The 56,944-nt window shown below is 58.4% G+C and carries 53 protein-coding genes and 1 tRNA gene (2 of these 54 running past the window's edge); 29 read left to right on the top strand and 25 right to left on the bottom strand.

Annotated elements, in window-relative coordinates; translation table 11 throughout:
- The 5 genes from ACR3E7_RS14215 to ACR3E7_RS14235 all read right to left on the bottom strand — a co-directional run.
- Positions 1-703, bottom strand: the 5' portion of a protein-coding gene (locus tag ACR3E7_RS14215; protein WP_480504266.1) for a citryl-CoA lyase. Its footprint begins 71 nt before the window's first position; only the first 703 of its 774 coding nucleotides appear in the window; it begins with the start codon at positions 701-703; its stop codon lies off the left edge, out of view.
- Entirely contained in the window at positions 700-1,887 is a 1,188-nt protein-coding gene (locus ACR3E7_RS14220) for a CaiB/BaiF CoA transferase family protein (RefSeq protein WP_480504265.1), read from the bottom strand. Before ACR3E7_RS14220 ends, ACR3E7_RS14215 begins: the two co-directional genes overlap by 4 nt.
- Positions 1,877-3,388 (bottom strand): tripartite tricarboxylate transporter permease, encoded by a 1,512-nt coding sequence (locus tag ACR3E7_RS14225; RefSeq protein ID WP_170355570.1) that lies wholly within the window; start codon positions 3,386-3,388, stop codon positions 1,877-1,879. The genes ACR3E7_RS14220 and ACR3E7_RS14225 overlap by 11 nt, the downstream gene beginning before the upstream one ends.
- Before the next feature lies 1 nt (position 3,389).
- On the bottom strand, positions 3,390-3,872 hold the full coding sequence (locus ACR3E7_RS14230) for a tripartite tricarboxylate transporter TctB family protein (RefSeq protein WP_170771248.1): 483 nt from the start codon (positions 3,870-3,872) through the stop codon (positions 3,390-3,392).
- A gap of 66 nt (positions 3,873-3,938) precedes the next feature.
- Positions 3,939-4,919: a Bug family tripartite tricarboxylate transporter substrate binding protein gene (locus tag ACR3E7_RS14235; protein ID WP_170355568.1), complete on the bottom strand. Its 981-nt coding sequence runs from the start codon at positions 4,917-4,919 to the stop codon at positions 3,939-3,941.
- A 108-nt stretch (positions 4,920-5,027) separates the two neighbouring features.
- On the opposite strand from ACR3E7_RS14235, the gene ACR3E7_RS14240 reads away from it, so the two are divergent.
- The 12 genes from ACR3E7_RS14240 to ACR3E7_RS14295 all read left to right on the top strand — a co-directional run bounded on the left by ACR3E7_RS14240 (position 5,028) and on the right by ACR3E7_RS14295 (position 17,481).
- Complete coding sequence (locus ACR3E7_RS14240) at positions 5,028-5,696, top strand: response regulator transcription factor (RefSeq protein ID WP_170771245.1); 669 nt, start codon at positions 5,028-5,030, stop codon at positions 5,694-5,696.
- Entirely contained in the window at positions 5,686-7,053 is a 1,368-nt protein-coding gene (locus ACR3E7_RS14245; RefSeq protein WP_170790171.1) for a sensor histidine kinase, read from the top strand. Before ACR3E7_RS14240 ends, ACR3E7_RS14245 begins: the two co-directional genes overlap by 11 nt.
- Positions 7,032-8,036: an ABC transporter substrate-binding protein gene (locus ACR3E7_RS14250; RefSeq protein WP_170771241.1), complete on the top strand. Its 1,005-nt coding sequence runs from the start codon at positions 7,032-7,034 to the stop codon at positions 8,034-8,036. Before ACR3E7_RS14245 ends, ACR3E7_RS14250 begins: the two co-directional genes overlap by 22 nt.
- A gap of 188 nt (positions 8,037-8,224) precedes the next feature.
- Entirely contained in the window at positions 8,225-9,310 is a 1,086-nt protein-coding gene (locus tag ACR3E7_RS14255; protein WP_170786549.1) for an MHYT domain-containing protein, read from the top strand.
- Positions 9,311-9,450: 140 nt separating this feature from the next.
- On the top strand, positions 9,451-10,284 hold the full coding sequence (locus tag ACR3E7_RS14260; RefSeq protein WP_170355563.1) for an FAD binding domain-containing protein: 834 nt from the start codon (positions 9,451-9,453) through the stop codon (positions 10,282-10,284).
- A 14-nt stretch (positions 10,285-10,298) separates the two neighbouring features.
- The gene (locus ACR3E7_RS14265) at positions 10,299-10,793 is read left to right on the top strand and encodes a (2Fe-2S)-binding protein (RefSeq protein WP_480504264.1); all 495 of its coding nucleotides are present in this window, start codon (positions 10,299-10,301) and stop codon (positions 10,791-10,793) included.
- Entirely contained in the window at positions 10,790-13,207 is a 2,418-nt protein-coding gene (locus ACR3E7_RS14270) for an aerobic carbon-monoxide dehydrogenase large subunit (protein ID WP_170786254.1), read from the top strand. Before ACR3E7_RS14265 ends, ACR3E7_RS14270 begins: the two co-directional genes overlap by 4 nt.
- 100 nt (positions 13,208-13,307) lie before the next feature.
- Positions 13,308-14,174 carry an AAA family ATPase gene (locus ACR3E7_RS14275; RefSeq protein WP_480504263.1) on the top strand — a complete coding sequence of 289 codons (867 nt, stop codon included), beginning with the start codon at positions 13,308-13,310 and terminating at the stop codon, positions 14,172-14,174.
- Positions 14,174-15,361 carry a vWA domain-containing protein gene (locus tag ACR3E7_RS14280; RefSeq protein WP_480504262.1) on the top strand — a complete coding sequence of 396 codons (1,188 nt, stop codon included), beginning with the start codon at positions 14,174-14,176 and terminating at the stop codon, positions 15,359-15,361. The genes ACR3E7_RS14275 and ACR3E7_RS14280 overlap by 1 nt, the downstream gene beginning before the upstream one ends.
- 12 nt (positions 15,362-15,373) lie before the next feature.
- Complete coding sequence (locus ACR3E7_RS14285) at positions 15,374-16,150, top strand: XdhC family protein (RefSeq protein ID WP_480504261.1); 777 nt, start codon at positions 15,374-15,376, stop codon at positions 16,148-16,150.
- A gap of 97 nt (positions 16,151-16,247) precedes the next feature.
- Complete coding sequence (locus ACR3E7_RS14290) at positions 16,248-16,700, top strand: SRPBCC family protein (protein WP_480504260.1); 453 nt, start codon at positions 16,248-16,250, stop codon at positions 16,698-16,700.
- Between the two features lie 148 nt (positions 16,701-16,848).
- Positions 16,849-17,481, top strand: coding sequence for a hypothetical protein (locus ACR3E7_RS14295; protein ID WP_480504259.1), 633 nt, complete (start codon positions 16,849-16,851; stop codon positions 17,479-17,481).
- A gap of 131 nt (positions 17,482-17,612) precedes the next feature.
- Here the strand turns inward: ACR3E7_RS14295 and ACR3E7_RS14300 are convergent, their stop codons facing one another.
- From ACR3E7_RS14300 to ACR3E7_RS14310, 3 genes are all read right to left on the bottom strand, one after another.
- The gene (locus ACR3E7_RS14300; protein WP_480504258.1) at positions 17,613-18,635 is read right to left on the bottom strand and encodes an aspartate-semialdehyde dehydrogenase; all 1,023 of its coding nucleotides are present in this window, start codon (positions 18,633-18,635) and stop codon (positions 17,613-17,615) included.
- A gap of 111 nt (positions 18,636-18,746) precedes the next feature.
- Positions 18,747-19,781 (bottom strand): glycosyltransferase family 4 protein, encoded by a 1,035-nt coding sequence (locus tag ACR3E7_RS14305; RefSeq protein ID WP_480504257.1) that lies wholly within the window; start codon positions 19,779-19,781, stop codon positions 18,747-18,749.
- Between the two features lie 22 nt (positions 19,782-19,803).
- Positions 19,804-20,976, bottom strand: coding sequence for an MFS transporter (locus ACR3E7_RS14310; RefSeq protein WP_170790163.1), 1,173 nt, complete (start codon positions 20,974-20,976; stop codon positions 19,804-19,806).
- A gap of 141 nt (positions 20,977-21,117) precedes the next feature.
- Here ACR3E7_RS14310 and ACR3E7_RS14315 point away from each other — a divergent pair, with 141 nt between their 5' ends.
- Entirely contained in the window at positions 21,118-22,260 is a 1,143-nt protein-coding gene (locus ACR3E7_RS14315) for a DUF3095 domain-containing protein (RefSeq protein WP_480504256.1), read from the top strand.
- A 4-nt stretch (positions 22,261-22,264) separates the two neighbouring features.
- Here the strand turns inward: ACR3E7_RS14315 and ACR3E7_RS14320 are convergent, their stop codons facing one another.
- Positions 22,265-23,035, bottom strand: coding sequence for an HpcH/HpaI aldolase family protein (locus ACR3E7_RS14320; RefSeq protein WP_170786270.1), 771 nt, complete (start codon positions 23,033-23,035; stop codon positions 22,265-22,267).
- Between the two features lie 10 nt (positions 23,036-23,045).
- Positions 23,046-24,458, bottom strand: coding sequence for a pyridoxal phosphate-dependent decarboxylase family protein (locus ACR3E7_RS14325; protein ID WP_480504272.1), 1,413 nt, complete (start codon positions 24,456-24,458; stop codon positions 23,046-23,048).
- A 205-nt stretch (positions 24,459-24,663) separates the two neighbouring features.
- Between ACR3E7_RS14325 and hpaR the strand changes: the two genes are divergently transcribed.
- Positions 24,664-25,098, top strand: a complete 435-nt coding sequence (gene hpaR, locus ACR3E7_RS14330) for a homoprotocatechuate degradation operon regulator HpaR (protein ID WP_480504255.1) — start codon at positions 24,664-24,666, stop codon at positions 25,096-25,098.
- A gap of 458 nt (positions 25,099-25,556) precedes the next feature.
- Positions 25,557-26,255, top strand: coding sequence for a fumarylacetoacetate hydrolase family protein (locus ACR3E7_RS14335; protein WP_480504254.1), 699 nt, complete (start codon positions 25,557-25,559; stop codon positions 26,253-26,255).
- Positions 26,256-26,258: 3 nt separating this feature from the next.
- On the opposite strand, the gene ACR3E7_RS14340 is transcribed toward ACR3E7_RS14335, so the two are convergent.
- On the bottom strand, positions 26,259-27,470 hold the full coding sequence (locus tag ACR3E7_RS14340; protein WP_480504253.1) for a winged helix-turn-helix domain-containing protein: 1,212 nt from the start codon (positions 27,468-27,470) through the stop codon (positions 26,259-26,261).
- A gap of 4 nt (positions 27,471-27,474) precedes the next feature.
- Positions 27,475-28,500, bottom strand: coding sequence for a LacI family DNA-binding transcriptional regulator (locus ACR3E7_RS14345; RefSeq protein ID WP_170790159.1), 1,026 nt, complete (start codon positions 28,498-28,500; stop codon positions 27,475-27,477).
- Between the two features lie 114 nt (positions 28,501-28,614).
- On the opposite strand from ACR3E7_RS14345, the gene ACR3E7_RS14350 reads away from it, so the two are divergent.
- The 7 genes from ACR3E7_RS14350 (at position 28,615) to ACR3E7_RS14380 (ending at position 34,505) form a co-directional block, all read left to right on the top strand.
- Positions 28,615-28,691: transfer RNA gene (locus tag ACR3E7_RS14350), tRNA-Arg, on the top strand.
- A gap of 417 nt (positions 28,692-29,108) precedes the next feature.
- The gene (locus ACR3E7_RS14355) at positions 29,109-29,597 is read left to right on the top strand and encodes a hypothetical protein (protein WP_480504252.1); all 489 of its coding nucleotides are present in this window, start codon (positions 29,109-29,111) and stop codon (positions 29,595-29,597) included.
- 103 nt (positions 29,598-29,700) lie between these two features.
- Positions 29,701-30,432, top strand: a complete 732-nt coding sequence (locus ACR3E7_RS14360; protein ID WP_480719418.1) for a metallophosphoesterase — start codon at positions 29,701-29,703, stop codon at positions 30,430-30,432.
- 266 nt (positions 30,433-30,698) lie between these two features.
- On the top strand, positions 30,699-31,793 hold the full coding sequence (locus ACR3E7_RS14365) for a glycosyltransferase (protein ID WP_480504250.1): 1,095 nt from the start codon (positions 30,699-30,701) through the stop codon (positions 31,791-31,793).
- A 90-nt stretch (positions 31,794-31,883) separates the two neighbouring features.
- Positions 31,884-32,153 (top strand): spike base protein, RCAP_Rcc01079 family, encoded by a 270-nt coding sequence (locus ACR3E7_RS14370; RefSeq protein ID WP_480504249.1) that lies wholly within the window; start codon positions 31,884-31,886, stop codon positions 32,151-32,153.
- Positions 32,150-33,037, top strand: coding sequence for a phage head spike fiber domain-containing protein (locus ACR3E7_RS14375; protein WP_480504248.1), 888 nt, complete (start codon positions 32,150-32,152; stop codon positions 33,035-33,037). The genes ACR3E7_RS14370 and ACR3E7_RS14375 overlap by 4 nt, the downstream gene beginning before the upstream one ends.
- 151 nt (positions 33,038-33,188) lie before the next feature.
- The gene (locus ACR3E7_RS14380) at positions 33,189-34,505 is read left to right on the top strand and encodes a hypothetical protein (protein ID WP_480504247.1); all 1,317 of its coding nucleotides are present in this window, start codon (positions 33,189-33,191) and stop codon (positions 34,503-34,505) included.
- On the opposite strand, the gene ACR3E7_RS14385 is transcribed toward ACR3E7_RS14380, so the two are convergent.
- The 6 genes from ACR3E7_RS14385 to ACR3E7_RS14410 are packed head-to-tail and all read right to left on the bottom strand — an operon-like array spanning position 34,456 to position 41,949.
- Positions 34,456-35,346: a sulfotransferase gene (locus ACR3E7_RS14385; protein ID WP_480504246.1), complete on the bottom strand. Its 891-nt coding sequence runs from the start codon at positions 35,344-35,346 to the stop codon at positions 34,456-34,458. The genes ACR3E7_RS14380 and ACR3E7_RS14385 overlap by 50 nt on opposite strands.
- Positions 35,339-36,541 carry a glycosyltransferase gene (locus ACR3E7_RS14390; RefSeq protein WP_480504245.1) on the bottom strand — a complete coding sequence of 401 codons (1,203 nt, stop codon included), beginning with the start codon at positions 36,539-36,541 and terminating at the stop codon, positions 35,339-35,341. Before ACR3E7_RS14390 ends, ACR3E7_RS14385 begins: the two co-directional genes overlap by 8 nt.
- Positions 36,541-37,818: a lipopolysaccharide biosynthesis protein gene (locus tag ACR3E7_RS14395; RefSeq protein ID WP_480504244.1), complete on the bottom strand. Its 1,278-nt coding sequence runs from the start codon at positions 37,816-37,818 to the stop codon at positions 36,541-36,543. The genes ACR3E7_RS14390 and ACR3E7_RS14395 overlap by 1 nt, the downstream gene beginning before the upstream one ends.
- Positions 37,819-37,875: 57 nt before the next feature.
- Positions 37,876-39,255 carry a polysaccharide biosynthesis/export family protein gene (locus ACR3E7_RS14400; protein WP_480504243.1) on the bottom strand — a complete coding sequence of 460 codons (1,380 nt, stop codon included), beginning with the start codon at positions 39,253-39,255 and terminating at the stop codon, positions 37,876-37,878.
- A 25-nt stretch (positions 39,256-39,280) separates the two neighbouring features.
- Positions 39,281-39,922, bottom strand: a complete 642-nt coding sequence (locus ACR3E7_RS14405) for a YjbF family lipoprotein (protein ID WP_480504242.1) — start codon at positions 39,920-39,922, stop codon at positions 39,281-39,283.
- A complete protein-coding gene (locus ACR3E7_RS14410; protein ID WP_480504241.1) occupies positions 39,919-41,949 on the bottom strand; it encodes a YjbH domain-containing protein in 2,031 nt (676 codons plus the stop codon). The genes ACR3E7_RS14405 and ACR3E7_RS14410 overlap by 4 nt, the downstream gene beginning before the upstream one ends.
- A 350-nt stretch (positions 41,950-42,299) precedes the next feature.
- Between ACR3E7_RS14410 and ACR3E7_RS14415 the strand changes: the two genes are divergently transcribed.
- On the top strand, positions 42,300-42,551 hold the full coding sequence (locus tag ACR3E7_RS14415; RefSeq protein WP_480504240.1) for a hypothetical protein: 252 nt from the start codon (positions 42,300-42,302) through the stop codon (positions 42,549-42,551).
- A 27-nt stretch (positions 42,552-42,578) separates the two neighbouring features.
- On the opposite strand, the gene ACR3E7_RS14420 is transcribed toward ACR3E7_RS14415, so the two are convergent.
- From ACR3E7_RS14420 to ACR3E7_RS14450, 7 genes are all read right to left on the bottom strand, one after another.
- Positions 42,579-44,696 carry a GumC family protein gene (locus ACR3E7_RS14420; protein ID WP_480504239.1) on the bottom strand — a complete coding sequence of 706 codons (2,118 nt, stop codon included), beginning with the start codon at positions 44,694-44,696 and terminating at the stop codon, positions 42,579-42,581.
- Between the two features lie 90 nt (positions 44,697-44,786).
- Entirely contained in the window at positions 44,787-45,473 is a 687-nt protein-coding gene (locus ACR3E7_RS14425; protein WP_480504238.1) for a sugar transferase, read from the bottom strand.
- A 203-nt stretch (positions 45,474-45,676) separates the two neighbouring features.
- Positions 45,677-45,967: a hypothetical protein gene (locus ACR3E7_RS14430; RefSeq protein WP_170771156.1), complete on the bottom strand. Its 291-nt coding sequence runs from the start codon at positions 45,965-45,967 to the stop codon at positions 45,677-45,679.
- Complete coding sequence (locus ACR3E7_RS14435; protein ID WP_480504237.1) at positions 45,957-47,003, bottom strand: hypothetical protein; 1,047 nt, start codon at positions 47,001-47,003, stop codon at positions 45,957-45,959. Before ACR3E7_RS14435 ends, ACR3E7_RS14430 begins: the two co-directional genes overlap by 11 nt.
- Positions 47,000-47,410 (bottom strand): hypothetical protein, encoded by a 411-nt coding sequence (locus tag ACR3E7_RS14440; protein WP_480504236.1) that lies wholly within the window; start codon positions 47,408-47,410, stop codon positions 47,000-47,002. The genes ACR3E7_RS14435 and ACR3E7_RS14440 overlap by 4 nt, the downstream gene beginning before the upstream one ends.
- Entirely contained in the window at positions 47,407-48,894 is a 1,488-nt protein-coding gene (locus tag ACR3E7_RS14445) for an FAD-binding oxidoreductase (protein WP_480504235.1), read from the bottom strand. Before ACR3E7_RS14445 ends, ACR3E7_RS14440 begins: the two co-directional genes overlap by 4 nt.
- Positions 48,891-49,775, bottom strand: a complete 885-nt coding sequence (locus tag ACR3E7_RS14450) for an alpha/beta fold hydrolase (RefSeq protein WP_480504234.1) — start codon at positions 49,773-49,775, stop codon at positions 48,891-48,893. Before ACR3E7_RS14450 ends, ACR3E7_RS14445 begins: the two co-directional genes overlap by 4 nt.
- Before the next feature lie 429 nt (positions 49,776-50,204).
- Here ACR3E7_RS14450 and ACR3E7_RS14455 point away from each other — a divergent pair, with 429 nt between their 5' ends.
- The 6 genes from ACR3E7_RS14455 to ACR3E7_RS14480 form a co-directional block, all read left to right on the top strand.
- Positions 50,205-51,785, top strand: a complete 1,581-nt coding sequence (locus tag ACR3E7_RS14455) for an ABC transporter substrate-binding protein (RefSeq protein ID WP_170790142.1) — start codon at positions 50,205-50,207, stop codon at positions 51,783-51,785.
- Positions 51,786-51,912: 127 nt separating this feature from the next.
- Positions 51,913-53,478 carry an ABC transporter substrate-binding protein gene (locus tag ACR3E7_RS14460; protein ID WP_480504233.1) on the top strand — a complete coding sequence of 522 codons (1,566 nt, stop codon included), beginning with the start codon at positions 51,913-51,915 and terminating at the stop codon, positions 53,476-53,478.
- 4 nt (positions 53,479-53,482) lie between these two features.
- The gene (locus ACR3E7_RS14465) at positions 53,483-54,430 is read left to right on the top strand and encodes a glutathione S-transferase family protein (protein ID WP_480504232.1); all 948 of its coding nucleotides are present in this window, start codon (positions 53,483-53,485) and stop codon (positions 54,428-54,430) included.
- Positions 54,431-54,478: 48 nt separating this feature from the next.
- Complete coding sequence (locus ACR3E7_RS14470) at positions 54,479-55,456, top strand: ABC transporter permease (RefSeq protein ID WP_480504231.1); 978 nt, start codon at positions 54,479-54,481, stop codon at positions 55,454-55,456.
- Positions 55,453-56,403 carry an ABC transporter permease gene (locus tag ACR3E7_RS14475; RefSeq protein WP_480504230.1) on the top strand — a complete coding sequence of 317 codons (951 nt, stop codon included), beginning with the start codon at positions 55,453-55,455 and terminating at the stop codon, positions 56,401-56,403. The genes ACR3E7_RS14470 and ACR3E7_RS14475 overlap by 4 nt, the downstream gene beginning before the upstream one ends.
- Positions 56,404-56,407: 4 nt before the next feature.
- Positions 56,408-56,944: the beginning of an ABC transporter ATP-binding protein gene (locus ACR3E7_RS14480; protein WP_480504229.1), read on the top strand. It continues 1,173 nt past the right edge of the window; 537 of the gene's 1,710 nt are visible here — the first part of the coding sequence; its start codon is at positions 56,408-56,410; its stop codon lies beyond the right edge, outside the window.

The raw sequence follows: 56,944 nt of genomic DNA on the forward strand, positions 1-56,944 counted from the left end.
GAGACTGTTCCCATGCATGTGCAAGAATGCCGACAGAACGGGACAGGCAAAACAGGCCACGCGCCAATGGCGCGTCAAAACCAAGCTCGGCATAGATCACCGCTGTGGCTCCGTCGATATTCATCGGAACGGGTTTGCCTTTGCGCTGCGCCAATTCGCCTTCGATGTCGATCGCGACAGATTTGTAGCGCCCATCACAGGCACCTGCCTCAATCGCTTCGTCCACAAGGCTCATTAAACGTGGTGCGCGTGGATCCGTTGGGGTGTGAAAGCGGTGGCCGAATCCGGGCAGAATTTTCCCTTGCGCGGCAATCCAGTCATCCAGCGCCAGGCCAACGGCGGATGGGTGAGCATTGACAAACTGATACAGGGTCACCGCTTGTTCACCAGCGCCGCCGTGGATGTCCCCTAGCATATTCACCGCGCTTGCCATGGCATTGTTGAGCGGCAGTCCACACGTTACTGCCATGCGGGCCGTAGCGATCGAAGGGGCTTGTGGCCCGTGATCCACGGCAGCAACCAAGGCGGCCTCGAACAATTTCAACTGCGCGGCGGATGGCCTGTCTCCGCGCACCATGAACCAGATCATTTCCGCGAAACCAAGGTTGCCGATAAGGTCCTGAATAGGTGTGCCCCGCAGGTCTATTCGTCCTGGTTCCATGTCGATGATGGATGTTGACCACCAGTCAGCGACATCGCTCATATGATCCCCTCCTTCGTCAACGCATTTATTTCGTCACGGCTCAGACCAAGCTCAGACCAGATCACAGCATTATCTGCCCCCAAATCCGGCGGGGCGGTCCGGGGCATTCTGCGTTGACCATCCATCACAACAGGGCTGCCGGTCAGTTTCAGCTCCTCGCTGTGGGACGGCAAAGATCCAATCAATCCGCGGCCTGTAAGCTGTTCGTCGGCCAGCGCTTCGGGCACGGTCATCACCTGCCCGGTCGGAACGCCAATCGCGTTCAACTCGCGAACCCATTCCCGGGAGGGTCGGGTGCGTAGCGTGGCTTCAAGATCGTCCCTAAGGTTATGGCGGTTCCTCTTGCGATCTTCACGCGAGGCATAGTCAGGGTTGCCCAGCAAATCTTCCCGTCCAAGGTGTCGAGCAAGCGCCTGCCATTGTTCGTCACGATTGGCCGCGATGTTGATCGGGTTATCCGCAGTGGCAAAGGTGCCTGACGGGGCGGATGTGGTGTTTTCGTTGCCATGCGCTGCCGGTGTGACATCCCCGATCAGGTAGTTCGACACCACCCAGCCCATGGTGGAGATCACCGCCTCGGACATTGCGATATCCAGAAACGTGCCGCGTGGTCTGGCGTTCAGGGCCGCACTGATCGCAAAAGCGGCCGTTAGCCCCCCGACGGTATCGGCCAGCGGGTAGCCGACGCGATAGGGCGCTGTATCGGCTGCTCCGGTGATCGACATGACACCGCTGATACCCTGAACGATTTGGTCGTAGGCCGGGTCTTTTTTGCGAGGACCGTCCTGCCCAAAACCGCTGATTGCACAATAGATCAGGTTGGCATTTTCAGCGCGCAGAATGTCATAACCAAGGCCAAGCCGGTCCATTACACCGGGCCGGAAATTTTCGACCAGCACGTCGGTGGTTTGAACCAGCTTCTTCAGCAAGTCTTTGCCCTTTGCGGGCTTCATATCCAGCGTGACGGATTTCTTATCCGCGTTCTGGGCGAGAAAACTGATGCCCATCCCGGCCTTGTTGCGGTCTGGGTCTGCCCCCAACACCCGAGCAAGGTCGCCGCCCTCAGGTCGTTCGACCTTGATCACCTCGGCCCCCATCAGGGCAAGCTGATAGCAGCAATACGGGCCCGCCAGAACGTTCGTCAGGTCAAGAACCCGTATTCCTGCCAGAGGCTCAGTCGCCATCGGCGATACCGGCAGCCCGTGCCCGTGCGCGGCGCGCGCGATAGCTGGGCAGCAGCACCAACAGCGCGGCGATGACCAGCAGGCCCAGCGTCATGGGGCGTTCCCAGATAAACCCGATTCCGTCATAGAGCTGCATGGACCTTGCAAAGTTGTCTTCCATCATTCCGCCAAGGATGAACCCGATCAGAAGCGGGGCCAGCGGATAATCGGCAAATTTTAAAGCCGTGGCACAGACGCCGAACCCAACAAGGATCAACAGCTCCGTTGCATTGTTCTGTCCGATGTAAGCGCCCATCAACGTAAAGAACAGAATGAACGGTATCAGGTAGTTGCGCGGAACGGATAGTACCTTTGCGATGTAGGGGATCAGCGGCAGGTTCAGGATCAACAGGACAAGGTTTCCGATAAACATGGACATGATCACAGCCCAGAAGATCTGAGGCTCATCCAGCATCAGACGCGGACCGGGTGTCACGTTCAAAGCGATTAGCGCGCCCAGCAGGATCGCCGTTGTGCCGGAACCTGGAATGCCCAAAGTCAGCAGTGGAACGAATGATCCGGTGCAGGCCGCGTTGTTTGCTGTTTCCGGGGCTGCCAGACCCTTGATCGAGCCTTTGCCAAATTCTTCTTGTTCCTCTTTCGGAGCGATGTTGCGTTCAACGGCGTAGCCGAGGAAACTGGCGATCGTTGCACCGGCGCCAGGAAGAACGCCGATGAAGAAACCTTGTACGGACTGCCGTCCCACAACTGGTGCAATTGCCTTGGCTTCTTCCTTGGTGATGCGCAGGTCCTTGATCTCGCCATCATCACCTTTCAGATCTTTTGGCTTCAGGACCAGAAACAGCGCTTCGGGCAAGGCAAACATGGCCATGGCCAGTGTGATGAAGCCGAAGCCCGATTGCAGGTCCATGATTCCCATGGTGAACCGAGGCAGGTTGAACAACGCGCCCTCACCAACGGTAGCCATGATCAGCCCCAGTACCGTCATGATGACAGCTTTGGCGACTTGACCGCTTCCGGCGAAGGCAGCGATGGCTGAAAGGCCAACGACCATAAGGGCGAAATACTCGGCCGAGTGGAACAGCAGCGCAACAGAAGACAAAGCCGGTGCAAACACCATAAGCAGGACGGCACCCAGCGTACCGCCTGCGAAACTGGCGATTGCGGCGATTGTCAGTGCTTTCCCAGCCTTGCCTTGGCGGGCCATCGGATAGCCATCAAAACTTGAGGCCACCGTACCGGCGACGCCCGGCGCGTTCAGCAAGATGGATGACGTGGAACCGCCAAAGATCGCTCCGTAATACACCCCAGCCAAAAGGATCAGTGCGGCGGATGGGTCGCCCATCGAGATTGCAACCGGGATCATGATGGCGATGATCGACATCGGTCCAAGACCGGGCAACATCCCGATGAATGTGCCGATCAGACACCCAGCGATGACCATCAGTAGGTTTTGGATTGAGAATGCCGTTTGCAGGCCGATCAGAAGTCCTTCAAGCATGTCAGCCTCCGAAAATGCCCGGCAGCGGGCGCATGTAAATGCCAAGAACTTCCTGAACCAGATACCAGACGGCCCCCGTTGCGATGAATGCAACAGGCAGCATGATATGCCACTTGCGCTCACCCAGAATGAAAGAGCCAAGTATCAGGAATGCCGACGTCGAAATCAGAAAGCCCACGGGTCGCAGGCAAAGGGCATAAATGACCATCAAAGCCAGCAGCATCAGCGCCTGATCCAGATGGTAGTCACCCAGCCGGCGATAATCGATGTCGGCTTCCTTGATCTCGGACTTTTCAAAGCCCAGCAGGATAATTGTCGTCGTGATGATACCCAGAATGGACAGCACTTTGGGGAAGGTGCTTGGCCAGATGGGATTTCTTTGCATGAAGGGGGGAAGGCTACCGTCCATCGTGAACCAGGCGGCGTAGCCATATGTTAAACAAACACCCAGCAGAACGAGCGCGATCCAGCGATCCAACGCCATGATGCCCCCTCCTTTTTTGTTGTCTTTGGGGAAGGCAGAGCGGCGGTCCGCTCTGCCGATTTTCAGTTAGAGAAAGCCCAGCTTCTTCATCAGATCACCGATCTGCTGTTCCTGCTGCTCAAGGAACGTCTGGAAGTCAGCGCCCGAGTTGTGGATGTTGACCCAACCGTTGCGCGCCCGAACCTCTTCCCATTCAGGAGTGTCGTACATCTTGGCGATTGCGTCTTGATATGCCGCCAGCTTGTCTTCCGGTAGACCAGGTGCTGCGAAGAATCCGCGCCAGTTGACGAAGGTGGTATCGATACCCTGCTCCTTCATGGTCATCGCATCAGGAGCAGCGTCAACGCGTTCTTCCGATGTGACACCGATGATTTTGACTTCGCCCGCGTTCGACAGGTCAACAGCTTCCGAGAAACCCGTCGACAGAGCCGCGATTTCGCCGGACAGAAGCGCCGCCATGGCTTTGCCGCCTGCGTCATACGGAATGTACTTAACGCCCAGAGCGTCTTTTCCAGCGGCTTCCATGACCATGGCTGCAACCAAGTGATCCATGCCGCCCGGTACCGAGCCACCACCAATTGCTGTGGCCGAAGGATCAGCGTCAAAAGCTGCCAACAGATCGTCCATCGAGTTGATCGGGCTGTCTTTGCCTACGACGATCGCCGCATAGTCACCGATGGTGCCTGAAACCAGAGTCAGGTCGCGGAAGTTATGCGGGAAAACACCAGTCAGCGAACGGATAACGATGGGAGTTGAGTTCACCATCAATGTACCGTGATTGCTGTCAGCGTTTTCAATCAGAAAGCCGATGGCCTTACCGCCGCCGCCACCTGACATGTTCTCATAGGATGCAGTGCCAACAAGACCCGCATTCGTAAGGGCTTCACCCGTGCCGCGGGCAGTTCCGTCCCAACCGCCACCGGCACCACCGGGGATCAGAAAGTGGATGCTGTCCACGACTTGATCTTCGGCCAACGTCGGGCCGGTCAGGCCGATTGCGGCCACAGCTGCGATTAGGGCGCGACGGCCCAGTTTAATCGTTGTCATGATTTCCTCCCGTTTGACAACCGGCCGCATGGCGGCTCAGATTGGATGGAACAAAAACACACCAACCTGACATCAACCTGTCACGCGGCAAAATACTGAAAAAGCCTGATGAAATTTCTACTTGTCGAAGACAACCTGGACCTCGCGAACGCGGTTAGTTCGCGCATGCGACTGGACGGTCATGTCATTGATCACGCAGCGAATTTGGAGGACGCAACCGCCTTTGTCGAAACCGAAGAATATGACCTGATCCTGCTGGATATCATGCTTCCTGATGGGGACGGGCGAGACTTTCTGAAACGGCACCGGGCAAGTCGACTGGATACACCCGTGATCGTTTTAACCGCGCGCAGTCAGGTTTCGGATCGAATCGGTTCACTTGATCTGGGGGCGGATGACTACGTGACCAAACCGTTTGATCATGCCGAGCTTGAGGCCCGTTGTCGCGCGGTTCTGCGGCGTAAATCCGGCAGCGCGAAGTCCACGATCGAGATCGGCGGTGTCGTGTTTGATCCGGTGGCCGGACATTTGACCGTCGCCGGAGAAACCCTTTCGCTGCGAAATCGGGAACTGCGCATGATGGAGTTATTCATCAGCGCGCCTGGTCATGTATTCTCGAAACAGAAGCTGGCCGACCGGTTGTTCTCTTACGACGACAGCGTTTCGGACAACGCGATCGAGGTCTATGTGGGGCGGCTCCGCAAACATCTTGAAAAGTCGGACTTAAAGATAACGACCTTGCGCGGTCTGGGATACAGGCTGGATCATGACCGCTAATCCAACTGTTTCCGGGTCACTGCGCAACAGGCTAGTGCTGGCCTTGATTGGTGGCGCGGCGGTTCTGGCAGTCTTGTTGTTCCTTGCAGTCAGGAACTATGCGGCTCAGGTAGCGCAGCAGGGACAGGACAACATCCTCGAAGCATCCGTTACATCAATTCTTGATGCCGCCGCGCTGAGGGACGGGGTGCTTGAAGTGGATATTCCCTACGCGGCCTTTTCGATGTTGACCACCCCGTCAGATGACCGGGTGTTTTATGCCATTTATCAGGACGGTGCGTTTTTATCGGGATACGAAGATCTTCTTTTGGCAGGGGCGTCCGGACAAAGTGATTGGTTATTCACGTCGGGCGAACTGCGTGGGGAACGCATTCGCCAGGTCAGCGCAAGTCGAACGCTTGTCGGGTTGGGGAGGCAGACGGAAATTGCAATCGTGCTGGGTCAGACGCAGGATGCGCTTTCGCAGACTTTGGACCAGATTTCGCGCAATGCCGCATTTCTGGGTCTTGGCTTCTTTCTTTTGACTGCCGCGCTTTCTTTCTGGATCACATCGACCACTATCGGCCAACTAAACCGACTGACAACCTCGGTCACAAGACGGGGGCCGCAGGATTTGAGTCCCTTCAAGAAGCCGGTGCCCCGGGAAATGGCGCCGCTTGTCTTGTCCCTGAACTCACTGATGGGGCGCTTGGATCAATCGCTCAGCCAGTCAGAGGATTTTATTGCCGAAGCGGCCCACCGTGTCCGCACGCCGCTGGCGACTGTACGGTCCTATGCCGAGGCAACTCTGCATAGAGTTGAAAAGAAAGAAAACCGAGAGGCACTCCGTGCGATGGTTCGGGCGATAGATGAAAGTTCGCGCGCTGCGGGACAGTTATTGGATCATGCCATGATCACCTTCCGCGCCGATCATCTTGAGAGGGAAGATGTCGATTTAGTTGAACTGATCCGGGAACTTGTGCAGCGTTTGACGCCGATTGCGGAAATGAAGGAACTTTCGCTTTCTCTGAGAGGCGATACTGAGGTTCTCTATTCCGGCGACCCCATTCTGATTCAGAATGCAGTCCGCAACATGATCGACAATGCACTAAAATACGCGCCTGCTGACAGCGTGGTCGATATCGAAGTTACCGCCACACCTGATGTTGCAGTCAAAGTGAGCGACTCGGGCCCGGGCTTTCCAGCAGAAGAGATTGAACAGCTGACGCGCAGGTTCGAACGCGGCAAGAATGCAGCTGGGACGATTGGATCAGGTTTGGGTTTGACCATTGCCCAGGATGTGGCGACGGCCCATGGCGGAACCTTGGTTTTGAATAATAAGCCTACGGGGGGAGCATGCGTAGTCTTGTCACTTTAGTTTTTCTTGCGTTCCCCTGTTTTCTTTGGGCGCAGGATTGGGAAGACCAGTTGGTTTTCAATGATGGCGCAGAAGGCGCGCACCTACGTATCATCTCGAGCACTGACACAGTTCTCTTCGCGCCATTGATAGAAGGCTTTGTTGCGCGCAATCCCTCAATAAGTGTCGAATACTTCGTTTCGGGCACGGCGGATATCGACCGACGCGTTCGCGCGTCGCCGGACGCTTTCGACATTGTGGTATCCAGCGCAATGGATCTGCAACTGAAGTTGGCGAATGATGGCTTTGCGCTGGCGCTTAAGGATATCGAGGCTCCGCACTGGACGCAGTGGCACCAAAGCTTGTTTGCATTCACGACCGAACCTGCTGCTATCGTCATCAATCGCGAAGCGTTTGAAGGTCAGGACATTCCGCACACCCGGCAGAGTTTGATCGAGGCGCTGCGCGAGCGACCGGAGGAATTTCGCGGCAAGGTTGGCACATACGATGTACGTGAATCCGGGTTGGGTTATCTTTTCGCTACGCAAGATGCGCGCGCCTCGGAAACCTATTGGCGGCTAATGGAGGTCATGGGTGGTCTTGATGTGCGACTGTATTGCTGTTCGGGAGAAATGATAAACGATCTGGCAGATGGAAAAATTCTGGTAGCCTATAATGTCCTTGGAAGTTACGCAGCTGTCCGCGCCGAGCGCAAGGATGCGCTTGAAGTGATTTTTCCGACAGATTTTCAAACAACGATGATGCGGACAGCGTTAGTGTCTGAAGAAACGCAGGAGCCGGACGCAGCCGAAGCGTTTATCAACTACTTGATTACTGAAAAGCCAGTAGCACAGGACAGCCCGTCTTCGCTTCCTCCACTGGTGTTGCAGAACGGCGCAACAGACCGAGAAACAATAGGATTAAACCCGTCACTGCTGACATTTTTGGATGACCTAAAGCGAAAAAAGTTCCTGTCAGCGTGGGAAAACGCGGTCATTCAATAGCAAAAGGACCACTAGCTTTACGTCGGTAGCGATTGGTTCAGTGTCGGGGCGGTCAGCGAAACCCAACCTAAACAGAGATGGCCACAATAGTGGACCAGTAAACTGATATTCGCCGTCTACAGCCAATTGTCCCAATCAAATCCGTTTGCTAACGTCGCCCTCGCGTCGGGGAGGGCGTGCAGACCAAGATGCTGGACTATTCGCATAACGCCTGGCTTGTGGCGGCCTCACTGGCCGTGGCGCTGATGGCAGGCTTTACCGGCCTTTACCTGACCCATGGCGCGTCCAAGCTGGACGACCAGAAGCGCAAGATCATAGTGGCGCTGGCAGCGGTGGTTCTGGGCGGCGGCATCTGGTCGATGCATTTCGTGGCCATGCTGGGGCTGCAACTGCCAATCCTGTTCTACTATGACGCGCTGATCACGCTGATCTCGGCCCTTGTGGCGATCCTGATGGTCGGGCTGGCGCTACTGTTGTTGCATTTCCGGCCACGTTCGGTGCAGACGATCATTGGCGCAGGCGTGATCGTCGGGCTGGGCATCGTGGTGATGCACTATATCGGAATGGCTGGGATGGAACTTTGTCGCCCGGTCTACAACGCGTGGGACGTGCTGTTGTCGACGCTGGCCTCGGTCGTGCTGTCGGTCGTGGCGATCTGGGTGGCCTATGACAACCGCACGCAGCGTAACATCTTGCTGGGAACGGCCTGTTTCGGTCTGGCCGTGTTTACCATGCATTTTGTGGCCACAGGCCTGACGGATTTCACGGCCAGCGACAGCGCGGGGGGGGCCGGTCCGGCGCTCAACAATCAGGTGCTGGCGATGGGTGTGACGGTGGCCGTGTTCTTGATCTGCGGTGCATTCCTGTTGACCGGCGTTAGCTTTCTTGAACCTGCCGCAGTTGCGGCGCCTGCTCCACTCAGCCCCGAACCCGCGACTCTGCGGGCGGGCATCCCGTTTGAGCGCGAGGGCCAGACCTTTTTCGCCGCCCCGACCGAGATCGCCGCAATCCGGGCCGAGGGGCATTACACCGTTCTTTATATCGGGGCCGAGAAATTGTTTTGCCCCTGGTCCATAACCGAGGCCGAAACCCGCCTGACCCCCGATGGCTTTTTGCGTGCCCATCGCAGCTATCTGGTGAACCCCAAACATGTCTCGGGGTTCGAACGTCACAAGGACAATGGCACGTGTTATTTCGACGGTGTGGATGCGTTGACTAAGGTGCCGGTCAGCCGGTCGCGCCTGTCCGACATTCGCGACGCGCTGGGTCTCTGATCGCAACTCGTGCAGCCTATTCGCGTTTCGTGAAACAAGCTACGCGCCCCGTTCCCCTTGGCTGGAACCCCTGATGTGACCGTTCTTTTCTGAGTGCAGGTACCCCAAGGCATATTGCTTCGGACCCAGGGAGGAAAATTATGATACCAGCCGGTTTTGAGTATCACCGGCCAGGCGACATCGCCTCGGCCATCGGCATTCTACAAGAACACGGAGACGAGGCGCGCGTGATCGCGGGCGGGCACAGCCTGATCCCGATGATGAAGCTGCGCATGGCCGAGATGGGCCATCTGGTCGATCTGCAAGCCATCGACGAACTAAAGGGCATCGAGGTCGGCGCCGACACCGTGACCTTGGGTGCGATGGTCACGCAGCACGAGTTGATCACGCATGACGGTCTGGCCGCTGCCATTCCGCTGATCCGCGAGGCGGCTTTGCAGATCGCTGATCCGCAGGTGCGCTATGTGGGCACCGTCGGTGGCAATGTGGCCAATGGGGATCCGGGCAATGACATGCCGGGGTTGATGCAATGCCTGAACGCCACATTTGATCTGTCCGGTCCCGATGGCAATCGCAGCGTCGCCGCGCGTGAGTTTTACGAGGCCGCGTATTTCACCGCCCGCGAGGATGAGGAAATCCTGACTCGTATCTCGATCCCGGTGCCCAGCGCGGGAGTCGGTCAGGCGTATGAAAAGCAAAAGCGCAAGATTGGCGACTATGCCACGGCTGCGGCTGCTGTGATGGTGGGTAACGGAACGGCCTCGGTCGCGATGACCAATCTGGCTGACACACCTGTGTGGTCCGAAGGCGCAAGCGCTGCGCTGGCGGACGGTGATGTGAATGGCTGCGTTGCTGCCATGTTGGATGCGATTGATCCGGTTGCCGACAATCGTGGCCCCGTCGAGTTCAAGAAACATGTGGCAGGCGTCATGCTGCGCCGCGCCATCGACCGCGCACAAAGCCGCGCGGGTTGAGGGGAGGAGAACCCATGTCAAAAATGCACGTCAAACTCACCGTGAACGGCAAAGAGGTCGAAGGTCTGGCCGAGCCACGCACGCTGTTGATCCACTTCCTGCGGGAAGATCTGAAAATCACAGGCCCCCATATCGGGTGCGAAACCAGCCACTGCGGCGCTTGCACCGTTGATATCGATGGCAAGTCTGTCAAGTCCTGCACCACCTTCGTGGCGCAGGTGAACGGCGCCGATATCACCACGGTCGAAGGCCTCACCAATGATGACGGCAGCCTTGGTGTATTGCAGGAGATGTTCCGCGAACATCATGGCCTGCAATGCGGTTTCTGCACGCCGGGCATGATCACCCGCGCCCATCGCCTGCTGCAGGAAAACCCGAACCCGACCGAGGAAGAAATTCGTCTCGGTATGGCTGGGAACCTCTGCCGCTGCACCGGCTACCAGAACATCGTCAAGGCGATCTCGGCCTCGGCTGACATGCTGAACGCTCAGAAGGAGGCCGCGGAATGAACGATCAAACTCTGACCCCCGAAGAACGCGCCGCCAACCTCAAAGGGATGGGCAGCTCGCGCAAACGCGTCGAGGATGTGCGCTTTACCCAAGGCAAGGGCAATTACGTCGACGACATCAAGCTGGATGGCATGCTGTTCGGCGACTTTGTGCGCTCCCCCTACGCACATGCCCGCGTTGTCAGCGTGAACAAAGAGGCGGCGCTGGCGCTGCCCGGCGTGATCGCTGTTCTGACTGCCGAAGACTTGTCGCCGCTGGGCCTACATTGGATGCCGACACTGGCAGGCGATAAACAGATGGTGCTGGCCGATGGCAAAGTGCTGTTCCAAGGTCAGGAGGTCGCTTTCGTTGTGGCCGAGGATCGCTATATCGCGGCGGATGCTGCGGAACTGGTCGAGGTTGAATACGAGGAACTTCCTGTTCTGACCGACCCGTTCGAGGCGCTGAAATCCGATGTGGTCCTGCGTGAAGACCTTGAGGGTCAGACCGAAGGTGCGCACGGGCCGCGCAAGCATCACAACCACATCTTCACCTGGGAACAGGGCGACAAAGACGCGACCGAGGCTATTCTGGCCGAGGCCGATGTGGTGGCTGAAGAGATGGTCTATTACCACCGGACCCATCCGTGTCCGCTTGAGACCTGCGGGTCCGTGGCCAGCATGGACAAGGTGACCGGCAAGCTGACTCTCTACGGTACGTTCCAAGCCCCGCACGCGATCCGTACGGTGGTGTCGCTGATCTCGGGCATTGCCGAGCACAATATTCGCGTGATCAGCCCCGATATCGGTGGTGGCTTTGGTAACAAAGTTGGGGCCTATGCGGGCTATGTCTGTTCGGTCGTGGCGTCCATCGTGACCGGCAAGCCGGTGAAGTGGGTCGAGGACCGGATGGAGAATCTGATGTCCACCGCCTTTGCCCGCGACTACTGGATGCAGGGCAAAATCGCGGCAACGAAGGACGGTAAGATCACTGGTCTGTGGTGTCACACGACGGCGGATCACGGCGGGTTTGACGCCTGTGCCGATCCAACCAAGTTCCCGGCGGGGTTCATGAACATCTGTACCGGGTCCTATGACATACCGACCGCTTATCTGGCCGTGGATGGGGTTTATACCAACAAGGCTCCGGGCGGGGTAGCCTATCGCTGTTCCTTCCGTGTGACCGAGGCGGCCTATTTCATCGAACGGATGATCGAGGTTCTGGCCATCAAGCTGAACATGGACGCGGCCGAGCTGCGCCGGATCAACTTCATCAAGGCCGATCAGTTCCCCTATCAGTCCGCACTGGGCTGGGAATATGACTCGGGCGACTATCACACCGCTTGGGACAAGGCGCTGAAAGCGGTGGATTACGAAGGTCTGCGGGCCGAACAGGCGCAGCGGGTTGAGGAGTTCAAAGCCGGTAAGACTCGCAAACTGCTGGGCATTGGTCTGACGCATTTCACGGAAATCGTTGGGGCCGGACCGGTGAAGAACTGCGATATCCTCGGGCTTGGCATGTTCGACAGTTGCGAAATCCGCATCCACCCGACCGGGTCCGCTATTGCTCGGCTGGGGACAATCTCTCAGGGTCAGGGTCACGCGACGACCTTTGCGCAGATCATTGCCAGTGAGATCGGGTTGCCTGCCGATGACATCACGCTGGAGGAAGGCGATACCGACACCGCTCCGTATGGTCTGGGAACTTACGGGTCTCGGTCGACGCCTGTTGCAGGTGCGGCAACGGCAATGGCCGCGCGCAAAATCCGTGCCAAGGCGCAGATGATTGCGGCCTATTTGCTGGAGGTCCACGACGACGATGTTGAATGGGATGTGGACCGGTTTGCGGTCAAAGGTGCGCCCGAGCGGTTCAAGACCATGAAGGAAATCGCCTTTGCTGCCTATAATCAGGCGATCCCTGGCTTGGAGCCAGGTCTTGAGGCTGTGAGCTACTATGACCCGCCGAATATGACCTACCCGTTCGGGGCCTATATCTGCGTCATGGAGATCGACGTCGACACCGGCGAGTGGGACGTTCGCAAGTTCTATGCGCTGGACGATTGCGGCACGCGGATCAACCCGATGATCATCGACGGGCAGGTTCATGGCGGCGTGACCGAGGCGTTGGCCATCGCGATGGGGCAGGAGATTGCCTACGACGAGATGGGCAATGTGAAGACCGGCACGCTGATGGACTTCTTCCTGCCGACCGCGTGGGAGACGCCGAACTATATCACCGACTATACGGTGACGCCGTCCCCGCACCATCCGATTGGCGCGAAGGGTGTTGGGGAAAGCCCCAATGTGGGTGGTGTGCCCTGTTTTTCGAACGCGGTGCATGATGCGTTCCGGCCCTTTGGGTTGGTGCAGAGCCATATGCCGCATGATCATTGGCGGATCTGGAAGATCGCAAATGGGTTGGGGATGCACGGGTGAATGGGTTCGGACCGGCCTGAGCCGGTCCGACTAAGCAAGGGGGCTCTGCCCCCTTGGACCCCCGGGATATTTTTGGCCAGATGAAGAATGGATCCTGGTTTTGACTTTGAGTGATGTGCAGAACGGATTGGCCGCGCAAGGTTATGTTGCTGATGATCGGTTGGCGATGGCGTTGCATTTGGCGCAGGCGCTGGGGCGACCTTTGCTGCTGGAAGGGCCGGCAGGAGTTGGTAAAACCGAGGTGGCCAAGGCGATGGCGGCTTGGCGGGATGCCAGATTGATCCGGTTGCAGTGCTATGAAGGGCTGGATGCCAGCCACGCGATTTATGAGTGGAACTATCAGCGGCAACTGTTGGCGATCCGAGCGTCGGACGCGCAGGGAGGGGTTGGCGAGGCGCAGTTGTTTTCCGATGCGTATTTGCTGAGACGGCCTTTGTTAGAGGCTATTTCTCAGGATGTTCCTCCGGTTTTGTTGATTGATGAGATTGATCGGGCGGATGAGGAATTCGAAGCATATTTGCTGGAAATACTGTCCGACTTTCAGATCACCATCCCTGAGCTTGGGACGGTCGAGGCTAAGACTCGGCCCATTGTGATCCTGACCGCCAATGGGACACGGGATTTGTCAGATGCTTTGCGGCGGCGGTGTCTTTACAGTTTCCTTGATTACCCCTCGAAAGAGGTTGAAATGGTGATCCTTCGGGCGCGGATGCCCGAGGTCGAAGGCGTGCTGGCGCGGCAGATCATTGAGGTCGTACAGGCGTTGCGCAAGGAAGATTTGGAAAAGACGCCGGGCATTGCAGAGATGTTGGATTGGGCTGCGGCGCTGTCAGGTTTGGGCGTCAACGACATGGCGCAATCGCGCGACGCTGTGCAGGCAACGCTTGTGTGCTTGTTGAAAACCGCCGCCGACTATGACGCCGCCCCGCCCGAGGTGATGGACCGGTTGATCGGGAAGGTAGCGTGATGCAGGTCACGCGGTTTCCTTCTCGGGCCGATGGGTTGGCAGATCGGATGTCTGGCTTCATTACGCATTTGCGATCGAACGGATTGCGGGTTGGTCCGGCTGAGACAGGCGATGCATTGGCCGCCTTGACCGCGGTACGCGCGACGGATGCGCGGCAGGCAAGGCAGGCTCTGTGCGTTTTGTTGACGGGGGATGCTGAGGATTGGCGTCGGTTCGACGATCTGTTTGATGCCTATTGGTTCAACACCGGCAAACAGCGGGGCGGTGTGGCGGAAACCAGCCATGTGCGGGTGCAGTCGGCAAAACCGATGATCTGGCAGCAGGAAACGCAAACGGAAACCGAGGCCGGAAATGGCTCGGATCAGGATGGGTTGCCGGATTCGGGTGACGGTGAAGCAGAAGGCAAAGACGGCCAGCTAATCGCAACGCGCACCACCAATCTATCGCGCAGGGATTTGCGGGAGCTGATGGATGAACAGGCTCTGATGGAGGCCGAAAAGGCTGCAATGACTTTGGCACGCGCCATTCGGGATCGACGCTCGCGTCGGCGGAAACGGGCATTGCGCGGGCCAGCACTGGACATGAGACGGATCCAGCGCGCCAGCCTGGCGCGTGGGGGTGAGCCGATGGACCTGTACCGACGGGCGAAACCGCCGCGTCCTATGCGGATCGTGGCGCTGTGTGATGTCAGCGGGTCGATGACTGTGTATTCGCGGGTGTTTCTGGCTTTTCTCAAAGGCCTGATCGGCAGTGGGACCGAAGCGGATGCCTATCTGTTTCACACGCGTCTGATGCGGGTGACGGACGCCTTGCGCGATCACGACTCGATCCGTGCGGCTGGGCGGTTGTCCTTGATGGCCGAGGGGTTTGGCGGCGGCACCGATATTTCAGGGAGCCTAGAGAGCTTTCTGAACGGCTATGGCGCGCGTGCTTTGAACGGGCGGACCATCGTGCTGATCCTGTCAGACGGCTATTGCAGTTCCGACCCGCAAGCGCTGGGCGCAGTCCTGGCGCGCATCCGGCGCAAGGTCCGGCGGATCGTTTGGCTGAATCCGCTGAAGGGATGGAAAGACTACCAACCCATCGCAGCGGCGATGCAGGCAGCGGAACCCCATTTGGACGCGCATTTGCCTGCCAACACGCTCGAGGCGCTGGCAGCGCTTGAGCCGCAGTTTCGCAAGTTGTGAAAGGAGTCTGATATGGCAAATTTCGACATATTCGACACGATCGAAACCCTGCGCCAAACCGGTGAGCCGTTCTGTGTCGCCACGGTGTTGCGGACAGCGGATGCGACCTCGGCCAAGGCGGGGGGCAAGGCGGCCATTACCCGCGACGGGCGAATTTTGGGCCATCTGGGTGGTGCCTGTGTGCAGCGCGCGGTGCGCAGTTCAGCGACACAAGCGCTGACCAGCGGTGCGCCGCAGATGATCCGCGTGAAACCCTCGGACAAGGTGGTCGATATGACGGACCCGGATGGCGTGCAAACCTTCAAAAGCGGTTGCCCCTCGGGCGGGACGGTGGATTTGCTGGTTGAACCGTATCAGCACGCGCCAAGATTAGTGATCTTTGGCACCTCGTTGATTGCCAAGGCGCTGGGCGAACACGGGACGCTGGCTGGGTTTCGGGTGACGAGCAGCACGCCAGAGACGGTCGAAGACTTGGGTATCGAGGCGCGCGACTTTGTTGTCGTGGCCTCGCAAGGTCAAGGAGACGGCGCAGCCCTTGGGGCCGCGCTGAACACGCAAGCCGCGCGGGTGTCGATGGTGGCCAGCCGCCGCAAAGCTGAAACACTCACGGAAAAGCTGATTGGACAGGGTTTGGACCCAGCCCGCGCGGCGCGTCTGAAATCCCCAGCCGGGCTGGACATTCATGCCATTGATCCACACGAAATTGCCCTGTCGATCCTGGCCGAGATCGTGATGTGGCGGAACACGGATAAATCGACGGAGGTCACTGAAGATGAAAAACTGGCTTAAAAGTCTGTGGCCTGCGCGCCCGAAACAAACACCGGAACAGGCGACCGAAACCGCCCTTCTGGTCTTTCCCAAGTGTTGTTGAACAAAGGAAACATGAATGGAACTGAGTGACGAAATCCGCATCGCCGCCCCGCGCGACGTGGTCTACAAGGCGCTGAATACGCCCGAGATTTTGCAGGAGTGCATTCCCGGTTGCGAAGAGCTGATCCAGAATTCACCCGAGGATCTTGAGGCCAAGGTGGTTCTGAAAATCGGTCCGGTCAAAGCGAAATTTGCCGGGCAGGTCACCTTGGACAACTCCAACGCTCCGGGCGGGTTTTCCCTGACCGGAGAAGGCAAAGGCGGTGCAGCCGGGTTCGCCAAGGGCGGTGCCGAGGTCACGCTGACCGAGGATGGGGCCGAGACAGTTCTGGCCTATACCGCCAAGGTCGATGTCGGCGGCAAGATCGCTCAGCTGGGCAGCCGTCTGATTGCCGGAACGGCCAAAAAGCTGTCGGGCAAGTTCTTCACCCGCTTCGGTGAGATCGTGGCTGAACAGGCTGTGTCCTGATCATTTTTTCGGGTCGGTTTCCGGACTGGCCCGAATTTTACTGTGCGAATTGATCCCGCGCGAAAAGCTTTGATCTTTGAGCACTTGGTGCGAGCCGCTAAGTCAGCTTGATGTATTAAGTGCAAAGTTAAGCAACTGGACGGTGAAAATGATTGATGAAAATGACCCTTCGGTGCGGGATTCCCACGTGTGGATTTCTACGACCTGGAACGATGCGGTTGGCGTAACTCCGATGACGCGGAGGGAATATGAACGGCATTGGTTGGCCGCCCAATCCAAAGATGTTCAAGAAAAATATGACAAGTTGTTTGACGGGACTTACGAGAAAGTCCGTAAAGGAGAGCGGTTGACCGACGCCGAAGTCGGTGATGTCTGGTACTATGGCTCGCAGGACGGCAATCCTGCTCCGAGCTTCATGAACGGAGGCGGTCTGCCGGTGCTGTCGGATTCGGCCAAAACGGTTCTGGAACAGTTCGATCTGGGCGAAACCTATTTCCACTTGATCAGATTGCAGGCCCCGGCGGGACATGCAACCACGGATGAGCCGTACTACATCCTGAATGTGTGCAATAAATGGTCGATGGGGAACTACTTGGCGTTGGGGCCCGAGGGTGATCTGACGGCTCCATTGAACAATAGATCCGGGAAAAGGTTCACACCAAGGTCGGGGTGGGAGCACAAATTGGTCGTTGCCCCCGAGGCGCTGGGTGGCCCAGACATCTGGATTGATCAAAAAACGCCCAGAATTTTTTCCTCTCGGAACGTCTCGTCTCAGCTTTGAAGGCAGCCGGAGTCGATGACGGTTGGGGTTCAGTCCGCTGCCCTGTTGGGGTTCTGTGACGCAAACGGTGCGTCGGAACAAAAAACCCCGCTGCATCGACAGCGGGGTTTCTCTGTGACAGCAGACTGACCTTAGCCCTTTTTCAGAACCTCACGGCCCAGCAACTCAGCGATCTGCACCGCATTCAGGGCTGCGCCTTTGCGCAGGTTATCGGACACGCACCACAGGTTGATGCCGTTCTCGATTGTCGAATCCTGACGGATGCGGCTGATGAAGGTGGCGAAGTCACCCGCGCATTCGATGGGCGAGACGTAGCCGCCGGGTTCGCGCTTGTCGATCACCATGATGCCCGGTGCCTCGCGCAGGATGTCGCGGGCTTCGTCCTCGTCCAGGAATTCCTCGAACTCGATATTCACGGCCTCGGAATGGCCGACGAACACGGGAACGCGAACGCAGGTGGCTGTGACCTTGATCGATGGATCGACGATCTTCTTGGTCTCGACCACCATCTTCCACTCTTCCTTGGTCGAGCCGTCTTCCATGAAGACGTCGATCTGCGGAATGACGTTGAAGGCGATCTGCTTCTGGAACTTCTTGGGCTCCACTTCGGTCGTGGGGTTATAGACCGCTTTGGTCTGATCCCACAGCTCATCCATGCCCTCTTTGCCCGCGCCCGAGACCGACTGATAGGTCGAGACGACAACGCGCTTGATCTTGGCGCGGTCATGCAGCGGCTTGAGCGCGACAACCATCTGCGCGGTCGAGCAGTTGGGGTTCGCGATGATGTTCTTGTTCTTATAGTCGTGGATCGCCTGCGGGTTACATTCCGGCACGATCAGCGGAATGTCGGGGTCATAGCGATAGAGCGACGAGTTATCGATCACCACACAACCCGCCGCAGCCGCCTTGGACGCGTAAACCTTGGTTGCGTCCGAGCCGATGGCAAACAGCGCCATGTCCCAGCCGGTGAAGTCGAAAGTGTCGATGTCCTGGGTGGTCAGTGTCTTGTCGCCAAAGCTAACTTCTGTACCCAGCGAACGACGGCTTGCCAGCACGGCAAGTTCATCGACGGGGAACTGGCGTTCTGCCAGAATGTTCAGCATTTCGCGGCCCACGTTACCCGTGGCGCCGGCGACAACGACGCGATAGCCCATTTCATGTCTCCAAAGTTAAGGACGCGCGTTCATAGCTGCGTTGCGGCAAAGAAAAAAGGGTTTTCGGGTCAGATTTCGTCTGGTGACACCGATTTGACGCGGCGCATCGCCTCAGGTGTCGGTCAAAAGCCGTTCGTAGAGGGCGACAAGGGTCTTTGCTTCGCCGTTGATGTCGAAATTCTGCTCGACATGGGTACGGGCGGCGCGGCCGGATTGCGCTAGGGAATCGCGGTTTTCCAGCATCCGGGCTGCGGCATCGGCCAAGGCGGGGACATCGCCGGGCTCCACCACATGGCCCAATGACGGGTCAGTAACGATCTCAGAGAACGCACCGACATCGGTGGCCACGACGGGTACGCCGCAGGCCATCGCCTCCAACGGGGTCAGGCCGAAGCCTTCCCACCGCTGGGGTGCGATGAAGAGGTCCAGAACCTGATACCATTCGGCGATCTGGTCGACTGTAACCTCGGGCATGAAGAGGATGCGGTCGGACAGGCCCGCCACCGCGACCTTGTCTTTCAATTCGGACAGAAAGGTGGTGTGTTGTTCCGTGGCGCGGCCCATGACGATGCCATGCACATCGTCAAAGCGGCCACATAGCTCGATCATTGCATCCACAAAGGCGTCAGTACCCTTCTGGTGGCGGATGCGGCCATAGCAGCCCAGCAGCAGCCCATCAGGCAGGCCCAACCGGGCGCGAACGGCCGTTTTATCCTCGGGCGGGGTAAAATCCTGCAGGTTGATGCCATGCATGATCACCTGTGCATCCCGATCCAGATACCCGGCGGTTTTGCGCGAGGTGGCGACCACGGCGTCCATCTTGTCGATAAGCCATTTGGTATAGCCCGTATGCGCCCGCTGCGACGCGCTGGTGAACAGCAGTTTCAGCCGCAACCGCAGGATGTTGCGCAGGAACAGACCCAACAGCATCTCGGTATTGCGACGCGCGTGCCAGACGCGCAGGGTTTTGCGCGACAGAAAGGGCAGGCGTCCAAGCGGGATATGCGGGATATCGGCAGGCAGGCCCGGACCGGTGGCTGCAATGTCGATCCATTGCACCTGCAACGGCACCAGCCGCGCAATCGTTGCCGTCACGCCCGAAAGCCTGCGTTTGAGATTGGGGGCAATGACGCGTGGGTCAGACATGGGCTCTCCTGACGGGTTAGCGTCAGTCGACGCTGTCCCGGCTGAATAGATAGATCACGCAGCCAATGGCAAGCGAGATGGCAAAAAAGCCGAATATCGCTGTGTAGGGTGCAGAGGGGCTGATGTCTACCGTGGCTGCATGGACGCGGCCGGTGACGAATTGGGCAAGGCCGACGCCTCCGATCCCGAACAGGTTCAACAGGGTCACGCCTCGGCCCACCAGGTGTGGAGGGACAAAGGCACGGCCGTGGGCCATGATGACAGGAAAGCTGGCCCCGGTGAACCCGATGACCGAGATTAGAACTACCGACAACCAGACCGCATTGTCGATCCACAGGCACAACAGGGTCAGGGCGACCACGCCCAGCGCGTTACCACCAAAGATCACCCATTTCCGCGTCCCCAATATCCGGTCAAGCGGCCCGTAGGCGAAGGTGCCCGCAATCATCGACGCGCCCATGATCAGAGTGGCGGTTCCGATCTGTGTGGTGCTGAGGGCGAAGATATCACTCAAATAGGGTCCGGCCCAAAGGCCGCGGGTTGCAGCCGATGGCGCATAGGCCACCAACATCAGGGGCAAGATGGCCCAGAGTGCGGGTTGCTTCAGCAGATCCAGAACCGATCCCTTGTGGTCGGTTTCAACGCGTTTGGGATCATGAACTGTGAACAGGATGCCGATGGCGATCACGCCCGAAAACAGGGCCAAAGTGACCATCGTGGCGCGCCAACCCATCAGCTCAACGGCCAGCGCAGTGGGGTAGGAGGCGACCAAATTTCCGACCGACCCAACACCCAGCATCAGGGCGGCCAGCGTGGCGAAACGGGCCGGGGGGTATTCGCGGGCGAAGATAAAGTACGACGCCATCAGGATCGGCGAGCATCCCACTCCGATCAGCCCCATGGCCACGGCGACATGAAAAGGCGTGCTGGCCACGGCAAAGATCAGTGCGCCGCCTGCGCCACCGACCAGCAACAAAACGGTCGAGGTCAGCCGCGGCCCGACCCGATCCAGCGCCCAGCCAACCGGGAGTTGCATGGCGGCAAAGACCAGAAACCAAAGGCCCGAGGCAAAAGCGAGGTCCTCTGGCGTGGCGCCGATATCACGACCCAGATCGACGCTGAGTACGGCCAAAAAGGCACGAAAAAACTGGCTGAGCACATAGCCCAGACACAACACGACCAAACCTGCCTTCATGAAATGCCCCTTTTGCCATCATCTGACCGGACATGCTTGGCACGGGACACCGCTGCGCACAAGCACGTGTGTCTTGACGATTTCGCGGGACTTGGGCCGCATTCGGGCTATGTTAAATCATGATTTGAGACCGAGGTATTCATGAAAGACGCCCAGGCCGCCTTCTATGACAGCCTACCCCTTTTGCGCGATTTTTCACGGCTGACCGATCCCGCGCAGTTCTCGGCGCTGCCTGATGATTGGGTTGTGGGGGTTGCGGACATTGTCGACTCGACGGCTGAGATCGCCAAAGGCCGCTATAAGACGGTGAATATGGTCGGCGCGGCTGTGATTTCGGCCATGATCAACGCCATGAAAGGCGCTGAGTTCCCTTATGTGTTTGGCGGCGACGGGGCCGGATTCGCCGTGCCCGCAAGTGCGATGGATGATGCGCGGCAAGCACTGGCAGACTTGCGCCGCTGGGCCGAGGATGAGTTTGGGATCAAGTTGCGCGCTGCGCTGACGACGGTCGCCGAAATCCGGCAGGCGGGGAAAGAGTTGCGCGTCGCCCGCTATGCCCCGTCCAGCGGGGTGGATTACGCCATGTTCTCGGGCGGCGGGCTGGCCTGGGCCGAGACGCAGATGAAATCCGGGTCCTCTTCCGTCGACCCGTCCGGGCCGGGCGCGCTGCCCGATTTGAACGGCTTGTCCTGTCGATGGTCGAATGTACGGTCGCAGAACGGGCAGATCGTGTCTTTGGTGGTCGAACCCACGGCGCAGGCTACCGAGAGCGATTTTACCGATCTGGCGCAATCGGTGCTGCGTGCCTCGGAAGAGTTGGAACGGGCGGGCCATCCCGTCCCGGTCGGGGGACCGCCAATGCGCTGGCCACCTCCGGGTTTGGATCTGGACGCGCATGTTTCACGGGCTGGGCGGAATGTAGCTGTGCAAAAGCTGCTTCTGTTGGTCCAAAACCTGCTGATCGCGCTTTTGTTCCGGCGCGGCAAGCCGCTGGGAAATTTCGAGCCTGTCCACTATCGCAACATGGTCAGCAGCAACGCGGATTTTCGCAAGTTTGATGACGGGCTGAAAATGACGCTGGATTGCGACCCGGCCACGCTGGCGCAAATTCGCACGATGCTGGAGCAGGCGCGTGGCCAGGGAAAGATCAAATACGGCCTGCATGCGCAGGATGAGGCGATGATGACCTGTTTTGTGCCGTCGGCCACCCGCGACGACCACGTGCACTTCGTGGATGGTGCTTCGGGCGGCTATGCACAGGCGACGGCTGCGATGCAGGGCTGAAGGGTTACTTCGCTTTCCACTTGGCTGAAAGCGCCCGCGCGGCTTGCGTCAGTAGCATCACGTCTATGCCAACCGCCTGAAACTGCGCGCCCATGTCCTGAAATGCCTGAGACGACTCGTCCGTAACTCCCAGAATCCCCGGGGCTTTGCCTGCTGCACGCGTTCGCGCAATCGCATCCGCAATCGCCGCCCGCACCTCGGGCGCGGCACTGTTGCCCTGATAGCCCATGTCGGTGGACAGATCGGCTGGGCCAATAAAGACCCCATCAATACCGTCGACCTTCAGAATATCGTCCAAGGCGGCCAGACCCGCGCGGTTTTCAACCTGAACCAGCAGGCAGATCTGGGCATCTGCGGTGGGAATGTAGTCCGGGATCGTCCCATACATCGTCGCGCGCGAGGCCATGGCGCCGACGCCGCGCACGCCTTCGGGCGGATAGCGGCAGGCACGCACCAGGTCCCTTGCCTGTTCGGCGCTTTCGACCATCGGCACCAGAATTGTTTGCGACCCCGCATCCAGCACCATCTTGATCAATGCGGCATCCCCAACCGGGACACGAACCACAGGATGGGTCGGGCTGGCGGACAGGGCCATCAACTGATCCCGGATAGACCGGATATCGTTGGGCGCGTGCTCGCCATCGATGACTAGCCAGTCGAACCCGGCGCTTCCCATGATCTCGGCGGTGACGGCCTCGGCAAAACTGGTCCAGCAGCCGATCAACCTTTCACCGTTTATTAGAGCCTGTTTGAACGAATTTAACGGTGCGGGCATGATCAATCCTTTAGGTCAGAGAGCGGGCGATTTCGGTGATGACATCGTAGGCCACGCGTACATCATCTTCGGTCGTTTCAAACTGTCCGGCTTGGAACCGGATGGTCAGGTTGCCGTCCACTCGGGTTTGGGTCAGGTAAATACGACCGTCGTCATTGATGGCGTTTACAAGCCGCAGGTTCAGATCGTCCAGATCAACCGCACCGTCCGGGGCATAACGAAAGGTCCATAGCGACCACATCGGTTTCGTGGTGATTTCGAAATCCGGCTCGGTGGCCAGACGGTCATGCAAGTCCACAGACCAGTTTACATGATTGCGCAGTCGGGTGCGCAACCCCTCAAGCCCATAGGCGCGGATCACGAACCAAAGCTTCAGCGCCCGGAATCGCCGCCCCAAAGGCACCGACCATTCCGAATAGTTGATGATCCCGTCCTTGCCGTGGGTTTTCAGAAATTCTGGGCTGATCGCCAAGGTCTGCACCAGATCTTCAGGGTTTTTCAGAAAATGCGCGCAGCAGTCGAATTGGACGCCCAGCCATTTATGCGGGTTGAACACGATGCTATCGGCGCGCTCGACCCCCTGCCAATAGTGGCGGTATTCCGGGCAGATCATCGCCGACCCCGCCCACGCCGCATCTACATGGGTGTAGAGCCCGTATTTGGCGGCGACCTTCAGGCATTCTTCGACCGGGTCGGTACCGCCGACACTGGTGCCGCCAACCGACAGAATGACCCCCGCCGGATGCAAACCGGAGTCTAAATCAGATTGAATCGCCTGTTCCAACGCCACAGGATCCATGCCGCGCCAGTCACCTTTGGTCAGGACGCGCACCAAATTCTGCTGCCCGATCCCTGCGACCCAGATCGCCCGGTCAATCGAGGTATGCACCTCGGCCGAGCAATAAACGCGCAAGGGTTTCTGTGCAAACAGCCCCTGTTGATTGCCCTGCCACGACAGGGCCTTTTCGCGCATGGTCAGCACCGCAGCCAGCGTCGCGGATGAGGCGGAGTCCTGGATCACGCCGGCGAACCCTGTGGGCAGGTCCAGCGCGAGACGCAGCCATTCCATCATCCGCGTTTCCATCTCGGTCGCCGCGGGTGAAGTCTGCCACAGCATGCATTGCGCTGCGATCGCGCTGGTCAGAAACTCGGCCAGCACCGAGGGCGGAGAAGTGTTTGCGTTGAAATATGCGAAAAACCGGGGATGTTGCCAATGTGTGATGCCCGGCATGACGATCTGTTCGAAGTCCTGAAAGATGTCCTCGATAGGCTGCGCTTGCTCGGGCGGAAGTTCTGGCAAGGCATTCAGGATGTCGCCTGGCTCGGTCTGCGCGCGTACTGGCTTATCTTTGACGGTTTGGTGATAGTCCTGCGCCCATCTGGCGGCTTTCTCGCCCCACTCTGCAAAGGAATCCCAATCCATGTCCTGCCCCATGTGATGTACCATCTTCGGGTTTTCGTCGGAAAACCCGCGATGCCAGTGGTGGCTATCGGGCGAAAAAGGTCAATCCAAATCGCCGAAAAAAGGGTTGCGAACTTTTCGTCTAGAGTGGAGTTTGCAAATAAATTCAATCATCTTAATTATTGAGTTTGGTTGCAGTTTTTGGGAATTTCGTTCAAGATTTCATATGTCCAGAGATTTGCCACTGACTTCCCGCTCTTTGCCGATTGCGCTGCTTCGGGCGCGTGAAAGGGTCATGGGGCCGATCCGTCGCATGTTGGCGGATGTCGGCGTGACCGAGCAACAATGGCGTGTGTTGCGTGTTCTCAAGGAAGATGGCCCGCAAGAACCAACCCATATCGCCGAGCGAGCCTGTCTTCTTCTGCCCAGCCTGACCCGCATCCTGCAGAAGCTTGAGGCCAAAGGGCTGATCCTTCGACACGTGCACCCTGTCGACAAACGCCGCCAGATTGTAGAGATCACGGCAGCTGGGGATAAGATCATCCAGGACAATATCAACCTCATCCTGCAAGAGGCCGAAGGCATTCGCATCCAACTTGGCCCCGAGCGCCATGAGGCTTTGCTGGACTTGTTGAACGACCTGCACGATCTGAAATCCTGACCTCAAAAAACGCAGTCCCGCCAGAGGTATGGGGGGCGCCCTCTGGCGGGGTTGGCCAGACCAAGACTGGACTGCGTGTCTGGCCCACAAGCAGATGCCCCGGGACGATCCGGGCGATCGGCTTGTGTTTCGGATAACCTGTCAACCTAGAATAAGGTGTACGTACGGTCCTGAGACCCTTGGGTGAGTAGCCTCTGACCGAGGCGATCCGAAACTAGTCTACCGCAAATGTGTTAGTGCGGTGATCTTGTGTTGCGCGAGACCCGCCCATCCCATAGCGCGGCGCTCAGGCGCATCGTATTGATGTCATGCGTTTATACGCATAATCTAGCCTATCTCGGCGGATTTCCAAGATGTGAAACCGGATTGTGAACCGGGTTGAGTTGACGGCAGTCATCTGCTTGCCCTGCGCGTGGGGTCGCCTAATATGCCCGAAACCAAGCAGACCCGAGACTCATATGGCCGATACTTTGTTTTCCCTGCCCAAGCCGGTTGTTATACCGGTTCAGGGGCTTTCCACCCCCTATCCTGTTGGCCGGATATTCTGCGTTGGGCGCAATTATGCCGCCCATGCCGCAGAGATGGGCCATGAAGTGGATCGTGAGGCACCGTTCTATTTCACCAAATCCGCGGCAAACGCGATCCTGACCGGCGCAACCGTGCCATATCCACCGGGAACTGAGAATTTCCATCATGAGATGGAATTGGCGGTCGCCATTGGTGCGCCCGTGTTTCAAGCGTCGAAATCCCAAGCGACCGAGGCGGTCTATGCCTATGGATGCGCGCTGGATATGACGCGGCGTGACCTGCAAATCCGGGAGCGGAACAAGCAGCGCCCTTGGGATTTGGGCAAGGACCTAGAAAACGGCTCGGTGTTTGCCCCTCTGACCCGCGCCACGGACTGGTCGCCCAGCGATGACAAGCGGATCCATCTTAAAGTCAACGGCGAAACCCGTCAGGATGCCACACTGCATGAGCTGATCTGGAAGATCGACGAGATCATCGGCCATCTTTCCGGTTACTACCATCTGCGCCCAGGTGATTTGATCATGACCGGAACACCGGCAGGGGTAGGACCAGTTCAGGCAGGCGACGTGCTGGAGGGCGGCATTGACGGGCTGCATCCAATCCGCCTAACGCTAACTGAGGCAGAATAGATCTTAAACAGGGTCTTTCAGCCATTCACCGACAAACTCGATCCGCGTCAGACCGGTAAATCTGCGCACTCTGTCCAACTCGGCCTCAAGGCGTCGGGTGCGCGCATCCGTCCAACGCACGCCACGTTCCGGCCACAGCGCGGTGACGCGCAGGACATCCTGATCCCGATGAGCTTTCATATCGATCCGACCCACCATCCTGTCCCCTTCAAGCAGGGGAAAGACGTAATAGCCATATTTGCGTTTGGGGGCAGGCACGAAAACCTCGATCCGATAGTGAAAATCAAACAGTCGCTCAGCCCGGTTGCGATCCCGTAACATTGGATCAAACGGGCTGAGAACCCGCATCCGACCAGGGGCCGGGGGCAGGTTTGTTGGATCGGGCCATTCTGGCCGTGTTATCACTTTGCGCGCGCGCCCGTCGGCGCAAGTGACTTCGATTTCCTCGGCATTGCCTTTGATTAGAGCCTGTTTGACCCATTCCCGAGCCTCAGACGCGCTGACCGTATCCCAGAATGCAGCCAGTTCCCCGGATGTCGCAAAGCCCAATCGGTCCAGCGCGGCGTTGCACAACCAGTCGATGGTCTGCTCTGCGTCACAAGGCAGGTTGCCAGGACAAAGATGGGTTTCGATCACCCGCTCAGTCAGATCATAGCGCTTCTGAAACCCCTGACGGCCCACAACGGCCAGTGCGCCGGACCGCCACAGGAATTCCAGCGCCGTTTTCGAGGGGTGCCAGTCCCACCATCCGCCCGAGCCTTTTTTCTCGTCCTTGCCGACATCCGAGGACGAAACTGGCCCGTGGTTGCGGATATGGGTCAGCACCGATTCAAACTGTTGCTCGAAACCATCCCGCCGCCAGTTCCTCCAGCGCGATTTCAACAGGGCTGCGTCACGTTGAAACCGCAGGTGCCAATGGGGGTAGAACGCCATCGGAATTACGGCGGCGTCATGGGTCCAGTGCTCAAACAGGGCACGATCTTGTTCATACAGCCGACTGAGGTTGCGCGCCCGATAGCTGGGCCTGCGCGAGAACAGGATCATGTCATGGGCGCGTGCGACGGTGTTGATGCTGTCCAGTTGCACAAAGCCCAGACGCTGGATCAACTCCAGCAGGCCCGCACCCTTGGCATTGCCCGAGGGCCGTTCCAGCAATGCGTGCCGATCCATGAACAGCGCCCGCGCTGCGCGGTTGTCCAGCCGTCGCAACGCCACGGCGTCAGCGCCGCTTCAGAGTGTCGCCAAAGCTGATCTTGGGGGTCAGGGTCACACGGGTTTCAACGTCAGCCTCTGGATCAGCCAGTTGCGAGGCGATGATTTCGGCAGCTTTGCGCCCGATCTCAAGCCGGCAGGCATCCATCGTGGCCAGCTTGCGTGGCAGGCCCTGCAACAGTTCGACATTGTTGAACCCGGCCAGCCCGATCTGCCCTGGCACGTCGATGCCCTGATCCAGCAGGTATAGCAACCCGCCCGCGCCGATCATGTCGTTGGAATAGTACAGAAAATCTAGCTCGGGTGAGCGTTCCAGCATTGTTTGCGTCATCTCGCGGCCCTTGGCCAGAGCCGAACCACCTGAATAGAACTCGCGGTCTTCAATCTCGATTCCGTTCTTGCCCAGCACTTCAGTGAAGCCTTCGAACCGTTTGCGGGCGCGGTGGTCCAGCGGCATCTTGGTGCCCATAAATCCGATATGTTCATACCCCGCCTTCAGGATCGCCTGCGCCATCTCGCGCCCTGCACGCCGATGGGAAATACCCACCATCGCATCTACGGGCTTACCGTCGGTATCCATGATTTCAACAACCGGAATCCCCGCAGAATCCAACATCGCGCGGGCTGCCTCTGTATGTTCCAGCCCTGCAATGATCACGCCCGAAGGTCGCCACGAGAGCATCTCGTACAGTACTTTTTCTTCTTTCTCGGGCAGATAATCCGTGACGCCGACAACAGGCTGCAACTCGGTATCTTCCAGCACCTGGTTGATCCCTGTCAGCACCTCGGGGAAGACCATGTTCGACAGCGAGGGGATGATCACTGCCACCAGATTCACCCGGCTAGAGGCCAGCGCGCCCGCGATTTTGTTGGGCACGTACCCCAACTCTTTCGCCGCAGCCAGAACGCGGGTGCGGGTTGCATCGGACACATCGCCCCGGTTGCGCAGAACCCGGCTGACCGTCATCTCTGACACCCCCGACGCTTCTGAGACATCACGAAGGGTAAGCGGGCGTTTTGTTTCTGTTGTCACGAGGGCACCTGCGTCGTTGTTTTGAAGAATGGTAGCGTGAACAGGGCGCAATTTTCAACTGCCCATCAAAGCCCATGACAACCCCGAAAAACCAAGCTAGAGAGAGGCTTGCGCGGCCCCGTGGCTCAACTGGATAGAGCAGCCCCCTCCTAAGGGGCAGGTTGCAGGTTCGAATCCTGCCGGGGTCGCCAGCCAGTATTATGAACGAACATACCTCTCGCTTTGGATGATTTCGCGTGATGAGCGAGCATTGAAAAACCTTCGGAGACTGCAGTGTAACCGGACTTAGCGGCCGAGATTGCCAGGCATGATTTGGAGGCCAGCTGCTTTTTTGGCGAGCCAGTTCATGCGTCTTTCGATCAAGATGGCTCCACACCAGAAATTGTCGCCCAACTAGGCTAAAGGCCGGTCTTTTTGCCAACAATTGAACCGAACTGCCAAATTGGACCTGATCAGAAATCGACAGCACTGAATGGTTACAAAGCGTTTAGACAAAATCGCGATAACTTGTCCGCAAAAGGCACATTTACGCCCCAGGCCACACGTCAAGACGACGATGTCCCTCCTTAGCACTGTTCCCAACTACCAACGGGAATGGAGTGCGGCTAATGCAATTTCTGAGTTTGAGGCTCTGCAAATGGAAGAGACGGTTTGCAGGTTATGTGATGGGGCTTTCTGTCCTGTTATGCGTGCTTGCAGTGCCTGGCGCCGGATACTCGGAACAACCTTTGGTGGTTGGCAGTGATCGAGGCGGTTTCTTGCATGATCGTTTGGTCGAATTGGAGAACCTTCAAAGAAATGGCATACGTGTCGAGCTGCGCGGGCGGATCTGTTATTCGACCTGTACGATGTTTCTTGGCCTGCCAGGGACATGTGTAACACCGGACACAATATTTGGATTTCATGGTCCGTCGCGTCATGGCCGGCCGCTCAGTGCCTCAGATTTTCAGTATTTCAGCGAAGTGATGGCGGAGTTCTACCCCGAGCCCATCAAGACTTGGTTCATGGAAACAGGACGAAACCGAATTCGCGGCGTACACAAAATCAAGGGTGCAGAGCTTATTCGATTGGGTGTTTTTGCTTGCCGCACGGCGTAGCGTCGCGCTTGTCTTCAAACCTCTAGATAGGTATGAGTGTATTGTATGAGCACAATCATAGCGTGTGCTTTGACGGGTAGCCTTGCATAGGAAATTAGTCTGGTTGATTTCGGGACTCCTTCATCGAATTCATGGCGGCAAAGCGCGCAGAGCTCTTGCGCCGACAAAGCCGATCTGCGTCATAGGGGATGTCCATGGCTGCATCGGGCTTTTGGAAAAGCTCTTGTCCCAAGTACCGCATGACGCCCAGATCATTCTGGTTGGAGATTACATTGACCGAGGCGAACACAGCTCGGAGGTTTTGCGGATGATGCAAGCTTGCCCTGAATTTATGTGTTTGACGGGAAATCATGAGCAAATGCTACTGCGTTTCCTGGCCGATCCGAAGAAACACGGTCGTCAGTGGCTACGAAATGGGGGCTTGCAGACACTGGCGTCGTTTCGCATCCCAGCCGCTCGGCCAGAAATGACTTCCGAGGAACTGACCAAGTGTCGGGATAGTTTGCGGCGCGCTATGGGTGATGAACTTGTTGGCTGGATCGCAGATTTGAAGACCAGTTTCCATAGTGGGAATATCTTTGTCTCGCATGCTGGGGCAGGCCCCACACGTCGGCTTGACCAGCAATCTGAGCACGACCTGCTTTGGGGCAACAAACATTTTCAGACCAAAGACAGGAAAGACGGTCAGTGGGTTGTCCATGGCCATACAATCGTGAGTCGCGCTGCGGTTCGGGGCGGCCGAATTGCTGTCGACACGGGCGCGTTCGCGACCGGCGTGCTCAGCGCAGTCTATCTGGACGGTTCTGAGCCAGAGTTTCTGACGGCGCTTGGTTAGTATTGGTTGTTTTTGCAACACTGAAAAAACAATCTAAGGCAGAATACATCGAAACATTGTTTCGCGAAAAGAGAGTGAATTAGACCTGAGATAACTAGGTATTTCGAGCGTTTCATGTGCACCCTTCGGATCCCATTTTACGGCGTTCTGCAGATTGGACGTCGGCTGTACCCTTCAGGAGATGACTTGGGCCTCATGGCATTGCGGGGTGGTGGCAACACGGGCTTACAAATCAGGCCCGCGGTGACAGCGGAGTGTTGGGCAGATTGAAAGTTGCCATCGTACATTATTGGCTAGTTGGAATGCGCGGCGGTGAAAAAGTCTTGGAGGCGCTGCTGGATCTATTTCCGGGCGCAGTGATTGTGACTCATGTCTATGACCGCGAAAAGGTCAGCGCCAAGGTCAGAAAACACGAGGTGCGAGAGACCTTTATCGGGCGCTTGCCCGGTGCGCGAAAGCACTATCAGAAATACCTGCCCCTTATGCCCCTGGCGCTTGAACAGATGGACATGCAGGAATTTGATCTGATTCTGTCCAGCGAATCCGGTCCGGCAAAGGGGATCGTGCCGCGCCCCGATGCGTTGCATGTCTGCTATTGTCATTCACCGATGCGCTATATTTGGGATCACTATCACAGCTATCGGCAACAGGCGGGGGGTGTTGCGCGGATGGCGATGCCCTTCCTAGCGCATAGGCTGCGCGTTTGGGATGTCACGACTGCTGCTCGCGTGGATCGTTTCGTGGCCAATTCGTCCTTCATTCGTGACCGAATCCAAACCTATTATCGGCGCGAAGCAGAGGTTATTTTTCCTCCGGTCGAGACGCAGGCGTTTCAGATATCGAACCATGTTGAAAACCACTACCTGCTTGCAGGTGAGATGGTTTCTTACAAACGGGCCGATCTGGCGATTGATGCGTTCAACGCGTCTGGCCGTAAACTGGTGGTTGTTGGTGATGGTGAGATGCGCGGCGTGTTGGAAAAGAAATCCTGCCCCAATATCACTTTTCTTGGCCGGGTTGATAATGCCGAGCTAAAGCGTCAATTCGCCACCTGTCGCGCGCTGATTTTCCCCGGTGAGGAGGACTTTGGCATAGTTCCGGTCGAAGTGATGGCCAGCGGACGACCGGTGATCGCATATGGGCGCGGTGGGGCATTGGACACCGTCATCGAGGGTGTCAGCGGTGTTTTATTTCATGAACAGACCGCCGAAGCCCTAAACCTGGCCATCGACCGGTTCGAGAAGAACCCGGATTTGGTGAAGGATCCAGCGACGATCAGGGCGTTGGCGGATACATTCGATGTTGAGGTCTTCAAGCAAAAGATATGGGCACTAATCGCTGACGCGCGGGCAAACGCCTGACGCGGACGCAACGCACGCAGGACTTGTAGGTCATTAAGCGGTTTTTCCTAACTTGCCGCTGATTGACACACAGACAGCGAGTCCTGACCCATGACCACCAATCCTTTCGTAAACCGAGTATCCAGCCTGTCCGGTCCTGCCCGAGATATTGCACCCGTGACGCCTTCGGATACTGCGGACCTGCCCGATGTGGCGATCGGGCTATACGTTGAATCGGGCGGGACGATTGTGTTGACGACTGTTCGCAGGGAAATCCGCACGGTGCAGGTTCTGGACTTTTCGATCCTGCCAGTGGGCGTCAGCCGTGTGCATGCCACGGGCACAACGGCCAGTGGAATCCATGCAATGGTGCTGGCATGAAGCTGACCCGCGACCTTTCTGTTACGTCGCACCCCGCGCGCCGGGTATCTGGCCCAGCCCTGTCACTTGATTTCGAGCGGCAGGAGTACCGGCGGTTCGGGCGCCCCATCGCGTTGAGCGAGGCGATGACCTTCGCGCGTGCCTCTTCGGCCCGGCAGGCCGGGGCCTCGGGCATGATCGAGACGGTGGGCAATGGCGTATTGCGGCGAGATCATGTGGTCGGAACCGGAGCGTTCCGGGGGGCCTTGTTCGAAGGTCAGGCCACCAATCTGCTGCACTATTCAGATGACTTTACCCAATCCTACTGGAACGGATATGCGCGTAAGCCCAGTTTCGTCGGCGGGCAGCTTGCGCCGGACGGGACGGCTTCGGCCCTGACATGGAATTGCGCGGATACCACGGGCGGCCCGGACCTGAACCGAGGCGGGGTACTTATCCCCTATCTTGGGGCGTCGGGCATGGCGACGGTCAGTATCTGGTTGCGTGCCAGCGTACCTTTGACCATGCGGTTCGGGCAGTCGGACAAGACATCAAAAACGATTAACGTCACGACCCAATGGCAACGGTTCAGTCACACGGATCTGTTGCCCAACAATCAGAACCGGATCTTTATCCTGTATGAGGCCATCAACAGCGATATTGACCTCTTTATCTGGGGCGCGCAGGCAGAAACCGGCAACACACTGACAAGCAATATCGCCACAAACGGGGCCGAGGTCACGCGCGCAGCCGATCAAGCTGGGTTGACCGGTTTGACCGGAGCGTTTGAGGTCACTGTCACATACGAGGATGACAGTCAGGACGTGATGTCCAATCAGACCGTCACCGACGGCTGGTGGCCCGTGCTGTCGCAGCCCAGAGTCAAGTCCATCGTGCTGAGCTGATGGGGCCTGCATCCACCTGAAATGCCGTGGATCTGTGTTTGGTCTACGGCATTTCGGCATTCAAAAAACAACTTAAGATTGTTTCTCGCCAAGCGAGCGGATAGGCTTGCATAAAGTCTTTCGGGTTCGGCAATAAGGCGGTCCTCCTGCGATGTTCTTTCTGGCTTGGATGCTGATATGCGCTGCGCTGGGGCTGTTCTTTTGGGTGGCCCTGTCGTTGCGGTCAGCTCCGATTGTGCTGAGCCTGATGTTCTTCGCTCTGATCTATTGCATCCGTCCAGCAATGATCATGCTTGGGGCAAATCTGGTGAATCCTGCGCTGTTCAATGACTCGGCCGAGCTGGGTGCTTTCGCGTTGATCTACGCGTTCTTGTATCTGTCTGCGGCGCTGGTCACGGTTGTGATCTTGAGTGCTGCGCGTCCCGGATTCGGTGCCGGTCTGTTTCCCGCAATATCGTCACGCGTCGATACCGTTTCGGCGCTTGTGGCTATTCTTCTGACCATCGTTGCAATGGGTATCGGCGCACAGCTATTTCTGAAATTCGGGTCGCTTCAGGCAATCCTTTTTGCAGCGAAGATCACAAAAGACCTGGCGGGCACTTTTGGGCTTAGGTCCCTTGTCGGGCTGGGAGCATTCTTTTCTTCGGTCGCCTTGTTGATCAGTTTGCGCGACAGGCGTATCGGCAAAACGGTCTTATTCAGCCTCTGTTTTGGTATCAATCTGTTTGTCTTTTCCCTGTGGGGCACTCGGCTGGAAGCGTTCGTACTGCTGTCCGGTACACTGCTGGTCTTGACCTCGCGCGCGGGGCAGATCGACCTGTGGAGTATCGTGAAATTCTCGGTCTGGGGGTTTTGCCTGCTGTTTGGTGCGACAGTGTTGTACATCTACCGCCTTGCGCAATTGTCCGGCAGTTGGGAGGTCGCCTTTTCCCGCGATTTGACCACGACGACCGCGGTGTCCATGCATATGACGCGGTTCGATTCCCTGATGCTGGTGGTGCAGGATTTTACTTCGGGGCTTCACACGCGGGTCGGAGAAGACTTCTACAACGGTCTGATCATGGTCATCCCGCGCGCTCTGTGGCCAGACAAGCCTTCGCAACTGTTGATCGGCCAGTGGTTCCGGCAATGGTATGAGCCAAACGCGGTCAACGGTTGGACGGTCGGGGGACCGGGCGAGTATCTGGTGAACTTCGGGTTGGCGGGTGTCATTCTAGGCGGGATCGTGTTTGGCGTGATGCTGACAGTGATCCATTCGGGCTATCGCAAGATGGGTGCGGATCAACCCTTGTCGGTCATGCTGTCGGTTGTGTTGGTGCTGATCGTGGTGCCCGAAGGCTCGCCCATTCAACTACTGCCAAGGGTTGTACTTTGGTGTATACCGATTTGGCTGGTTGTTTGGGCGGCAAGAATGCGGCTCAGAGCTCCGGTTGCAAGCGTTCCAAAAGTGCCGTTTCCCGGTCGCTGATGGCTTGGGCCAGAGCTGCGCGCAGTTCAACCTCGCGAGCGCTTTGGCCGGGCTTGTGCGGGGTTGTGTTGAGCCTTCGGTACACTCGGCGCGCTGTCTCATACAGAGCGCCTTTGGGCAGTTTACCCCGGATCGCCGTGTTCAAAGATTGCAGCAACCGGTTACGGACAAAATAGGTTTCGTTCGACCCGTCAAAGAACAGCGGCACATTCGTTTCAAGTCCCAACCGCCCAAGCAACGCAGCTACAGTATTTGCAGGGTCGGACAACATATGGCGCATCTCAAGATGGATGACGCGTTCCGGCCCCAGATCTCGCCGCCACAAGGCCAACCAATAGCCGAACGCGGCCCAGTCCAGAGCGTTGCGCAGGTGATCCTGAGGAAAATGGCTGGATGCACGCCCGTCCAGAACCATCTCGAAAAACATCTCGATCGAAATTGACGCGTCGATATAGCGCTTGTTGTTCGAGAAGTAGTGATAGGTCGAGGTGATCTGATCCACCGGGTCACGTGTGATGAAGATGACCGGCGGCCGGTGCGCCATCGCGGCGATGGTTTTACGGGCGGTTTCGTGATGCGCATAGGCAGGTGTTGAATCCAGCCACAACGCATTGTCGGGCGCATCGGGAAACAGCGCAGCATATCCCGCAAGACCCTGGGTAAAAACGCTGTGTTCGGGTCGAAAAAAGTGGCTGTCGCGGTCGTAGAGGAACTCCAGCTCTTTGCGCACACCGCCCGAGATTTGCGGATGCTGAACCAACCAGTCATGCAGCGAACTGGTGGCGCATTTGGTGAAGCCGCAGATGAACAGATCGGGCAGGCGGTGGGGGCGCTCAGTCATCGCGGGTCTCCTTCGGCAGACCGGTGGCGCGATACAGCAGGTCCTCGTAGGCGTCGATCATCCGCGTCGTGCGAAACGGGGCAAGATTGGGTTCAGGGTCTTGCATGCGTGTCGCGCGCACCCGGTCGGGATTTTGGGCAAGGTCGTTGAAAATCGCTGAGAGCGTCGGGGCGTCGATTTGTTCGGGGATCAGGCCGCGATGGGGTGGGATCAGTTCCGGTATGCCGCCATTTGGGCTGCCGACCACGAATAAGCCGCGCGCCATGGCCTCGATCACGGTGCGCCCAAAAGGTTCGGCCCAAAGCGCAGGCAGAAAAAGCACGTCGAGCCTGTCGAGAAATGCGATGGCCTCCTGTCGACCGGTCAGACAGATCCCGGCGGCAGCGGGGTCATCCGGCAGGGCGATGCCCTGATTGTCCCCGGCCAGAAGCAATCGGTGCCCGTTCTGCGCGAGGTCAGTGTTTTGCCATGCGGTGATCAGCTCGGCCACGCCTTTGCTGGGGTGAAGGCGGCCCAGATAACCAAAGGTCAGGGGCGTGCCCGCATCCGGCGCAGGTGCGCGCGGTGCTTGCAGAAATCTGTCCGGCACCGCGTTGTAGATGACGGTTGGCGCATATCCCAGCATGGTTTCGTAAATCCGCGCCACGTGATTGGAAATCGCCACGACGTGTTTTTGTCGTCGCAGGATCAACCGGCGCAGGCCAGTGGCGTAGAAACACGGGCTGAGGGCGGAATTGCAGCCTGCGCCGCCATGCTCCATCGTGCCAAAGGCGCAAAACCAGCCGTAGTCGCGGATGACCGGGACACAGGCGATGCGGGTTAGCAGACAGGCCAGCATGAAAGCCGATCCATGCCCGGCGGGGTTGTTCATCAGCACCACATCTGGACGGGTGCGCCGCAGCCATCGCAGACAGCGCAGGACCAGGACGGGGTCAATTTCGCTGCGCAAGATCCAGGCCATGCGGGTGGCAAAGCGGCGCGGGCCATGCAAGGGGCTTTTGCCGATCGGCAGGCCCTGAACGACGTCAATGGGGATGTCGTCGACATGATCCGGGTATGGGCGCCACCCGTCCGAGACCACAACCCGCACCTCATGCCCGCGTGCCTTTAAGCTGCGCGCGATGTCCCGTGCTGATCGCTCGGACCCGCCAAGCTCGTTGGGGGCGTAGTTGAAACACTGGATGGCAATCTTCATCAGGGCTGCCCTTCGCGCATGAGACCCAGAATCGAAGGATCAATTCCCATCTCGCTCCGGGCGTATCTGACGGCCTGCAGGTTCCAGCCCGCGACGGATAAAGCAAGACACAGCGCGGCCCCTACCGGGCCAAAGGCCCAGATCATCGGGATCATCGCCGCCATTGCTATCAAGTTCATCCGCGCCAGCAGCCGAAAGGCCGCTCGGTCGTGGCCCGTAAGCTCAAGCAGGACCGAGGTCGGTCCGGTCAGCGCATTCACCGCATAGGAACCTGCCACGATTAACAGAACATTGTAGCCGGTTTCGAACCCGGTTCCGAACAAAGACAACAGCCAGACACCAAACAGGATCAGCCCGAGGAAGATCAGCAAGGCCGACCCCCCAGCGATGGCGGCGACGGTAGCGCATGTGCGTTGCAACGCACGGGTTTTGCCGTCGTGATGCAGGCGCGAGATTGTGGGTGAGACGACCATATTGGCGGCCAGCAGTACAAGGTTCATCAACAACGCTATCCGCAGCGCGGCAAAGGTTGGTCCGGTGTCCGCCGGGCTCAGCATCAATCCCAGCAAAACCACGACAAGGTTCGGGGCGGTGATTTGCAGGACAGATACACCCCAAAGACCCCACATACGCGGTCGCCATGTGGCCCGGTCATAGGCAGCTGGGGCCAGAAAAAGAGCCTTGGGTCGGGTCGCTGGATGCAGATGGACCTGAATCAGAACCATCGCCACTAGCAGTGCGGTCAGCAACCAGGTGATTTGCGCAGCACTGCTCTGCCCCGGCCAGAACAGGATTAGGGGGATCGCCGACAGTATCACCAACCCGCGCCAAATCACATCCCGAGGCGCTAGGGCCAAGCTCATCCGGTCATAGGCACGCAGGACAAATGCGAAATATTCCGCCCAGGCCGTGGTCAGCGCGAATACCCCCGTGGCCGCAATGAAAGGCCATCCAAGCTCGGGTCGCATCCAAATAAAGGCTGGGGCCGACAGGACCGCAAAAGCCACGGTACCCAGCGTGATAATCCAGAACCCATCGCGAATCCGACCCGTTGCAAGCCTGTTCTGACCTTGCGCTGCGTAGATCGAGACATAGCGCAGGCTCAGCATCCGTTGTCCGAAACTGCCCGCCACCGCCAGCAATACCGCCAGCGAAAATCCAAAACCGAAGGTGCCATAAGTCGAGGCATTCAACGCCTGTGCCAAGACCAGAAACATGGCAAATTGCAGGCCTGCGGCCCCAACCTTGATGACAAGGGCGGCAAGCCCGCCTTTCATGAGGCGCTGTCTTATGGGGTTGGACTTGTCTGGCATCGGTGGATTTACACGGGTCCCTTAGCTTCCCACCGCCACAATCGGCGCGGTGATCAGAGACGGGGTGATCTGGTCGATCGTGCGGCCCCAGCGCGTAACCGGGTTTTCGGCGATGAAGATGATGTCATTGCGGCGCAACTCAAACCGAGCGGCCAGCGTTAAATGCGCGGCGTTGCGGATGTCCAGATGCCAGGCCGTCACCGCGCCGAATTCGCGGATATCTTCGGACGCGCGCAGCACATAAACCTCAGACGCGTCCCCGGTTTTCTTGGCGATCCCGCCGCCCGTGTCAAACAACGCGTCCGCCAGTGTGGCCGTGCGCTCGAAGGGCAGGGCATAGCGGCCCTGATTGCGGACCTCGCCGCTGAGATAGACATAGTCCCGGTCCACCGCGTCCAACTCGATGGTTTGCAGGAATGTCTCGCGCCGCTCGTTCAACTCGTCCCGGCGTAGGGTAACAGCGGTCGACAGTTCCTGCAGGGCGGTCTGGCGACCCTCCAGCACCGTTTCGCGCAGCTGGATTTGCTGCGCAAAATACCGCTCGGCCCGGTCCAGATCGTAATCTGTATCCACAAAGACCGAGTCATCAGCGATCAGGGTCAGGTTCTGCAAATCCGGGCGCGCATAAAGGTCCTCAAGCGGGATCTGGTACATCTGCCCGTTGCGGTAAACGCGGACCGAGCTGTTGTCGATATCGCTGACCTTGACCGACCCGGCGGCAGAGAGCGCCGCGCCCAGCGTTAGTTGCGTCAGGTTGATGGGCTGCACGCCGGGCTGTCCGACCGCCCCCCCGACCGAGACGCGGCGGGCGTTGAACTCGGCAATTTCCAGGCTGAACGTGGGGTCGATCTGGTTTTCGACAAGGCGCTGGAACAGCACGGCTTCGGCCTCGTCCACGGTCAGACCTTCTAGGCGCACGCGGCCGACATCGGGGATGTTGATCGCTCCGTCATCCTGCACCGTATAGCCGTTGCGGCTGTTTTGGGCGGCCAGCAGGCCAGATAGTTCTCCGGCTGTGCCCTGGGTCGAGGGGGTCGATAGCACCAGCACATCCCCGGTGCCGATCGTATAGGGCCCCGGCGTGACATCGGGCGGTGGGTCCAGCTGCAACCCGCTGCGCGACCCATCTTGAGTTGAGGGGGCATCGGGCAGCGGACCCAGTCCCCGCTGGCTGGTGCCCGCGCCGGACCCCGCCGAAGTTCGAAACACCGATGGCAGGGTTTTGGGCGCATAAGGTGCGCGATTGGCGACCATCACGGTTTCCGGTGTCACCGGCACCACCCGCACCTTGCCGCTGTCGGACACACCCGCCGTAACCGAGGGGCTGCGATAGATCGTCGAACAGCCCGAGATCAGGCCGCCCACGGACAGCGCAAGGACGAAAAGTGGAATTCGGCGCATGGTTAGCCTCCTGCCATGTATAATTCTAACTCGCATCCGGCACCGCCTTCATGAACAGGTTGCCGAGGAAATCGCCGGTCCATTGCGAGGACTGGATGATGGTTTGGCTGCCATTTCGCAGCCAATATGTATTGGTGAAACTCTGCGCGGTGCCAAAGCACTGTTCTTGCCACTTGCGCGTGGCCACAGGATTACCTTGCTGCACGATGGTATCCGGCCCAAGCGCTGTGATCCGGCAGTCATAGGCATGCAGCTCGATCTCATCATTGCCGTTGAGAAAGCTGTGAAACCGCTCGGCGCGCCCTTCCTGACCGCTCAGGATCAACCCGGCGCTGTGCCGGATGTCCGACCCAGCCATGCCAGAGCCGAACCCTTTGGTCGAGGTCAGAAAACCCTGTTCCAGCGTGATGGTCGCCCCATCTGCCGTCAACCAGGTTTGCACGTCGTCCCGTGTCACCTCTAACAGCATCACACCGCTCAGGTCGCGCGACGGAAAGGCGACCTCAAGCCGGGGTGGGATCGGGCGTTGTGCGGCCAGCGCATCGGCGCGGGGGTGAAAGCGGGGCGCATCGGGACGCAGCGCGCCGCGCAACAGGTCGAACTCATCCCGCGCCTCGCCACAGGCGGCCAGCGAGAGGGCAAGGCAGAGGAGCGCAAAAACTCTCATCGCCAGAACCTACCCCAGCCGCGCGACAATTCCTGCGCTCGCGCCTCGCGGGTGACGCCATATAGCCGGTTGCGCACATTCAGCCGCGCGCCACCGTCGCGCAGGACGGGGCGGATGGTTTGTCTGATCTTGTTGCGCGATGGGCGACCCGTCAGCCATGAGATCGGGATCTCAAGCCGAATGCCCTTGTCGAATGAGCCTTCGCCGAACTCTTCGAACCCTACCGTGGTCAGGGTAAAGAAAGCACCTACCGTGAACCCGTTGGTAAATTCCCGATCCAACGAGAACGTCGCGCCATAGTCCCCTGCCAGATAGCGGCCCGCGTCGATCTGGGCATGATAGTCCCCTGGCAGGTCGTAATAGGCCGAGACATGGCCTGTGGCGACGGAATAATCCTGAAAGCCGAACAGCACGTCAAAATCACGCTGCGCCACGTAATTCGCCTCGACCCCCAAGGCGAGGCGACTGTTGGTCGGGTACCACAGAAGCTCGGCCGACACCCCGCCAAACATGGTCTCCAGATATCCCAGCGTGGTGCGGGCGTAGAAATCGGTGCGTGGTCTCCACAGGTATTCGGCGGTCATATGCTCGACCCGCAGGTTGGATTCGCGGGCATAGATCGCCCAGTCCGACCGAACAGGCGGCAGGGTGGAATCCGAAACGCGCGTGGTGTCGTCCAGCGTGCTCAGAACTGGTTGGCGCAGCCCGGTGGACAGGGTCAGGCCCGGCCTCAGCGTATAATCCAACCCCAACGCGGCGCCGATTTCATACCGCAATGGGTCGTCGGGATCGAAGAAGGAAAAGTTCAGGTAAGGCCCGAACCGATAGGAAAAATGCGGATAGGCGTCGCGCAGTACGCCGCCTTGTAAGATCGGGATCGTGTCCGAAATCTCGACCCGCGCGAGGCTGCGCCATGCGTTGTCCGGGTCATGCTCCAATTCGTACAGATCGTTGCGGTCCACCTGCACCGCACCCAGTGGCACGCCGTTGGACATCAGCGCAATGTTAAAGGTCTGTGTCCGCGGCGGCTCGGTATTGGCCAGAACCCGAGCGGTGCGGCCCAAGGCCTGCGCCGCCTGTCCATAGGTTCCGTTCTCGACCCCGACCGTCACAGCATCGCGGTCCTGCGACAGGTAGACCAGCCGCAGCCCGTCGCGGTCCAGCGCGGCGCGGATGTCCTCTTGGCTGTCACCGGGTGCGCGCAATGGCTGGGGCGAGGCCCCTTGCCCCCCCGGCGCGGGCGTCTGCCGCGGGTCGATGAAATAGCTATAGGTCAGCCCCAGCGTGGTTCCGTACAGCACCGAAGTGGTCAGTTGCGATCCGTTCCGAAACCGATACTGTGCGGCGATGTTGAACGGGGTGCGGATGTCGAACCCGATCCGGTCGCGCTCCTCATCATAAAGATCGGGGGAGTATTCTGCCAAAAAGGTCAGCCGGTCGTTATATTGCCAACTGCCCCCGGCGAACAGGGCGGCGTCGCCCTGAAACCAGTTGCCGAAGTCCAGACGTCCGGTCTCCGAAAGATCACCGGCGCGGGGGTCGCTGCGCTCGTCAAAGCGGCTGCTGATCAGGCCCAAGGGGTTGGCAAAGCTGCCACTTCCAGCCAGTCGCCCCCAGCCGATGCCTCCGGTCAGCTTGAACCGGTCGCGGATCGTTTTGGTCGCAACGATATATTCCGTGGCATAAAGCCCGGTCCCGCCGAAATCCCGCAATCCCAGCACGATGGCGGGCGCTTGGCGGCTTTCTTCGCGCAGGCGGAAATGGATGTCGAAGCTGCGGTCATAGCGATCACCGCGCGCGCCATCAAAGCCTTTCAGGACGGCGTAGCGGAAGCTGCCATGAACCCAGGGCAGCATCTGAAATGTCATGGTTGCACGCGCAGTGTCCCGAAAAGCGGATGCGGTAAAGACCAGCGCACCATCATCGAACATCTCGGCTGTGGGCAACTCGATCAGGCCCGGCGTTCCGTATGTGGACACGGTCTGAGCCTGTACCATGCCTGCCAGAGTTGCGCCGATCACAGCCATCGCAATTGTCCAGCCTCGTATTCCCGTTTGGTTCGTCACGTCACCATGTCACTTCAAACTTTCCGAGCGATCCCGACACAGGAATGTGGATTGTAGTCAGCACCAAGTAATACTCACCCTATAGGAGAAATACAGTTTTGAATTTCCGGTAGCTGAATTTCCTTTGGGATGAAAGGTCGGCAATTAGGTCGAAAATTCTGGGGCGTATTTCATTTACCGCTGAAAGCCATTCAATTTATTGAAATACAAGTTGATTTTATTAATACATTGTTCACCATTGACGCTATAAAGACAGTGTAATTTCTCAGGTGTGGTATCGGCGGCACAGGTTTCGCTTCAGGAGCTTTCGGATGTTCAGAACTTCAGCATTGGTTCTTTTGATATCAACCACAGGTGTAGTTGCTCAACAGGCAGAAAACACCGACGCCTCGGAAGACGTCGAGGATACAGTCACAGCTGCCGAAGCCGCTGAAGAGGCGGGTGTAACGGGCTTTGTCCCTCTGGTCGCCCCTGCGCTGGGTGCTGCTGCCGCCGCTGTGGGTTTGGCGGCTGCCGGGGGTGGGTCGTCGACCACAACGACCAGCACGGTCAGCACCAACTGATCCTTGACCCCGCCAAAAATGGCGCTCCTAGTTGCTATAGTAGGATGCGCCGTAGCGGCCATAGGCATAGCCATATTGCTTGGCGCTGCGCAATTTGATCTGCCCCATGACGATCCCCGTTAGGCGTTGATTGTCCATGTGGAACAGCCGAATGGCCTCGGTCACATCCTGTTCGGCTGTGGCATTCCACTTAATAGTCAGCAAAACGGCGTCGGCATTGCGCGCGATCAGTCGGGCATCTGACACCAGTAGCGTGGGCGGCGTGTCGATCAGGATGACATCATAGAACTTGCGCGTATCCTCCAGAAACTGTCGGAAGCGATCCGAGGCGAACAGATCCGCCGCATTGGTCGCTGTTTTCTGACCTGCCAGGATATCGCACCCGATCAGCGGGTCTTGAAAGATTGCATCCGTGGCAGCAACATCTCCGGCCAGAACCGAAACGATCCCGGTATTCGGCACATCGCGCAATTGGTCGGTCATGGTCAGGCGGCGGATATCTCCCTCGACCAATAGGACTTTTTTACCAATCCCGACAAAGTTCTGCGCCAATGCCATGGTGTTGGTGGTTTTGCCTTCGCCAGGCAGCGATGACGTCATGACAATAACCTGCGGCGGGCGATCCACGTTGGACAACATCAGAGAGGTTCGCAGATTGCGCACCGCCTCAGCCGTTGCGGAGGCGGGCTTGGCGGCGAGATAGTCCAAAACCTTGCGCCGGTCGCGGGCTGGAAAGGTCGGGATTTTACCCAGAACGCTGTAGCCGGTCTTGCGCTCAACCTCGGGCGCTGAACGATACCCTTTTCTCCGCGCCTCCAGTACAAAGACAATGGCGGTACCCACGATCAGACCAAGGATTGCGGCCAAAACCAGCATCAGCGGTTTTCTCGGGCGCGACGGGTCCGTCGGAATAACGGCGCGCGAGATTTGGCGACTGTCAGCCTTCTGTATCCCCTCCTGCGCCGAGGTCTCCTTAAGACGGGTCAGGAAATACTCGTACAGCAGACGAACAGCCTCGGCCTCACGGGTGAGTTGCTGTAATGCGATGAGGTCCGCATTCTGCTGAGTGATCTGTTCGGACAGGTCTTGCGCAGATTGGGTCAAAGCCTGCGCCTGTTGCGCGGCGCGCCGGGCCTCAAGCGCGGTGCGGGCCAAAAGACTTTCGAAGGCTGTGTCGAACTCAGTCGTTTGGCCACCCGCCAATTGCGCAAACAACCGGTCCAGTTGCGGATCACCCGCCTCCTGCGCCTGTTCCGCGCGGGTGGTCGCGGCGGTCAGGCGATCAAACCTTGCTTGCGCCGCGATTTGCGCAGCCGCAGCGGTTTCGCCCCGGTCACGCAAATCCTTGAGCTGGACTTCCTGAAGCTGCAACGCCTCGGCAGATACCAAAGCGGTTGACGTGTCAAAGGCACTCAACTTGGCCTCTGACGCTTCCAATTCCTGCTGCAACTCAGCCACTCGGTCGGTCAGCCAGGCGGTGGCCTGCTCGGTCGCTGCGAATTTTACTTCGATCTGGTCGCGCACATAAAGGTTAACGATCGTATCCGCGATCAGGGCTGATTTGCGGGCCGATTCAGTCTCGACCGTCACGCGGAACACAAGGCTTTGGGGCAGGTTTCGGATCGAAGTATTCTGCAACAGCGCGGTGATCACGCTATCGCGGGTGATTTGGGCGCTGATTTCATCCGGCAAAGGCGCGGGCTGCGGTGACAGGCCTAAACCATCCTTGATTTTGTCCCTCAGCGTTTTAGGCAGCAGCGCAGCGTTGAATTCCGGATCGGAGGTCAGGTCCAGCCTGTCGACGACCTTGCCAATCAGTCCACGGGATCTAAGAACCTCAAGCTCGGAATTCACCTCGGTCGACTCGCCGGACAAACCGCCGACAACAGACTGGAGGTCGACAATGCTCTGCTGTTGCGTCTCAAGCATCACAACGGCGCTGGACCGGTACATCGGTACCGCCGCGAAGATCAGGTAGGCGAGCGTTGCCATCACAGTCAGCGCTGTGGCGGCGGCGATCACCCATTTCCCGAACCAAAGGGTTGCGAAAAGGGCGCTCAGGTCAACGATCTCGCCATCAAATGGGTCAGCGCCCGTGGGCCGCGGAGCGGTCAGGGGCGGGTTTGGAACAGTGAATTGCTTCATCAGAGTTTGGTCGTCTGCTCGAAATGCATTCTATGCGCGTTTTAGAAACCATATAGACACGTAAGGGTAGAATAAACCCTGACAGTGCGTTTATCGTCCCGTTCGCATGACCACGGCTGAGACTGTTCGGAAAAGGATGCTGATATCTTTTCGAAAACTGCGCTGAGCCAGATAGGCCACGTCCATCGCGATCCGTGCGTCATAGCTGACATCATTGCGCCCCGAAACTTGCCACAGCCCTGTAATGCCCGGTTTCTGCGCCACATAGGCCGAAGCGGCGGCGCCGTATTTCACCAACTCGACGGTGACGACGGGGCGTGGGCCGACAAAGCTCATCTCGCCTTTCAGGACGTTCCAGATTTGCGGCAACTCATCCAGACTGGTCCGGCGTAGAAGATGACCCAGCCGGTTGATGCGTGGATCATGGGTGAGTTTGCGGTCTCTTTCCCATTCAATCGCAGCCTGCGGGTTGGCCTGAAGATAAGCACGCAGTTGTGCCTCGGCATCGACGCACATGGTTCGGATCTTCCAGCATTTGAACAACGTTCCGTTCTTGCCAACGCGTTTTTGCCCAAAGAAACCTGGACCGCCCTCGCAGCGCATCAAGGCCCAAAGGACCAGAACGACCGGCGTTACAACTGGCAGCAGTAGCAGCGCAAGGCAGATATCAAAAGCGCGTTTGCCCAACCCGGAATAGATCCCCGATGGTGTATCAGGCGGGACGGATGAGGGGGCCGCGGCATCCTCGGCAATTGTTGCTGCGCCAAAATCCAGCATTCAAAAAAATCCCGGTTCCCAAATGTTGAACTACAACTTAAGGGTGTATAAAACGAAAATTAGTTAATGAGAGGTTGATAAGAGCTGAGTGCAGCAAATTTTTGTTGACCAACTTGCAGAAAACTCGATGGCGCAGGCGTATACGCAAAGCAGCCTGATCAAACGTGGGTTTTTAGCATGGAGGAAGGCACGAGACCGAGATGTCAGGCCTTGGGCAGTGGCAGACAGCCCGGCAGGCCCGCAGGGAGCACCAGGCGAGCGCCCATATTATATAGGGATTTTACAAATCCCTCGCTTTCTGACGCGACGGTCAGGCTGAAGGGCGAGGCCGCAAGGACCGAGACGTCGCCGGGCAGCGCCTCAAGCATCTGCGTTTTGGGCAGGACAACCACATAGGCCGGGGCGTCGTCTGTCAGCAAAGCCACAACAACAAGCGTGGACAGCCACCCCAGAAACATCAGCGGCAGGGCAATCAGAACCGCCCTAATAGTCATGGATATGTTCCAGTGCCAGGCCTGACCCCGGAAGTTGGCGCAGACGTTCGGCCAGATCGGACACTTTGACGACGATCAGATGTCGGTGGTCGCCGAACCCTTGGCGAGGCGCGCTGTAGATCGCGTCTGCCCGCGTGGGCTGATCCGAAATTGCGGTAAACAGGATGTCGTCATTGCCTGCGATCTCGACCACGTTCACACCGTCACCGGCCATCTGCACCAGCAGATTGGTCAGGGCGCGGTAGCGTGGCGTCTCGATCTCAATCCCTTCGGGGCGCTGGGCGATGACTTGCATGTCGGGATAGGCGGGCAACTCGCCCTCTGAGGTGACGATCATGCGAAGGGTCAGCTCATCCTGACCGACCTGCTCAACGGCCTGTTCAATCACCCTGGCATAGCCACCCTTGGCGGTGTATTCCAGACCCAGAGCTATTGCGCGTTCAGTGTCGCGGATCGAGCCGCTGGACTGGTCAATCAAGCTTTGGGCATCGTCGTCAAAGCGCCACTTGTACCATGGCACCTGTTGCAGGAATTCAGCGTAATCTGATGCCTGCTGCGCCGACAGTTCATCCAGGGGAGCCCGTTCCGGGCCGCGCAGGGCGGTAAACAGGCGGCCGACTGTCTCTTCGTACAGTGCCTTCAACGCCAGTTCCGCCGTGAAACTGGCCCCGATCACATAGATCGTTTGCTTGGTCTCACCGTCAATCTCGCCATGGGCAGCGGCTGTTTCGGTCAGCGCGCAGAGCGAGCTCCAGAACCCCGTGATCCCTTGCCAGAAGCCGTAGTCATGTGGATCGCCTCGGCTCAGAACCTCGGCATAATCCTCATAGGCGTGGACGATGTGCCATTCAGGATAGGTCATCAGGCTGCGGGTTTCGGGGCGATGATGCTCGGCCGGTAGCAGGGCGTCATAGGGTTGCGCCTGCGCAGTGCCCTTGCAACTCGTTTCGACATAGATGATCGGGGCGGCCAAGCCGATCCCGACCAGCACCAACAGCAGAACCAGCCTGCGCAGCCATCTCAGCAGAAATCTCATGTCGTCCTCCGTGCGTCACGCAGACCGGCCCAGGCGGCCACCCCTCCCAGCGCCAGATGCGGCAGGTTTGCCAGCACGCGTCCGAGGGACAGGTCCATCCCGGCTGAGTTGTTCGTGAAGATCCCCAGATCCAGATAGCCATAGCCAGTGAAGAACCCGAAAACTCCGTCGCCCAGATAGGCCAGCCCGAACAGGATCAGAAAGGTGCGCGCCGCGCGATGGGACCAAAGCCCGGCAATCAGCGCCCAGAAGGCCGACGCCACATGCAGCGCGTCGTCATAGATATCCAGGGCAAAGATGCCAAAAGCCAGACCGTTTTCATCCGTCAGACCGGGTATGTAATTCAGCGACGCGGCAATCATCAGTGCCACAAAATACCCCATACAGAGTTTTTGAAGATTGGTCATAGCTGCCCCAAATAGCTGTCCCAAAGGTTGTTTCTTAACACCAGTTGCGGATCTAACGCGCGTTTGGCCTGCGCAAACTCCCGCGCGCGCGAATAGGCGGCGGTCAGTTGATCCAGCCGCGCGTGCGGGCGGTAGGGCAGGTAATAAGCCCCGCCGATCGCGGTGATCCGGTCGATCAGCTCTTGCGTCATACGGGCCATGTCGGCCTCGGCGCGGTCGGTCATCTCCTGACTGAAGGACATAACCGCAGCGATGCGTGGTTCCGAGGCGAAGGACAGAACCGCCTGATCGTCTTGCGCCACATAGCGCAGGGTCACGTTCAGAAACTCCTGATACGAGGCCGGGATCACCTCGCGGCAGGCGGTCAGGAAATCGTCAAAGGCGTCGAAGCCCACGAAATATTCGTGCAGGATATCGGTGCGGTCCGGGTTGCGGTCGTCCAGCGTGACAACCGGTTCGTTGATCAGGGAATTCCGCGTTGCCTCACCCCCGCCCAAGGCTGGGCCTAGCGTGGTTTCGTTCCACCAGCGAAAGGATTTGAACGCCTCGTTGCCTAGCTGCGCGCGGTAGAGACGACTGGCGGCATGCGACATCCATCCCGAGCCGGATGCCGGCGGCAGGTCCGATTGATCCTCGGTCTCGCGGTAGGTGATCAGCAAGGCTTTTTCAAAGAAGGACGCCCTTTCGACATTGAGCCTGCCATAGGCCATCGACACAGCCGGGTCAGCCACGGCCTGGCGGAAAGCGTTGGCAAAGGCGCTGGCTTCCATCAATTTGAAAGTAGGTGATAGCCGTGTATTAGAGACCATTTCGACTTCTAGATCGACGATGATGCCGATCAGCCCATAGCCTCCCATGCCCAGATTGAACAGGTCGGCGTTTTCCGTGGGCGAGCATGTCACAAGCTCTCCGTCCGGTAGGATCATGCGCAGGGATCGCACGGTTGCGCCCATCGGTCCGAACGGAACCGGCCAGCCATGGGCGTTGACGGAATAGGTCGCGGCGACGCCGAAATCGTGGTTCGATTGCATCACCTTGGGCGACCATCCTGCAAGGTCCAAAGCCGCAATGACCTGAGACCAGCGTGCCCCGGCATGGGCGCGGTATGTCTGCGCTGCGCTGTCAATCTCGACCGAGCCGTTGTCAAAGGTGATCGCTGTGCCATCGCGCGGGATGGCTTGCGCCCCCATCGAATGGCGCGCGGCACCGACATTCACCGGGCGGCCCTCGGCCTGTGCCTGCGCCAGTTCCTGACGGATGGCCGTGATCAGGGCTTCATCAGCATTCTCGGTCATCACCAGATGCTTGTGTACCGGCGTCGGTGACAATCCGCTGGCGTCATTCAGGATCGTGGCATCCGACACGGCAGGCGTGTAGCGGGTGCCGTCATAAACGGGCAGGTCTGGTCCCAACCAACGAGACAATCCCCAGCCCGCCACTCCACCGGCGGCGAAAAGTGCGGCGCGTCTGGTGAAAATCGTCATACGTCTTCCTTTGATAGCGTCGGCCCGGGCATGGCCTTCAGCACGTCAATTAATGCGGTTTGAAACTGCTCTGGGTCCTCGATTTGCGGGACGTGACCTACATCGGGCAAGACGATCAGCGGTGCTTCGGATAGCAGCGCGTGCAAGGCGTGGGCTTGCGCGACCGGGGTCACGGTATCTTCCGCGCCCCAGATCAATGCGACCGGCAGGTCGAGCGTACGCCAGCTTTCTGCCCGTGTGCTGCGCGCGTTCTGCGGCGGCACAAGCAGGTGCGGCAACCAGTCCGCAACGGCCTTGGTATATCCTTCGCGGGCCATTGGATTGCGCAATATCGAGACGATTTCAGGCGTTGCAGCCAGTTTCACATGCAAAAACGCGCGAAGGAAATGGCGCGTTAGCAGTGGATTAGAGACTGTTGTGGCGGCTATACCCTGTCGCAGCAGCCCATTTCGCAGGTAAATGGGCTCAGAAGTTGGAGAGTCATGCGCCTCAAGCGCAATCGCCCCACAAACTATGACCAACCCGGACACCAAATCGGGGCGCAGCATAACAGCCTCGGCCACGGGCCCTGCGCCGATGGAATGCGCGACGGCGATCGGAGGGCTGTCCAGCTCTTCGAGAAGGGCGATAATGCGTTCGGCCTGACGCGTCCGACTGTAGTCCTCATCCTGTGCTGGTTCCGACCAGCCGAAAGGCGGCATGTCAAAGGCGATCGCGCGAAACCCGGCGTCGGACATGTGGGAAAGCGTGGGTCGCCACAAACCCGACCACGCCGCTGTTCCATGAGCAAACAGAACCGGCGGCGCCGAAGGGTCGCCGACGTCCAAAGCAAAGATCGCACCCTCAGAGGTTTCGATCATCCGGCCTGTGTCATCAGGCAAGTGGCCCACCGGAAAAGTCTCACGGTTGCTGGCTGCCACCCAAAACCCGGTCAGCACAACAGTGACAAGCAACAGAGCTGAAAAAATGAACCTGAAAAATACCTTCATTGCCCGGATAGTTGTGCGCGCCAGACGGAAATGCAACCGCCGGAAATCCTTACCGGGCAAGGGTGCTGCAATTCGGACGCACAGCAGAATCCGGGTGATGACACTGCATTCAGCGCTCTAAACTTGACCAAGCGGTCAACTAATTTCTATACAAAACAGTCTCTAATCAATGGGAAAACCAAGAGTCGAGATAAACATTTCAGTTGGCTCACAATCTAGTGTTGCAACTGTGAAAATGATCTGGATGATCAGGACCACCAAGGCCGCGACAACGGCCTGCCGTCTGGGATGGCGGCGCTAACAATAAACGGGGAGATTATAATGATCCTAAGAAATCTGATGATTGCCGCCAGTGCGACCGCAATGATGGCGGCAGGTGCATCGGCTGAAACTCTGCGCTGGGCGCGCGCGGGTGACGCGCTGACGTTGGACCCGCATTCGCAAAACGAAGGTCCGTCGCACACCATTCGCCACCAGATGTATGAGCCGCTGATCATCCGCGACGTGACCGGCGCGTTTGAACCCGCGCTAGCGACCGAGTGGGGACCAAAGGCCGATGATCCGAACGTCTGGGTCTTCAAACTGCGCGAAGGTGTGAAGTTCCACGATGGCGCGGATTTCAACGCAGAAGACGTGGTGTTCAGCTTTGAGCGCGCCAAGCAGCCGAACTCGGACATGAAAGAGCTGATTGGCTCGATCACCGAAGTGCGCGCGGTTGACGATTACACCGTCGAGATCGTCACCGATGGTCCGAACCCGATCCTGCCGTCGAACCTGACCAACCTGTTCATTCTGGACAAAGGCTGGGCCGAGGCGAACAACACCGTCAACGTTCAGGATTTTGAGGGCGGCGAGATCACCTATGCCACCACCAACGCCAACGGCACGGGGCCATATAAGCTGCAAAGCCGCGAGCCTGACGTGAAAACGGTGATGGTGCGCAATGACGACTATTGGGGCATCGACCAGTTCCCGATGGAAGTGACCGAGATCGTCTACACGCCGATCCAGAACGCTGCGACCCGCGTGGCTGCGATGCTGTCGGGTGAAGTGAACTTCCTTCAGGATATGCCAGTGCAGGATATTGAGCGCGTCAACGGTGCCGATGGCCTGATGGTCAAGCAGGCGCCGCAGAACCGTGTGATCTTCTTTGGGATGAACCAGGGCGCAGATGACATCGAAGCGGATAACGTGGACGGCAAGAACCCCCTCGCCGATGTGCGTGTGCGTCAGGCCATGTCGATGGCGATCAACCGCGATGCGATCAAGCAGGTCGTGATGCGCGGCCAGTCGCAGCCTGCGGGCATGATCGCACCGCCCTTTGTCAACGGTTGGACTGCTGATATGGACGGCGAATCCTCGACCGACCTGGAAAAAGCCAAGGCCCTGATGGCCGAGGCAGGCTATGGCGACGGTTTCTCGCTGCGGCTGGACTGCCCGAATGACCGCTACATCAACGATGAGGCGATCTGTCAGGCGGCTGTCGGTATGCTGGGTCAGATCGGCGTGACTGTGAATCTGGACGCCAAGCCCAAGGCACAGCATTTCCCGCTGATCACCGACAGTAAGACCGACTTCTACATGCTGGGTTGGGGTGTGCCGACATATGACTCGGAATACATCTTCAACTTCCTGGTCCATGGTCGCGAGGACGATATCGGAACTTGGAACGGCACCGGCTATCAGGACGATGCGCTGGATGCGAAGATCAAGTCGCTGGCCTCGAACACCGATCTTGATGCGCGGAACGCTGACATCGCCGACATCTGGCGCGTGGTGCAGGACGAAGCGCTGTACATCCCGATCCACCACCAGGTTCTGAACTGGGGTATGGCTGATGGCGTGGGCATCGAAGTGGATGCGGAAGACCAGCCGAAGGTCAAATACTTCACGATGAACTAAATAGGTTCGATTGCGAACAAGGCAGGGCGCGGATTTCGCGCCCTGTTTTTTGTTTCGCCCTGAGATTTCCTTGCGTGCAAGCGAAAAACCAAGAAAACTCAGGCGCAGAGAACAGGGAGAGATAAAAATGATCCTTAGAAACAGTGCCATCGGCCTGGCCCTGCTGGCTGCGACCAGTGTTCAGGCGGCCGAGTTCAAATGGGCCTCGACCACCGATCCGCAGACCATGGACCCGCACGCCGTCAACTCGGCCCCGGTTCTGGGTTTTCTCAACAATGTCTACGAAGGGCTGGTGCGCCGCGGCAAGGACATGACGGTCGAACCCGCGCTGGCCGTAAGCTGGGAGCCGATCGGAGAGGGTGAAGGCTGGCGATTCAAGCTGCGTGAGGACGTGACCTTTCACGACGGCAGCACCTTTGATGCGCAAGACGTGCTGTTCAGCTATCAGCGGGCCTCAGGCGAGGCGTCAGATACGCGCAGCTGGTTTGCGCCGGTCAGTGAAGTGATCATAGTCGATGACTATACGGTCGATATCATGACCTCGGCGCCGAACCCGCTGTTCCCGTCCTCGATCGCCAACTGGATGATCATGGATCAAGGCTGGACCGAGGCGAATGACGCCGTGGTGCCCGACAAGGAAACCGGCAACTACGCCACGATCAATGCCAACGGCACCGGCGCGTTCAAGGTGACGGCCCGCGAACCGGGGCTTAAGACCGTGTTAGAGCCGCATGGCGACTGGTGGGGCGAGGTCGAACACAACATTACTCGCGCCGAGTTCAACCCGATCCAGAACCCAGCGACTGCTGTTGCGGCGCTGCTGTCGGGTGATGTGGACATGATCAATCCTGTCCCGATCCAAGACGTTGCACGTCTGAAGGAAAACGCCGACGTGGACGTCATTCAGGGGATCGAGGCGCGCGTGATCATGTTGGGTTTCGATCATGAAGCCGAGACGCTGAAATACACCGATGATGCGGGCAAACCGAACCCGTTCCGTGATGTGCGGGTCCGTCAGGCAGTTGCGCAGGCGATCAATGTGGACGCTATTCTGGCCACGATCATGCGTGGCAACGCCGAAGCCGCTTCGCAACTGGTCAGCCCGGCCATGAGCGGCTATTCTGCAGCCAATGCAGACCGCCCCGCCTTTGATGTCGAAGGCGCCAAGGCGCTGCTGGCCGAGGCAGGCTATGGCGATGGGTTCTCTTTCGGGCTGAAGTGCCCCAATGACCGCTATCTGAATGACGAACCGGTCTGTCAGGCCGTCGTCACCATGCTCGCGCAGATTGGGATCACGGCGGAACTGGATGCCATGCCCGTCCGCAACTACTGGCCAGAGCTGCGCGAGGATAACTACGACATGTATATGCTGGGCTGGAGCCCCGGCACATTCGACGCCGAACATCCCGTTCGCTTTCTGGTAGCCACGCCGAACGAGGAGAAAAAGCTGGGCAGCTGGAATTTCGGCGGCTACTCGAACGAACGGGTGGATGAACTGTTGCCGATGATCCAATCCGAGCTGGACGCGACGAAGCGTCAGGCCATGCTGGATGAGGTGACGGCCATCTATCAGGACGATCATGTCTATGTGCCGATGTATGTTCAGCCTCTGGTTTGGGGGACCGGCAGCAATATCGACCTGACACAACGCCCGGATAACTTCTTCATCCTGCGTTGGGTCACGGTGAACTGACCGCATGGGCGTCATGATTGCCGGGGTCTACCACGTGGACGACCCCGCCCCCGATACATCGCTTGACGGCGCATACCGTCGTCAGGCGTCGTCCATCCGCAACGCTCTGCCAAACGGTCCTTATGAGCCGGGGCGGTTCCACCTGTATGCCGCGTGGAATTGCCCTTGGGCGCATCGGGTCCTGCTGACGCGCGCCGTTAAGGGATTGGAGGAGTTGATCACCGTCGCCTATGCCCGCCCGCGCCGCACGCCGGACGGTTGGGTGTACGACACCGATGGTGACTATGCCGATCCTCTGTTCGGTGTCACCGCGTTGCATCAAGCCTATGCAAAGGTTGATCCTGCTTATACCGGGCGCATCACCGTGCCTTTGTTGTGGGATCGCGCCGAAAACCGCGCGGTGTCGAATGAATCCGCCGATCTCGTGCGTATGCTGGGCACGTTAGAAGGCTATGGCCCCAATCTGGCCCCGCCAGACAAGTTGGATCAGATCGATGCCTGGAACGACAAAATCTATCCGCGCCTGAACAATGGCGTCTATCGCGCCGGGTTCGCCCGCACGCAAGAGGCGTATGAGGCCGGGTTTCACGATGTCTTCACCATGCTGGACGAGATCGAGGCGCATCTGGCCACCAACCGATACCTGTGCGGCGATGATCTGACCGAGGTCGACCTGCGCCTGTTCCCGACCCTGGCGCGGTTCGATGTGGCTTATCACTATGCCTTCCGCTGTAATTTGTGGCGTTTGGTCGACTATCCGCATCTGTGGGGTTATGCGCGGGACTTGTACTCTCGACCGGAGATTGCCCGGACAGTGAAGCCCGAGATATACAAGGCCGGGTATTTCTCACCCTCCGAGCTGCGAAACCCGCTGGGGATCGTGCCGTTGGGGCCAAAGATAAACTGGGCTGAGCCACAGGACCGGGCGGCGTTGTCCTCTGCGACATCTTGACCATTCGGGCGGGGCATGCGTAGAGAGGCAGATCAACGGGGAAACTAAATGTTCGCATATATCGTCCGAAGGATGTTCCAATCCGTGATCGTGTTGCTGGTCGTGGGTCTGGTCGCATTTTCCATGTTCCGCTTTGTCGGCGATCCGATCGACAACATGCTGGGGCAGGAACGCACGCAGGCTGATATCGACCGCCTGCGCACCGAGCTTGGGTTGGATAAGCCCTTCCCGGTCCAGTATTTCAAGTTCCTGCAAGGGGCCGTTCAGGGCAATTTTGGCGTCTCTTACCGCCAGGGTCGTCCGGTTTCGACCATCATCGCAGAACGTGCACCCGCGACGCTGGAACTGGCCTTTGTGTCAGGTTTTCTGGCCATCACAATGGGTATTGCTCTGGGCGTCTTCACAGCGATCCGACGACAAGGGATCGCGGCGAATGTGATTATGACCGTCAGTTTGATTGGGGTTTCGTTGCCGACCTTCCTGATCGGGATACTGCTGATCTATATCTTCTCGGTCGAGCTTGATCTTCTTCCTAGCTTCGGGAGGGGCGAAACCGTTATGATTGGAAACTGGTCAACGGGCTTCTTGACGTCGTCGGGCCTCAAGGCGTTGATCCTTCCCGCGATTACGCTGGGCCTGTATCAGATGACACTGATCATGCGGCTGGTCCGATCCGAGATGCTGGAAGTGTTGCGCGCCGACTACGTTCGTTTTGCCCGTGCCCGCGGATTGTCGGACCGGGTGATCAACTTCCGCCACGCGCTGAAGAACACACTGGTGCCGGTGATCACCATAACCGGTTTGCAATTGGGGTCGATCATTGCGTTCGCCATCATCACCGAGACGGTGTTCCAATGGCCGGGCGTTGGCCTGCTGTTCATCAACGCGATCCAGTTCGTCGATATCCCCGTCATGGCCGCCTATCTGATGCTGATTTCGGTCATGTTCGTGACGATCAACCTGATTGTCGATCTTCTTTACTATGCTATTGACCCGCGCCTGCGTGTCGACGCGAGGGCCACATGACCGATATTCTCGATACCCCCAAAGCGCCGGAAAAGTCGCGGTTCGCCAAGTTCTGGGACGGCGACTTCGCATGGTCCTTTCGGCATTCACCTGTGGCTATTGTCTCGACTCTGGTTGTCGCCATACTTGTGCTTTCGGCGATCTTTGCGCCGCTGATCGCGCCCTATAATCCGTTCGACCCGTCCTCACTGAACCTGATGAACGGGTTTACGCCGCCCGGAACACCCAACGCCTTTACGCAGGAAACCTTTCTGCTGGGCACCGACGATCAGGGGCGCGACGTATTCTCGACCATCCTCTACGGGATGCGCGTTTCCCTGTTCGTGGGCGCATCTGCCGTGCTGTTGGCCTTGATCATCGGTATCGTTCTTGGGCTGGTCGCTGCTTATTTCGGCGGCTGGATTGAAACCCTGATCATGCGGGTCGCCGATGTGCAGCTGACTTTCCCGGCCATTCTGGTCGCTATGTTGATCTTTGGTATTGCCAAAGGCGTCACCCCGCCGGAATACCGCGATGAGATGGCGATCTACGTCCTGATCGTCGCCATTGCGCTGTCTGACTGGGTCCAGTTCGCCCGCGTGGTGCGCGGCGCGGCTCTGGTCGAGAAAAACAAGGAATATGTTCAAGCGGCCCGTCTGATCGGTCGTGGGTCCTTCCCGATCATGTTCCGCCACATCCTGCCCAATGTTCTCAGTCCGGTTTTGGTGATTGCCACCATCTCGCTGGCTCTGGCTATCATCGCCGAGGCGACGCTGAGTTTCCTTGGCGTCGGCGCCCCACCGACCCAGCCTTCTCTGGGGACATTGATCCGCATCGGACAGGGCTTCTTGTTCTCGGGTGAGTGGTGGATTCTGTTCTTCCCGGCCTGCACCCTTCTGGCGCTGGCTTTGTCTGTGAACCTGCTGGGCGACTGGCTGCGCGATGCGTTGAACCCCAAGCTGCGGTGATTTCATGAGCCTTCTGACAATCAATGACCTGACGGTCGAATTCCCGACCCGCCGCAAACTGTTCACTGCCGTGGACCATGTGGACCTGTCGGTTGAGCCCGGCGAAATCCACGGGCTTGTCGGTGAATCCGGGGCCGGTAAATCCACAATCGGAGCCGCCATTATGGGTCTGCTCGACCGACCCGGCCGTATCGCCAGCGGTACGATCAAGCTGAGCGGTGACCAGATCAGCGGTATCGACGCCGAGGCGATGCGTGGGCTGCGCGGCAAAAAGATCTCGATGATCTTTCAGGACCCGCTGACCTCGCTGAACCCGCTGTTCACCGTGCGCGAGCAACTGGTCGAGACCATTCAGGCGCATCTGGGTGGTTCAGATAGTGAGGCCAACAAACGCGCCCGCGATCTGATTGACCGGGTTGGTATCCCTGACCCCGATACACGGCTGGACCAGTACCCGCACCAGTTCTCGGGCGGGATGCGGCAGCGTGTGGTGATTGCTTTGGCGTTGTGTACCGAGCCCGACGTGATCATCGCGGATGAA

The organism is Ruegeria sp. BK1 (genome assembly GCF_056535645.1).

What these genes read in the sequence shown, in the direction of transcription:
- ACR3E7_RS14220 (WP_480504265.1), bottom strand. Translation starts at nt 1,887, where the DNA reads ATGGCGACTGAGCCTCTGGCAGGAATACGGGTTCTTGACCTGACGAAC.
- ACR3E7_RS14225 (WP_170355570.1), bottom strand. Translation starts at nt 3,388, where the DNA reads ATGCTTGAAGGACTTCTGATCGGCCTGCAAACGGCATTCTCAATCCAA.
- ACR3E7_RS14230 (WP_170771248.1), bottom strand. Translation starts at nt 3,872, where the DNA reads ATGGCGTTGGATCGCTGGATCGCGCTCGTTCTGCTGGGTGTTTGTTTA.
- ACR3E7_RS14235 (WP_170355568.1), bottom strand. Translation starts at nt 4,919, where the DNA reads ATGACAACGATTAAACTGGGCCGTCGCGCCCTAATCGCAGCTGTGGCC.
- ACR3E7_RS14240 (WP_170771245.1), top strand. Translation starts at nt 5,028, where the DNA reads ATGAAATTTCTACTTGTCGAAGACAACCTGGACCTCGCGAACGCGGTT.
- ACR3E7_RS14245 (WP_170790171.1), top strand. Translation starts at nt 5,686, where the DNA reads ATGACCGCTAATCCAACTGTTTCCGGGTCACTGCGCAACAGGCTAGTG.
- ACR3E7_RS14250 (WP_170771241.1), top strand. Translation starts at nt 7,032, where the DNA reads ATGCGTAGTCTTGTCACTTTAGTTTTTCTTGCGTTCCCCTGTTTTCTT.
- ACR3E7_RS14255 (WP_170786549.1), top strand. Translation starts at nt 8,225, where the DNA reads ATGCTGGACTATTCGCATAACGCCTGGCTTGTGGCGGCCTCACTGGCC.
- ACR3E7_RS14260 (WP_170355563.1), top strand. Translation starts at nt 9,451, where the DNA reads ATGATACCAGCCGGTTTTGAGTATCACCGGCCAGGCGACATCGCCTCG.
- ACR3E7_RS14265 (WP_480504264.1), top strand. Translation starts at nt 10,299, where the DNA reads ATGTCAAAAATGCACGTCAAACTCACCGTGAACGGCAAAGAGGTCGAA.
- ACR3E7_RS14270 (WP_170786254.1), top strand. Translation starts at nt 10,790, where the DNA reads ATGAACGATCAAACTCTGACCCCCGAAGAACGCGCCGCCAACCTCAAA.
- ACR3E7_RS14280 (WP_480504262.1), top strand. Translation starts at nt 14,174, where the DNA reads ATGCAGGTCACGCGGTTTCCTTCTCGGGCCGATGGGTTGGCAGATCGG.
- ACR3E7_RS14285 (WP_480504261.1), top strand. Translation starts at nt 15,374, where the DNA reads ATGGCAAATTTCGACATATTCGACACGATCGAAACCCTGCGCCAAACC.
- ACR3E7_RS14290 (WP_480504260.1), top strand. Translation starts at nt 16,248, where the DNA reads ATGGAACTGAGTGACGAAATCCGCATCGCCGCCCCGCGCGACGTGGTC.
- ACR3E7_RS14295 (WP_480504259.1), top strand. Translation starts at nt 16,849, where the DNA reads ATGATTGATGAAAATGACCCTTCGGTGCGGGATTCCCACGTGTGGATT.
- ACR3E7_RS14300 (WP_480504258.1), bottom strand. Translation starts at nt 18,635, where the DNA reads ATGGGCTATCGCGTCGTTGTCGCCGGCGCCACGGGTAACGTGGGCCGC.
- ACR3E7_RS14305 (WP_480504257.1), bottom strand. Translation starts at nt 19,781, where the DNA reads ATGTCTGACCCACGCGTCATTGCCCCCAATCTCAAACGCAGGCTTTCG.
- ACR3E7_RS14310 (WP_170790163.1), bottom strand. Translation starts at nt 20,976, where the DNA reads ATGAAGGCAGGTTTGGTCGTGTTGTGTCTGGGCTATGTGCTCAGCCAG.
- ACR3E7_RS14315 (WP_480504256.1), top strand. Translation starts at nt 21,118, where the DNA reads ATGAAAGACGCCCAGGCCGCCTTCTATGACAGCCTACCCCTTTTGCGC.
- ACR3E7_RS14320 (WP_170786270.1), bottom strand. Translation starts at nt 23,035, where the DNA reads ATGCCCGCACCGTTAAATTCGTTCAAACAGGCTCTAATAAACGGTGAA.
- ACR3E7_RS14325 (WP_480504272.1), bottom strand. Translation starts at nt 24,458, where the DNA reads ATGGATTGGGATTCCTTTGCAGAGTGGGGCGAGAAAGCCGCCAGATGG.
- hpaR (WP_480504255.1), top strand. Translation starts at nt 24,664, where the DNA reads ATGTCCAGAGATTTGCCACTGACTTCCCGCTCTTTGCCGATTGCGCTG.
- ACR3E7_RS14335 (WP_480504254.1), top strand. Translation starts at nt 25,557, where the DNA reads ATGGCCGATACTTTGTTTTCCCTGCCCAAGCCGGTTGTTATACCGGTT.
- ACR3E7_RS14355 (WP_480504252.1), top strand. Translation starts at nt 29,109, where the DNA reads ATGCAATTTCTGAGTTTGAGGCTCTGCAAATGGAAGAGACGGTTTGCA.
- ACR3E7_RS14370 (WP_480504249.1), top strand. Translation starts at nt 31,884, where the DNA reads ATGACCACCAATCCTTTCGTAAACCGAGTATCCAGCCTGTCCGGTCCT.
- ACR3E7_RS14375 (WP_480504248.1), top strand. Translation starts at nt 32,150, where the DNA reads ATGAAGCTGACCCGCGACCTTTCTGTTACGTCGCACCCCGCGCGCCGG.
- ACR3E7_RS14380 (WP_480504247.1), top strand. Translation starts at nt 33,189, where the DNA reads ATGTTCTTTCTGGCTTGGATGCTGATATGCGCTGCGCTGGGGCTGTTC.
- ACR3E7_RS14385 (WP_480504246.1), bottom strand. Translation starts at nt 35,346, where the DNA reads ATGACTGAGCGCCCCCACCGCCTGCCCGATCTGTTCATCTGCGGCTTC.
- ACR3E7_RS14390 (WP_480504245.1), bottom strand. Translation starts at nt 36,541, where the DNA reads ATGAAGATTGCCATCCAGTGTTTCAACTACGCCCCCAACGAGCTTGGC.
- ACR3E7_RS14395 (WP_480504244.1), bottom strand. Translation starts at nt 37,818, where the DNA reads ATGAAAGGCGGGCTTGCCGCCCTTGTCATCAAGGTTGGGGCCGCAGGC.
- ACR3E7_RS14400 (WP_480504243.1), bottom strand. Translation starts at nt 39,255, where the DNA reads ATGCGCCGAATTCCACTTTTCGTCCTTGCGCTGTCCGTGGGCGGCCTG.
- ACR3E7_RS14405 (WP_480504242.1), bottom strand. Translation starts at nt 39,922, where the DNA reads ATGAGAGTTTTTGCGCTCCTCTGCCTTGCCCTCTCGCTGGCCGCCTGT.
- ACR3E7_RS14410 (WP_480504241.1), bottom strand. Translation starts at nt 41,949, where the DNA reads ATGGCTGTGATCGGCGCAACTCTGGCAGGCATGGTACAGGCTCAGACC.
- ACR3E7_RS14415 (WP_480504240.1), top strand. Translation starts at nt 42,300, where the DNA reads ATGTTCAGAACTTCAGCATTGGTTCTTTTGATATCAACCACAGGTGTA.
- ACR3E7_RS14420 (WP_480504239.1), bottom strand. Translation starts at nt 44,696, where the DNA reads ATGAAGCAATTCACTGTTCCAAACCCGCCCCTGACCGCTCCGCGGCCC.
- ACR3E7_RS14425 (WP_480504238.1), bottom strand. Translation starts at nt 45,473, where the DNA reads ATGCTGGATTTTGGCGCAGCAACAATTGCCGAGGATGCCGCGGCCCCC.
- ACR3E7_RS14430 (WP_170771156.1), bottom strand. Translation starts at nt 45,967, where the DNA reads ATGACTATTAGGGCGGTTCTGATTGCCCTGCCGCTGATGTTTCTGGGG.
- ACR3E7_RS14435 (WP_480504237.1), bottom strand. Translation starts at nt 47,003, where the DNA reads ATGAGATTTCTGCTGAGATGGCTGCGCAGGCTGGTTCTGCTGTTGGTG.
- ACR3E7_RS14440 (WP_480504236.1), bottom strand. Translation starts at nt 47,410, where the DNA reads ATGACCAATCTTCAAAAACTCTGTATGGGGTATTTTGTGGCACTGATG.
- ACR3E7_RS14445 (WP_480504235.1), bottom strand. Translation starts at nt 48,894, where the DNA reads ATGACGATTTTCACCAGACGCGCCGCACTTTTCGCCGCCGGTGGAGTG.
- ACR3E7_RS14455 (WP_170790142.1), top strand. Translation starts at nt 50,205, where the DNA reads ATGATCCTAAGAAATCTGATGATTGCCGCCAGTGCGACCGCAATGATG.
- ACR3E7_RS14460 (WP_480504233.1), top strand. Translation starts at nt 51,913, where the DNA reads ATGATCCTTAGAAACAGTGCCATCGGCCTGGCCCTGCTGGCTGCGACC.
- ACR3E7_RS14465 (WP_480504232.1), top strand. Translation starts at nt 53,483, where the DNA reads ATGGGCGTCATGATTGCCGGGGTCTACCACGTGGACGACCCCGCCCCC.
- ACR3E7_RS14470 (WP_480504231.1), top strand. Translation starts at nt 54,479, where the DNA reads ATGTTCGCATATATCGTCCGAAGGATGTTCCAATCCGTGATCGTGTTG.
- ACR3E7_RS14475 (WP_480504230.1), top strand. Translation starts at nt 55,453, where the DNA reads ATGACCGATATTCTCGATACCCCCAAAGCGCCGGAAAAGTCGCGGTTC.